The organism is Streptomyces sp. NPDC104367, from assembly GCF_055583825.1.
Genome location: NZ_JBVJND010000015.1, coordinates 56,595 through 114,265 on the forward strand (window position 1 = coordinate 56,595; position 57,671 = coordinate 114,265).

General features: G+C 73.1%; 48 protein-coding genes (2 of these 48 cut by a window edge). 33 read left to right on the plus strand and 15 right to left on the minus strand.

What is annotated here, in order from left to right:
• A protein-coding gene (locus ACZ619_RS23080; RefSeq protein WP_469601889.1) for a PAS domain S-box protein crosses the window boundary here: on the minus strand, window positions 1–296 show its 5' end (the start). The gene continues 1,687 nt to the left of window position 1, outside the view; only the first 296 of its 1,983 coding nucleotides appear in the window; it begins with the start codon at window positions 294–296; the stop codon falls past the left edge of the window.
• A gap of 646 nt (window positions 297–942) precedes the next feature.
• Here ACZ619_RS23080 and ACZ619_RS23085 point away from each other — a divergent pair.
• Complete coding sequence (locus tag ACZ619_RS23085) at window positions 943–1,422, plus strand: hemerythrin domain-containing protein (RefSeq protein ID WP_469601892.1); 480 nt, start codon at window positions 943–945, stop codon at window positions 1,420–1,422.
• Window positions 1,423–1,670: 248 nt separating this feature from the next.
• Here ACZ619_RS23085 and ACZ619_RS23090 read toward each other — a convergent pair whose 3' ends face one another.
• Window positions 1,671–2,996: a lipase family protein gene (locus ACZ619_RS23090; RefSeq protein WP_469601895.1), complete on the minus strand. Its 1,326-nt coding sequence runs from the start codon at window positions 2,994–2,996 to the stop codon at window positions 1,671–1,673.
• Between the two features lie 466 nt (window positions 2,997–3,462).
• Here ACZ619_RS23090 and ACZ619_RS23095 point away from each other — a divergent pair, with 466 nt between their 5' ends.
• The 3 genes from ACZ619_RS23095 (at window position 3,463) to ACZ619_RS23105 (ending at window position 5,592) form a co-directional block, all read left to right on the plus strand.
• Window positions 3,463–3,819, plus strand: a complete 357-nt coding sequence (locus ACZ619_RS23095) for a 5-carboxymethyl-2-hydroxymuconate Delta-isomerase (protein WP_469601897.1) — start codon at window positions 3,463–3,465, stop codon at window positions 3,817–3,819.
• A 153-nt stretch (window positions 3,820–3,972) separates the two neighbouring features.
• Window positions 3,973–5,127, plus strand: a complete 1,155-nt coding sequence (locus tag ACZ619_RS23100) for an NAD(P)-dependent oxidoreductase (RefSeq protein ID WP_469601900.1) — start codon at window positions 3,973–3,975, stop codon at window positions 5,125–5,127.
• Window positions 5,128–5,136: 9 nt separating this feature from the next.
• On the plus strand, window positions 5,137–5,592 hold the full coding sequence (locus ACZ619_RS23105) for an RpiB/LacA/LacB family sugar-phosphate isomerase (protein ID WP_469601903.1): 456 nt from the start codon (window positions 5,137–5,139) through the stop codon (window positions 5,590–5,592).
• Between the two features lie 12 nt (window positions 5,593–5,604).
• Here ACZ619_RS23105 and ACZ619_RS23110 read toward each other — a convergent pair whose 3' ends face one another.
• The gene (locus ACZ619_RS23110; protein WP_469601906.1) at window positions 5,605–5,970 is read right to left on the minus strand and encodes a DUF6479 family protein; all 366 of its coding nucleotides are present in this window, start codon (window positions 5,968–5,970) and stop codon (window positions 5,605–5,607) included.
• A gap of 203 nt (window positions 5,971–6,173) precedes the next feature.
• Between ACZ619_RS23110 and ACZ619_RS23115 the strand changes: the two genes are divergently transcribed.
• From ACZ619_RS23115 to ACZ619_RS23185, 15 genes are all read left to right on the plus strand, one after another.
• A complete protein-coding gene (locus ACZ619_RS23115) occupies window positions 6,174–6,545 on the plus strand; it encodes a four-helix bundle copper-binding protein (protein WP_469601909.1) in 372 nt (123 codons plus the stop codon).
• Between the two features lie 103 nt (window positions 6,546–6,648).
• Window positions 6,649–7,212, plus strand: a complete 564-nt coding sequence (locus ACZ619_RS23120) for a quercetin 2,3-dioxygenase (protein ID WP_469601912.1) — start codon at window positions 6,649–6,651, stop codon at window positions 7,210–7,212.
• Between the two features lie 5 nt (window positions 7,213–7,217).
• Window positions 7,218–7,364, plus strand: coding sequence for a DUF1427 family protein (locus ACZ619_RS23125; RefSeq protein ID WP_469601915.1), 147 nt, complete (start codon window positions 7,218–7,220; stop codon window positions 7,362–7,364).
• Entirely contained in the window at window positions 7,361–7,633 is a 273-nt protein-coding gene (locus ACZ619_RS23130) for a XapX domain-containing protein (RefSeq protein WP_469601918.1), read from the plus strand. The genes ACZ619_RS23125 and ACZ619_RS23130 overlap by 4 nt, the downstream gene beginning before the upstream one ends.
• Window positions 7,617–8,588 (plus strand): amidohydrolase family protein, encoded by a 972-nt coding sequence (locus ACZ619_RS23135; protein ID WP_469601921.1) that lies wholly within the window; start codon window positions 7,617–7,619, stop codon window positions 8,586–8,588. The genes ACZ619_RS23130 and ACZ619_RS23135 overlap by 17 nt, the downstream gene beginning before the upstream one ends.
• Before the next feature lie 18 nt (window positions 8,589–8,606).
• Complete coding sequence (locus ACZ619_RS23140) at window positions 8,607–9,527, plus strand: alpha/beta hydrolase fold domain-containing protein (RefSeq protein WP_469601924.1); 921 nt, start codon at window positions 8,607–8,609, stop codon at window positions 9,525–9,527.
• 30 nt (window positions 9,528–9,557) lie between these two features.
• Window positions 9,558–10,001 carry a MarR family winged helix-turn-helix transcriptional regulator gene (locus ACZ619_RS23145; protein ID WP_469601926.1) on the plus strand — a complete coding sequence of 148 codons (444 nt, stop codon included), beginning with the start codon at window positions 9,558–9,560 and terminating at the stop codon, window positions 9,999–10,001.
• Between the two features lie 126 nt (window positions 10,002–10,127).
• Window positions 10,128–10,655, plus strand: coding sequence for a cupin domain-containing protein (locus ACZ619_RS23150; RefSeq protein ID WP_469601929.1), 528 nt, complete (start codon window positions 10,128–10,130; stop codon window positions 10,653–10,655).
• 12 nt (window positions 10,656–10,667) lie between these two features.
• Complete coding sequence (locus tag ACZ619_RS23155) at window positions 10,668–11,462, plus strand: SDR family NAD(P)-dependent oxidoreductase (RefSeq protein ID WP_469601931.1); 795 nt, start codon at window positions 10,668–10,670, stop codon at window positions 11,460–11,462.
• A 117-nt stretch (window positions 11,463–11,579) separates the two neighbouring features.
• A complete protein-coding gene (locus ACZ619_RS23160) occupies window positions 11,580–12,758 on the plus strand; it encodes an acyl-CoA dehydrogenase family protein (protein ID WP_469601934.1) in 1,179 nt (392 codons plus the stop codon).
• A 9-nt stretch (window positions 12,759–12,767) separates the two neighbouring features.
• The gene (locus ACZ619_RS23165) at window positions 12,768–13,613 is read left to right on the plus strand and encodes an oxygenase MpaB family protein (RefSeq protein WP_469601937.1); all 846 of its coding nucleotides are present in this window, start codon (window positions 12,768–12,770) and stop codon (window positions 13,611–13,613) included.
• Between the two features lie 115 nt (window positions 13,614–13,728).
• Entirely contained in the window at window positions 13,729–15,960 is a 2,232-nt protein-coding gene (locus ACZ619_RS23170) for a serine/threonine-protein kinase (protein ID WP_469601940.1), read from the plus strand.
• Window positions 15,961–16,081: 121 nt separating this feature from the next.
• Window positions 16,082–17,647 (plus strand): phytoene desaturase family protein, encoded by a 1,566-nt coding sequence (locus ACZ619_RS23175; protein ID WP_469601943.1) that lies wholly within the window; start codon window positions 16,082–16,084, stop codon window positions 17,645–17,647.
• A 71-nt stretch (window positions 17,648–17,718) separates the two neighbouring features.
• Window positions 17,719–18,828: a nitronate monooxygenase gene (locus ACZ619_RS23180; protein ID WP_469601946.1), complete on the plus strand. Its 1,110-nt coding sequence runs from the start codon at window positions 17,719–17,721 to the stop codon at window positions 18,826–18,828.
• On the plus strand, window positions 18,825–20,378 hold the full coding sequence (locus ACZ619_RS23185) for an acyl-CoA synthetase (RefSeq protein WP_469601948.1): 1,554 nt from the start codon (window positions 18,825–18,827) through the stop codon (window positions 20,376–20,378). The genes ACZ619_RS23180 and ACZ619_RS23185 overlap by 4 nt, the downstream gene beginning before the upstream one ends.
• Before the next feature lies 1 nt (window position 20,379).
• Here ACZ619_RS23185 and ACZ619_RS23190 read toward each other — a convergent pair whose 3' ends face one another.
• From ACZ619_RS23190 to ACZ619_RS23200, 3 genes are all read right to left on the minus strand, one after another.
• Window positions 20,380–23,289, minus strand: coding sequence for an ATP-binding protein (locus ACZ619_RS23190; protein WP_469601950.1), 2,910 nt, complete (start codon window positions 23,287–23,289; stop codon window positions 20,380–20,382).
• A gap of 178 nt (window positions 23,290–23,467) precedes the next feature.
• A complete protein-coding gene (locus tag ACZ619_RS23195) occupies window positions 23,468–24,475 on the minus strand; it encodes a (-)-alpha-amorphene synthase (RefSeq protein ID WP_469601953.1) in 1,008 nt (335 codons plus the stop codon).
• Window positions 24,459–25,787, minus strand: a complete 1,329-nt coding sequence (locus ACZ619_RS23200; protein ID WP_469601956.1) for a cytochrome P450 — start codon at window positions 25,785–25,787, stop codon at window positions 24,459–24,461. The genes ACZ619_RS23195 and ACZ619_RS23200 overlap by 17 nt, the downstream gene beginning before the upstream one ends.
• 305 nt (window positions 25,788–26,092) lie before the next feature.
• On the opposite strand from ACZ619_RS23200, the gene ACZ619_RS23205 reads away from it, so the two are divergent.
• Together ACZ619_RS23205 and ACZ619_RS23210 are read left to right on the plus strand one after the other, a co-directional pair.
• On the plus strand, window positions 26,093–27,595 hold the full coding sequence (locus tag ACZ619_RS23205; protein ID WP_469601959.1) for an acyl-CoA synthetase: 1,503 nt from the start codon (window positions 26,093–26,095) through the stop codon (window positions 27,593–27,595).
• Between the two features lie 175 nt (window positions 27,596–27,770).
• Window positions 27,771–28,490, plus strand: a complete 720-nt coding sequence (locus ACZ619_RS23210; RefSeq protein WP_469601962.1) for a class I SAM-dependent DNA methyltransferase — start codon at window positions 27,771–27,773, stop codon at window positions 28,488–28,490.
• A 1-nt stretch (window position 28,491) separates the two neighbouring features.
• Here the strand turns inward: ACZ619_RS23210 and ACZ619_RS23215 are convergent, their stop codons facing one another.
• The 3 genes from ACZ619_RS23215 to ACZ619_RS23225 form a co-directional block, all read right to left on the minus strand.
• Window positions 28,492–30,198, minus strand: coding sequence for an alkaline phosphatase family protein (locus tag ACZ619_RS23215; RefSeq protein WP_469601965.1), 1,707 nt, complete (start codon window positions 30,196–30,198; stop codon window positions 28,492–28,494).
• A gap of 109 nt (window positions 30,199–30,307) precedes the next feature.
• Window positions 30,308–32,164, minus strand: coding sequence for a sulfatase (locus ACZ619_RS23220; protein ID WP_469602284.1), 1,857 nt, complete (start codon window positions 32,162–32,164; stop codon window positions 30,308–30,310).
• A 705-nt stretch (window positions 32,165–32,869) separates the two neighbouring features.
• On the minus strand, window positions 32,870–34,483 hold the full coding sequence (locus tag ACZ619_RS23225) for an acyl-CoA synthetase (protein ID WP_469601967.1): 1,614 nt from the start codon (window positions 34,481–34,483) through the stop codon (window positions 32,870–32,872).
• 187 nt (window positions 34,484–34,670) lie between these two features.
• Between ACZ619_RS23225 and ACZ619_RS23230 the strand changes: the two genes are divergently transcribed.
• From ACZ619_RS23230 to ACZ619_RS23265, 8 genes are all read left to right on the plus strand, one after another.
• Window positions 34,671–35,471 carry a crotonase/enoyl-CoA hydratase family protein gene (locus tag ACZ619_RS23230; protein ID WP_469601970.1) on the plus strand — a complete coding sequence of 267 codons (801 nt, stop codon included), beginning with the start codon at window positions 34,671–34,673 and terminating at the stop codon, window positions 35,469–35,471.
• Window positions 35,472–35,601: 130 nt separating this feature from the next.
• Window positions 35,602–36,543 (plus strand): Zn-ribbon domain-containing OB-fold protein, encoded by a 942-nt coding sequence (locus tag ACZ619_RS23235; protein WP_469601973.1) that lies wholly within the window; start codon window positions 35,602–35,604, stop codon window positions 36,541–36,543.
• Window positions 36,543–37,589, plus strand: a complete 1,047-nt coding sequence (locus ACZ619_RS23240; RefSeq protein ID WP_469601976.1) for a thiolase domain-containing protein — start codon at window positions 36,543–36,545, stop codon at window positions 37,587–37,589. The genes ACZ619_RS23235 and ACZ619_RS23240 overlap by 1 nt, the downstream gene beginning before the upstream one ends.
• Window positions 37,586–38,752, plus strand: coding sequence for a thiolase domain-containing protein (locus tag ACZ619_RS23245; RefSeq protein WP_469601979.1), 1,167 nt, complete (start codon window positions 37,586–37,588; stop codon window positions 38,750–38,752). Before ACZ619_RS23240 ends, ACZ619_RS23245 begins: the two co-directional genes overlap by 4 nt.
• A gap of 82 nt (window positions 38,753–38,834) precedes the next feature.
• Complete coding sequence (locus ACZ619_RS23250) at window positions 38,835–39,077, plus strand: DUF397 domain-containing protein (protein WP_469601982.1); 243 nt, start codon at window positions 38,835–38,837, stop codon at window positions 39,075–39,077.
• Between the two features lie 201 nt (window positions 39,078–39,278).
• Window positions 39,279–40,178 (plus strand): universal stress protein, encoded by a 900-nt coding sequence (locus ACZ619_RS23255; RefSeq protein ID WP_469601985.1) that lies wholly within the window; start codon window positions 39,279–39,281, stop codon window positions 40,176–40,178.
• A gap of 132 nt (window positions 40,179–40,310) precedes the next feature.
• Complete coding sequence (locus tag ACZ619_RS23260; protein WP_469601988.1) at window positions 40,311–42,974, plus strand: ATP-binding protein; 2,664 nt, start codon at window positions 40,311–40,313, stop codon at window positions 42,972–42,974.
• Window positions 42,975–43,129: 155 nt separating this feature from the next.
• Window positions 43,130–43,627: a hypothetical protein gene (locus ACZ619_RS23265; protein WP_469601991.1), complete on the plus strand. Its 498-nt coding sequence runs from the start codon at window positions 43,130–43,132 to the stop codon at window positions 43,625–43,627.
• 10 nt (window positions 43,628–43,637) lie between these two features.
• Here the strand turns inward: ACZ619_RS23265 and ACZ619_RS23270 are convergent, their stop codons facing one another.
• Both ACZ619_RS23270 and ACZ619_RS23275 read right to left on the minus strand, forming a co-directional pair.
• Entirely contained in the window at window positions 43,638–45,641 is a 2,004-nt protein-coding gene (locus ACZ619_RS23270) for an N-acetylmuramoyl-L-alanine amidase (RefSeq protein WP_469601994.1), read from the minus strand.
• Between the two features lie 208 nt (window positions 45,642–45,849).
• Window positions 45,850–46,989 (minus strand): aminoglycoside phosphotransferase family protein, encoded by a 1,140-nt coding sequence (locus ACZ619_RS23275; RefSeq protein WP_469601996.1) that lies wholly within the window; start codon window positions 46,987–46,989, stop codon window positions 45,850–45,852.
• 268 nt (window positions 46,990–47,257) lie between these two features.
• Here ACZ619_RS23275 and ACZ619_RS23280 point away from each other — a divergent pair, with 268 nt between their 5' ends.
• Window positions 47,258–48,754: a DNA-binding protein NsdB gene (locus ACZ619_RS23280; RefSeq protein ID WP_469601999.1), complete on the plus strand. Its 1,497-nt coding sequence runs from the start codon at window positions 47,258–47,260 to the stop codon at window positions 48,752–48,754.
• A gap of 15 nt (window positions 48,755–48,769) precedes the next feature.
• On the opposite strand, the gene ACZ619_RS23285 is transcribed toward ACZ619_RS23280, so the two are convergent.
• On the minus strand, window positions 48,770–50,194 hold the full coding sequence (locus ACZ619_RS23285; RefSeq protein ID WP_469602002.1) for a PP2C family protein-serine/threonine phosphatase: 1,425 nt from the start codon (window positions 50,192–50,194) through the stop codon (window positions 48,770–48,772).
• Window positions 50,195–50,543: 349 nt separating this feature from the next.
• Between ACZ619_RS23285 and ACZ619_RS23290 the strand changes: the two genes are divergently transcribed.
• Entirely contained in the window at window positions 50,544–50,957 is a 414-nt protein-coding gene (locus tag ACZ619_RS23290; RefSeq protein ID WP_469602005.1) for an SsgA family sporulation/cell division regulator, read from the plus strand.
• 238 nt (window positions 50,958–51,195) lie between these two features.
• Here ACZ619_RS23290 and ACZ619_RS23295 read toward each other — a convergent pair whose 3' ends face one another.
• Window positions 51,196–52,221, minus strand: coding sequence for a Gfo/Idh/MocA family protein (locus ACZ619_RS23295; protein ID WP_469602008.1), 1,026 nt, complete (start codon window positions 52,219–52,221; stop codon window positions 51,196–51,198).
• Window positions 52,222–52,294: 73 nt separating this feature from the next.
• Entirely contained in the window at window positions 52,295–53,389 is a 1,095-nt protein-coding gene (locus ACZ619_RS23300; RefSeq protein ID WP_469602011.1) for a baeRF3 domain-containing protein, read from the minus strand.
• Between the two features lie 168 nt (window positions 53,390–53,557).
• Between ACZ619_RS23300 and ACZ619_RS23305 the strand changes: the two genes are divergently transcribed.
• Both ACZ619_RS23305 and asnB read left to right on the plus strand, forming a co-directional pair.
• Window positions 53,558–54,337, plus strand: coding sequence for an alpha/beta fold hydrolase (locus ACZ619_RS23305; protein WP_469602014.1), 780 nt, complete (start codon window positions 53,558–53,560; stop codon window positions 54,335–54,337).
• A 318-nt stretch (window positions 54,338–54,655) separates the two neighbouring features.
• Window positions 54,656–56,494, plus strand: a complete 1,839-nt coding sequence (gene asnB, locus ACZ619_RS23310; RefSeq protein WP_469602017.1) for an asparagine synthase (glutamine-hydrolyzing) — start codon at window positions 54,656–54,658, stop codon at window positions 56,492–56,494.
• Between the two features lie 4 nt (window positions 56,495–56,498).
• Here asnB and ACZ619_RS23315 read toward each other — a convergent pair whose 3' ends face one another.
• Window positions 56,499–57,671 carry the 3' portion of an alpha/beta hydrolase gene (locus ACZ619_RS23315; protein ID WP_469602020.1) on the minus strand. The gene runs 450 nt beyond the window's last position, so the window shows 1,173 of its 1,623 coding nt (coding positions 451–1,623); its start codon lies beyond the right edge, outside the window; the stop codon is at window positions 56,499–56,501.

Sequence of the window (57,671 nt, forward strand, 5' to 3'; positions counted from 1 at the left end):
AACCGGTGCGGCATCAGCAACTCGACCGGATGGCCGAGGAGTTCCTCGCGCCGGTAGCCGAAGAGCGCCTCGGTCTGCGCGTTCACCAGCTTGATGATGCCCGTGCCGTCGACGATGACCATCGCGTCCGGCGCGGCCTCCAGCAGGCCCCGGAACCGCTCCTCGGCGGCCCCGGTGCCCTGACCGGTGCCGGGGCCCTGACCTGGACCGGGGACCGGCGGGCCGCCGCACGGGCAACGCTCCGCGTCCGTCGTGACGACGGCACGCGTCCGTTCACCTCTGAGGGAGCCGGCCATGTCCCCCACCCCTTCCCGCCGACGATTTCTCGTCATCTCAGCGCTTTTGGGGTCGTCTGGCAGCGGAAAGTCGTTTAGTGGCCGTGACCGCCCGATCCTGCCCGTCCGTGGCCGAGCCCGCCCGAACCTGTCCGTTGAGGTGCGTTTGACGGACAGCCGGTGGCCCGGTGCTCCCAGGTGCTGATGCCGTCGTCGACGCGCACCCTCCACGGGCAGAAACCGGTGCGGTCGGCGCCGAGGGCGGAGCGCACCTCCTTGCGAGGTGCCCGGCGGCCGGACCGCGCCCCGGCGGGCGCGCCCCCTCGTCGCTCTCCATGGCGACGAACGCTAGGCTCCCGGCCCGCCGAAGTCCCGGGGCCCAACGGCCCTGATCGCGAGACCGTCCGGCACTGCCGCGGCGGACCGGCCGGCCCGCTGCGGCGAACCCGGGACCCCGGGACCGTCCGAAGGGGCCGTTCGGCCCACGCCGACGGCGGGTCCGGACATGCACAGTGGCGCAGGGCACCACCGGCACACCCCGTGGCAGAGGAACCCGCCCCGCCACACAGGCCCCCTGACCACAAGCGGCCGCCAGTAGCCGCAAGCAGCCGGGAAAAGCCGTTGGAAGCCGATGGAAGCCGATGGGCAAGGAGAGGGAACAGCGGTCATGTGCGAGTACTGCGGCTGCCAGGCGCTGGAGTCCGTCGACCAACTGACCCTGGAGAACGAGGCGGTGGTGAACCTCGTCGGCCGGGTCCGGGACGCCCACCGGATCGGCGAGGTGGCCCGCATGGCGGAACTGGCCCGCGAGATCGCCGCCGTGCTCGCCCCGCACACCGAGGTGGAGGAACAGGGACTGTTCCCCGCCCTGGCCGCCGAGGCCCCCGAGAAGATCGCCGCCCTGGAGGCCGAACACCGCCGATTCGAGGCCGTGTTGGCCGAGGCGTCGGGACCTTTCCTGGCCGACCGCACCTGGCCGCGACGCCTCGTCGACGCCCTCGCCCTGCTCCGGGCGCACATCGTCGAGGAACAGGACCGAGTCTTCCCCGCGGCCCTGGCCCTGCTGGACATCGAGCAGTGGGAGACCGTGGAGAAGGTCCGCACCCGGGTCGGCACGGGCCTGGCCCAGCCCCTGCCGCCACGCTGAGCCGGCCCCACTCTCCCGTCTCCCGCGCCGGGACGCCCCCGGTGTTCTTACCCACCTGAAGGCGCGGGTTCAGTGAGCGAGCCGGAGATCCGCGAGGACCTCGAAGCCGCTCCCGCCGGCCGACCGGCCCTGGCCGTGACCGGCCCGCGACGGACGATGACGGCACCGCCGTACGGAAGACGGGACCGCCGTACGGCCGAAGGGGCTGTCGGACGTACCGCTCCGGCAGCCCCTCGTGGGTGCGGCGGTCACGGCTGGACGGGCATGCTCCAGCAGTTGGAGGTGGCGGCCTTGCCCGCGAGCCGGTCCGTCAGCCAGTTCACGGCGTCGCCCTGGTCGGTGAGCAGCGGGGCGAAGTGGTTCAGGAGCGCGCTGCCGACGTCGGGCAGGACGACGGCCTTGTAGGTCACGTCGCCCCCCTTGTCGCACCAGTCGACGGCGAGCTGCCGGGCCTGGGCGTGCGGAACGAGGTTGTCGCTGACGCCCGTTGCCAGCCGGACCGGCCCGGACGGCTTGAGGGTGCCGATGCGCTGGCCGGCCAGGAACGACGTGAGCTCGGGCGAGCCGGCGATGATGTCGCTGATGGACTCGCCGTCGGTCGTCCACCTGGTGCTCTTCGCGTAGCCGTAGCCGAAGAGCGCGTCCCCGACGCACATCGTCGACAGATCGGCGAGGGCGGCCTTTCCGGCGGCGTTCAGATGCGCCTCGGCGATGGGCTTCAGCGCGGGGTCCGCCTGGAGGAAGCCGTTGAGCGACCAGCCCAGCGCGCCGGCCAGTTCGCTGCCGTCGATGGCCTCGGTGACCGCGGTCAGATCGGCGGGCGGCGCACCCGCGTAGGTGCCGGAGAGGGTGACGTCGGGGGCGTAGGACGCCTGGAGTTCGGCCGCGGCGGCGGTCGCTCCGCCGCCCTGGCTGTAGCCGAACAGCCCTACGGGAGAAGCGCTGGTGACGGAGGCGCCGTCGACCGCTCGGGCGGCCCGGACCGCGTCCAGCACCGCGTGGCCCTCGTCGACGCGGTTGACGTAGGTGTGCAGGCGGTCGGTCGCGCCGAGTCCGACGTAGTCCGTGACGACCACCGCGACGCCCTTGGCGAGGAGGCGGTAGGCCGCCAGGTCCTCGTAACCGACGGACGTGGTCTGGCCGTTGATGGTCAGCGGGTGTTCGAGCCCCAGGGACGCGGCGCACTGGTCGCCCTGGCCCATGGTGCCCGGCGCCAGCGCCACCAGCGGCCGTGGTCCGTCGCCCTGCCACTTGGCGCTCGGCTCGATGTAGGCGCCGGTGACGGCCACCGGCTGGCCGTTGGAGTCCGTGGACTTGTACATCAGGCGCGTCGCCGTCCCGGGCAACGGGCCGTCCAGTCCCGGCAGGCTGAGGGCGAGCGTGAGGGGTTCGGTGCGGATCAGGGTGCCGTTCGCCGAGGGCAGGTCGGTCGGCGGGTTGTAGAACGCGGGGATGGTGACGCCCCGGGAGACCACCTCGTCCGCCGCCGAGGCGGCGGTGTACGAGAGTGCCTGGGCGCCGAGGCAGGCGGCAGCGGTGACTGCTGCTGCCAGCAGCCTTCTGCGTGCGGGCATGGCGAACCTCCTGTGATGCGGCCGGCAGAGAGGTGCACAGCGGAATGCGGCAGGTGAGCAAGGCCGTCCCATGGGCCGGCTCACGCCGCTTGGGGGGTGGGTCGCCAGAACTTTACGCACGAGTAAGTTACTCGTGGTAGCAGTATGGAGGTTACGGTTCGGTAATTTGACAGCTTGTCTAATTGCGTGCCGGATCGTTGCCGCTTCGTCGACGCGCGCGCCCTGACCTGCGGGTTCTCGTTGCTTGTGAAGGTCCGGTGCCGGAGCGCGACCTCGCCCGAGCCGCGGCGGACGGGCGTCAGGACTCCGGGAGGGATCCGTCGAGCCGGTCGGGACGGTGGGCTGATACAACTGCCTCGGCGGCGGTGCACCGGCCCACGCCGTCGGCGTCCGCCGCAGCCCGGCCGGTTCGAGGGACGGACACCGCCCGCGGGACCGGTACCGCCCGAGGGGACGCACCTGCTCCATGCCGTACATCACCGTCGACCACTCCCCGCTGCTCACCCGCTCCTTCGACCGGCGGGCCTTCGCGGCGGAACTCCACCCGATGGTGCTCGACGGCAGTGGCTCGGCCGGCACCTGCAAGACGCTGTTCCGCGAGGCGGCCGCGGTCCACCTCCAGGACGGGCCCGACGGCGGAACCTTCTTCGCGCACGTCGAGGTCGGCCTGCTCCCCGGACGCTCCGACGAGGTCAAGGCCCGGCTGTCCGAGGACGTCCTGGCCCTGCTGGAGAAGCACCTGCGCGCCGCCGTGACGGAAGCGGTCGTCTGCTCCGTGGAGGTGCGCGACCTGTCCGCCTCCTACCGGCTGGGGACGGGATGAGCGGCCACCGCGCACGACCGCAGGCCGCCGGCACCCGACGGGCCGCCGTCTGACCTGCCGCGCGCGGCCACCCGCACGCGTTCCGTCGCCCCGGCGCCGTACAGTGCCGGTGGTCTTCACCTTCCGTCCGTACGACGAGCAGGAGTCACGACGATGACGTACGCGGCCGACCACTCCGACGCCCCGAGGTACGGCTTCGTCGGCCTCGGTGTGATGGGGCAGCCGATGGCGCTCAACCTCGCCCGCGCCGGCACCCCGCTCGTCGTCTGGAACCGCTCGGCCGGGCGGACCGAGGCGCTGCGCGCCGCCGGGGCCGTGGTCGCGGGAAGCGTCGAGGAGGTCTTCGCCCGCGCGCGTGTCGTGATCGTCATGCTCCTCGACGAGACGGTCACGGACACCGTCCTGGGCCGCGGCGGCCCGGCCTTCCGCACGCTCGTCGCCGACCGGACCGTCGTGTCGATGGGCTCGACGGCACCGGAGTACGCGCGCGGGCTCGCCGCCGACATCCGGGCCGCGGGCGGCCGCTTCGTCGAGGCGCCGGTGTCCGGGTCCCGCAAGCCGGCCGAGGCGGGCGAACTCGTCGCGATGCTCGGCGGCGACCCGGAGACGGTCGCGGAGGTACGGCCGCTGCTCGCCCCGATGTGCCGGGAGACCGTCCACTGCGGTCCGGCCGGGTCCGGGGTGCTCATGAAGCTGGCCGTCAACCTGTACCTGACCACGACGGTCGCGGCGCTGGCCGAGTCCGTCCACTTCGCCCAGCGGCAGGGCCTCGACCTGGAGATCTTCGGTTCCGTCATCGACTCCGGCCAGCTGGGCAGCGGCATCACCCGGGTCAAGGTCCCGATGCTCGCCGCCCACGACTTCACCGTGCAGGCCGCCACCGCGGACGCCTACGCCGGCACCCGGCTGATCGCCGACGCGGCCCGCGCGGCCGGCATCGCCACGCCCCTGCTCGACCTCGGCAGCGAGCTCTACGGCGAGAGCGTGCGGCTGGGCAACGACCGCCTCGACATGACCTCGGTGCTCACCGCGATCGAGACCCGCACGGACACCGCACCGGCAGCCGCCACGAGCTCACCGGCAGTTGCCACCGGTTCACCGGCAGCGGCCACCGGCTCGTCGGCAGCCGCCACGAGTTCACGGACAGCCGCCACGAGCTCACCGGCAAAGGCCACCGGTTCACCGGCAAAGGCCACCAGCTCACCGGCAGAGACCTCCGGCCCGCTCGCAGCGGCCTCCGGCTCACCGGCAGAGACCTCCGGCCCGCTCGCAGCGGCCTCCGGCTCACCGGCAGAGGCCACCGACTAGGCTCCGGGCATGCGCATCTCCGTCTCCTCCGACATGGACGAACCCGTCGCCCGCCTCCTCGTCGAGGAGCTGCGCCGCCGGGGCCACGACGTGCGTACCCACGGTGCCCTGGAACCAGGGGCCGACCCGCAGTGGGCGGTCTGCTCGGAAGCGGCCGCCCGTGATGTCGCGACCGGCGCCGCCGACCAGGCGGTGGTGTGCTGCTGGACCGGCACCGGTGCCTCGATCGCCGCCAACAAGGTGCCCGGCGTGCGCGCGGCCCTGTGCACGGACGCCTACACCGCCGACGGCGCTCGCCGCTGGAACGACGCCAACGTGCTCGCCCTCGGTCTGCGCCTGACCTCGCAGCCCGTGCTCAAGGAGATCCTCGACGCCTGGTTCACGGCCGAGCCGAGCCAGGACGCCGAGGATCTCGGGAACGTGGCCCGTGTCGGTCGCCTCGACACGGGCCGGGGGAGCGGCTGAACGACCGCGCGGTCAGTGGGCGCCCAGCCCGCCGCCGCCGAACGAGCCGCTGGAGCCCGGGCTCCAGCGCGGCCGGTCCGTGGACTCGCTCGGCCTGGTCTGCTGGTTTCTGAGATCGTACGGGGTGAGCGGACGACCGCCCTTGGGCGTCACGGGAACCTCTTCGGACACACGGTTCTCGCGTATCTCGTGCACCGCGCCCTCGGGTGGCAGATGCGGCTGATCCTCGGGGCGCGGCCGGAGCGACTCGCGGTACTTGACCCGATTGCCCAGCCAGAAGCCTCCGGCGAGGATCGCCAGTACGGCCACGGCCACCAGGAACAGGGCGATACTCATCAGGCCGCTCGGGGCGGCCATCTGCATCGATTCCGTACTCATAGCAAGGGGATACCCCGCCCAGAACGGTACGAACCGGACGCATTCGGTCGTCGGGCGCACACAGGGTGTGCGCACCGGGCGGTGTCCGGAGTCCGTGCCGGGCGGTCGGGGCCGTGCCGGGCGGTCGGGGTCCCCGTGCCAGGTGGCCGGGATCCGTGCGTGCCGAGGTGTTTGGGGCGGTCCGGCCCGGCTACCCGGACGGCGTGACCCGGCAGACGTCCCAGCAGGAGCTGTACCGCTTCCTGGAGGACCGCTTCGCGTGCGCACAGGCCTGCGCGGAGTGCGCCCGCGTCTGTGCGCTGCGCGCCGGAGCCCTCGGTCACGGCGACGCCGAACGGGAGCGGGCGCGCCGGATGGGCGTCATGTGCGCCGAGGTGTGCGACGCGACCTGCCGGACCCTGGCCGAGGAGCGCGGCCGGAACGAGGCCGGTCTGCGCGTCCAGCTCGAATGGTGCCGGAACGTCTGCCTCGAATGCGCCCGGGTCTTCGACGCCCACCCAGCCGCCGACGCGGCGGCCGCCGCCTGCCGTGCGTGCGCCGCCGCCTGCGCCGACTTCATGGCGGGCCTTTCCTGACCCGGTGACGCCGTTCCGGGATTCTCGTGCGCGGGGACTTCCCCTTCCGTCTATGTCAGGTAACCTGACATAGCTCCCGACGAAGAGAGACCGGAGGTCAGTCATGACCATCGAGTACGCCACCAGGTACCGCTCGCGCTCGTTCATCCCGCCGGACCCCGCAAAGCCCTACTTCATCGAGAAGGGGATGGGGGACCGGGTGCACCTGTTCGGCGACCTCTTCACCATCTACGCCGGCGGCGAGCAGACCGAGAACACCTTCAACTTCTTCACCTGCGACGGACCCAAGGGCGACATCATCCCGGCGCACACGCACGCGGACACCTACGAGGTCTTCTACATCACGCACGGAGCGGTGCGGCTGTTCGTGGAGGACCTGGAGGGCGAGCAGTACGAGAAGCTGCTCACCCCCGGCGACTTCGGCTTCGTGCCGAAGAACTGCCCGCACTCCTACCGCATGGAGCGCCACCACTCCCAGATCGTCGGCGTGGCCGCCGGCCCCGGCGGCGGCAACTTCGAGCGGTTCTTCGAGGCCATGGGCACGCCGACCGACGAAGTCACCATGCCCGCCAGGCCGTTCATACCCGAGCCGAGCAAGTTCGCCACCGTGCCCAGGGAGTTCGACGTGCGCTTCCTGCCCTGGCACGAATGGCGCACCGGGAGCTGACCGCCGTGCCCTACGTGAAAGCGCTCCTGGCGGGCGTGCTGGTGGGAGCGCTGTACACCGTACTGCGCGTGAAGTCCCCGGCACCGCCCCCGGTCGCCCTCTTCGGACTCCTCGGCATGCTGGCCGGCCAGGCACTGCTGGCGGCGCTGTGAGCGCCGCCTCCGCCAGGTCCCTCGCCTTCCTGCGCGCCGCGGCCCTCTCCTTCGCCGCCGGACTGGTCATCGGCGCCGTCTACTGGGCCCTGGACGTCCGCTCGCCCGCCCCGCCCCTGCTCGGGCTCACCGGTCTGGCCGGCATCGTCGCCGGGGAGCGTGCCGCGTCGGCGGTCCGCTCCCGGCTGGACGGTCCCGGCACGATCTGCCGGCGCACGCCCGCAGGCCCCCCTTCCCACGAGGACCCCGCTCATGAACACGCAAGCTGACGGCCCCGGACTCGTCGACGTCCACGCGCACTTCGTCACGGACTCCTACGTCCGCCAGGCCCGCGCGGCCGGTCACGAGCTGCCCGACGGCATGCCCGGCTGGCCGACCTGGTCGGCGCGGGCACACCTGGAACTCATGGACCGCAGCGGTATCGACACCGCCGTGCTGTCCGTGTCCTCACCGGGCGTGTACTTCGGCGACGCCGGTGCCGCCCGCGCCCTGGCCCGCGAGGTCAACGAGGAGGGCGCCCGCGTGGTGCGCGAACACCCGGACCGCTTCGGCCTGTTCGCCTCGCTGCCGCTGCCCGACGTCGAGGGCGGCCTCGCGGAGATCGCCCACGCCTTCGACGAACTCGGCGCGGACGGCGTCGTCCTGGAGACGAACACCCACGGTGTCTACCTCGGTGACGAGCGACTGGAGCCGGTCTTCGCCGAACTCGCGCGCCGCCGGGCGGTGGTCTTCCTGCACCCCACCTCACCGGTGTGCTGGGAGCGGTCCGCGCTCGGCCGCCCCCGCCCCATGGTGGAGTTCGTCTTCGACACCGCCCGGACGGTCGCGGACCTGCTGTGCGCCGGAACGCTGGAACGCCACCCCGGACTCGAGGTCATCGTGCCGCACTGCGGCGGCGCGCTGCCCGTACTGGCCGACCGCCTCAACGGGTTCATGAAGCTGTTCATGGGGGCCGGACCGGACGCACCCGACGCCGTCGCCCAACTGCGGCGGCTCCACTACGACCTGGCCGGCCCCGCCTTCCCCCGGCAGGTCCCCGCCCTGCTCGGCCTGGTCGAACCCGAACGGCTCCTCTACGGCAGCGACTACTGCTGGACCCCGGCCCCCGCGGCCCGGGCCCACGCCGAGTCCCTGCGCACCGAGCCCTCCCCGGTACCCGGCACCACCTGGCCGGCCCTCACCACGGCCAACGCCAGGGCCCTGCTGCCCCGCCTCGCCCGCTGACCCGGATCGGAGACCCCAGTGCTCTCGGCGAACGCGCCCTTCCCCGCCGACGGGACGCCCCCGTACGACCCGGCGACCCTGCCCCTGCCCCCGGCCGCCCACCCCGACCCCGGAGTACGGCTGCTGCGCGCCGCGGTCTACGACGTGCCCGAGGGCAGCAGACCGCTGGAGCTGGACCTGTGGCTGCCGGCCGAGGCCGCCGGGCCCGTGCCGCTCGTCGTCTTCGTGCACGGCGGCGCCTGGCGCACGGGCCTGCGCGACGACCTCGGGCCCCGCTTCCAGGGCTGGGCCCCCGGCCCCTTCGCCCGCCTGGCGCGCGCGGGGTTGGCCGTCGCCTCGCCCGACTACCGGCTCACCGGCGAGGTCACCCACCCCGGCCAGCTCCACGACCTGCGCACCGCGCTGACCTGGCTGCACACCCGGGCCGCCGACCTCGGCGTGGACACGGCCCGCACCGTCCTGTGGGGCGAGTCGGCCGGCGGACACCTCGCCGCCCTCGCCGCCCTGACGCCCGGTGACCGGCCCGAGGGGCTCGTGGTGCGGGGCTGCGCCACCTGGTACGCCCCGACCGACCTGGCCGGCCTGGCCGAGGACCAGCCGCCGGGCGCCTTCGACCCGGCCGACCCCGGGACCCCGGAGGCGCTGCTGATCGGGGGCGCCCTCACCGACGTACCGGAACGGGCCCGGGAGGCGAGTCCGGTCCGGCACGTCACGGCGGGCGCGCCGGACTTCCTCGTCCTGCACGGCACCGAGGACCGCCTGGTGCCCTACGCGCAGAGCGAGCGGCTCGTCACCGCGCTGCGCGACGCGGGGGCCCGCGCGGACCACCGGCCGGTGCCCGGGGCCGACCACCTGTGGCTGGGGATCGGGGAGGACGAGGTGGAGCGGTGCTTCACCGCGACCCTCGACTTCGCCGCGCGCTGCGTCGGAAGGGGATAATCCGACTCGTCGCCGACCATTCGAGGAGCCATGAGTCATCGGTCCGCCAACGTCCCGCAGCTGTTCTCCGAAGCCAGGCGCTGGTTCGAGGACGCGCTCTTCGCGAGCATGGAGGCGGCGGGGGAGCAGCCGGTGACCACCGCCCAGGCCTCGGTCTTCGCGATGCTGGACGTGGAGGGCACCACCGTCTCCGAGCTGGCGCGCAGGATCGGCGTCACCCGCCAGACGGCCCACCAGGCGGTGCACAGCCTGATCGGCATGGGGCTGCTGAGGCAGGTCCCCGACCCCGAGTCCGCGCGCCGGGTGCTGATCCGCACGACGGACGACGGGCAGCGCGTCCACGAGCGGGCGCAGGCCACGATAGGGCTCATCGAGTCGGTCCTCGCCGAGCGGATCGGCCGGCCGGCCGTCGACGCGCTGCGCCACGCCCTGACCGCCGACTGGGGCGAGCCGCCGTTCGTCGCCGCCCCCTGAGGCGACGGGTCCGGCACCGCCCCCGTCACCGATGCCTGGCATCGTGAACGCGGGTTTCCGCCGGGCCTTCCGGGTGCCTAGCGTGACAGGAGTTCCGCACCGGCAACCCGAAAGAGGAGCGCCCCCATGAGCCAGCCGCCGCGCCGGATCGTCACCGGTCACGACGAGACGGGTACCTCCGTGTTCCTCTCCGACGGCCCGCCGCCCGTCATCCGGACCGCTCCCGACGGCGCCGCCTTCTACGAGATGTGGAACACCGACTCCGTGCCGGCCCCCCTCGCCCCCGCCGCGGCCGCCGAGCCCACCGAGCGCGACCTGACGGTGCCGCCGGCCCCCGGCGGCACCAAGATCCGCGTCAACGAGTTCCCGCCCGGCTGCGTCTCCCCGATGCACCGGACCCGGACCGTGGACTACGGCATCGTCCTGGACGGCGAGGTCGTCCTCGTCCTCGACGACTCCGAGCGGGTGCTGCGCGCCGGGGACGTGGTGATCCAGCGCGGCACCGACCACCGCTGGGAGAACCGCACGGACACCGCCGCCCGGATGGTGTTCGTCCTGGTCGACGGCTTCTTCGACGAGTCGCTGCTGAAGCTGCTCGGCGCCGGGGTGACCGACTCCCTCCTCGGCAGCCCGCTGGCCGCCGACGAGTCCTGAGGGAGGCCGTCCGTGACATCCCGGACCACGTCCACGACCGGGCGGCTCGCGGGAAAGGTGGCCCTGATCTCGGGCACGGCCCGCGGCCAGGGGCGGGCCGCCGCGGTGCGGTTCGCCGCCGAGGGAGCGGTCGTCGTCGGCGGCGACCTGCTGCACGAGGGCGCGCTGGAGACCCAGCGGATCGTCACCGGGGCGGGCGGCACCGCCCTCACCCCCGGCCCGCTGGACGTCACCGACGAGGACTCCGTCCGGGCCTGGGTGGCGGCGGCCGTGAGCGCCTACGGCCGGGTCGACGTCCTCTACGCCAACGCCGGCGCCGTCCGCTTCGGGGCCGTCGACACCCAGCCGTACGCGGACTTCGCCTTCACCCTGCGCGCCGAGCTGGACTCCGTGTGGCTCGCCGCGCACGTCGCCTGGCCGCATCTGGTCCGCAGCCGGGGCTGTGTGCTCACCGTCGGCTCGACCGCCGGACTGACCGGCTCGCTCACCAACCGGCGCACCGCCCACTCGGCGTCCAAGGGTGCCGTCATCGCCCTGACCCGGCAGCTCGCCGCCGAGGGTGCGCCGCACGGCGTCCGCGCCAACTGCGTCAGCCCCGGAATGATCGACACCGAGGGCTCCCGCGGCGACCTGCTCGCCGACGACCACCCGATGCGGACCATCGGCCGCCACATCCCGCTCGGCCGGGTCGGCCGCCCCGACGAGGTCGTCAACGCGGCGGTCTTCCTCGCCTCCGACGAGGCGTCCTACGTCACCGGAGCCAACCTGGTCGTCGACGGCGGCTGGTCGACCGTACTCCCCGGCTGAACCGTTCGCCGGGAGACCCGTCAGGACGGACCCGGGCACGCGCCGCCATTCCCAATTTCTGGAACACGTTCTACGGTGTGCGCCGTCAGGACCGCCCTTGGGGAGCCTGGAGGCGCCGTGCACCTCGACCACACGCCCGAGCAGCAGCGGCTGCGCACCGAGCTGCGCGCCTACTTCGCCGGCCTGGTGCCGGACAACGCCTACGCCCGCTACGCCGACCCGGCCGCGCAGAAACGCTTCTACCGGGAGACGGTCCGGCGGCTGGGCACCGACGGCTGGCTCGGGGTGGGCTGGCCGAAGGAGTACGGCGGGCGCGGCCTGACCGCGATGGAACAGTTCATCTTCTTCGACGAGGCCGCCCAGGCGGGCGTCCCGCTGCCGCTCATGGCGCTGAACACGGTCGGCCCGACGATCATGCGGTTCGGCACCGAGGAACAGAAGGCGTACTTCCTGCCGCGCGTCCTGTCCGGCGAGATCGACTTCGCCATCGGCTACAGCGAGCCCGACGCCGGCACCGACCTCGCCGCCCTGCGGACCAGGGCCGTCCGGGACGGCGAGGAGTACGTCGTCGACGGACAGAAGATCTGGACGACCAACGGCGACACCGCCGACTGGGTCTGGCTCGCCGTCCGCACCGACCCCGAGGCCCCGCCGCACAAGGGCATCACCATGCTCCTGGTGCCGACCACCGACCCCGGCTACTCCTGCATGGTGATCAACACCCTCGCCTCCCACGACACCACCGCCAGCTACTACGAGAACATCCGCGTCCCCGTCTCCCGCCGGGTCGGCGAGGAGAACCAGGGCTGGCGGCTGATCACCAACCAGCTCAACCACGAGCGGGTCACCCTCGCCGCCCACGGCACCATGGCGATCCGCGCCCTGCACGACGTCCAGCGCTGGGCCATGGAGACCAAGCTCGCCGACGGCCGCCGGGTGATCGACCTCGCCTGGGTCCGCCGCGACCTCGCCCGCACCCACACCCGGCTCGACGCCATGAAGCTCCTCAACTGGCAGATGGTGAGCGCCGTCCAGGACGGCACCCTCACCCCGCAGGACGCCTCCGCCGTCAAGGTCTACGGCTCCGAGGCCCGCCGCGACGCCTACGCCTGGCTGATGGAGGTCGTCGGCGCGGCCGGCCCGCTCAAGGAGGGATCGGCCGGTGCCGTCCTCCACGGCGACCTGGAGCGCGGCTACCGCTCGGCGGTCATCTTCACCTTCGGCGGCGGCAACAACGAGATCCAGCGCGAGATCATCTCCTGGATCGGACTGGGGATGCCGCGGGTCCGGCGTTAGCCTGCCCCCATGGGCGCCGACCCCGGACTGTTCACCCCGGCCTCCGTCACCTGGCAGGTGCACGGAGACCCGATGATGTGGGTCGCCGGCATCCGCGCGCTCTACCTCCAGGCCCTGCACCCGCGCGTCGTGCGCGGTGTCATGGAGAACTCCGACTTCCGGCGCGACGCCTGGGGCCGGCTGTTGCGCACCGCGAGCTTCGTCGGCACGACCACCTACGGCACCACCGAGGCCGCCGAGCGGACCGGGGCCCGCATCCGGAGGATCCACGGGAAGCTGGGCGCCACCGACCCCGAGACCGGCGAGCGCTACGCCGTCGACGAACCCGAACTCCTGCTGTGGGTGCACTGCGCCGAGATCGACTCCTACCTGCACGTCGTGCGCCGCTCCGGCTTCCCCCTCACCGACGCCCACGCCGACCGCTACCTCGCCGAACACCGCGTCAGCGCCCGCCTGGTGGGCCTCGACCCGGACACCGTGCCCGGCGACCGGGAGGAGATGGCCGCCTACTTCGAGAAGGTCCGCCCCCTGCTCGCCGCCGGAGCCGACGCGCACGCGGTGGACGACTTCCTGCTCCGTCCGCCGACGCACCCGCTCCTGGTACCGGCGCGCGAGGTGCTGTGGCGGCGCGTGGCCGCACTGGCGTACGCCTCGCTGCCGCCGTACGCCCACGAGCTCTACGGCAGACCGGCCCCCGAACCCGCCGTCGTCACCCGCCGGCTGCGTGCCACCGGCACCCTGCTGCGCCGCGTTCCCGCACGTCTGCGCTGGCAGCTCCCGCCCAAACACATCCTGCGGGCCATGGCGAGGCTCGGTCCGGACGCGCGCCCGGCACCGTACAAACTCGGGCATTAGGCCGCCATACTGGACGAGTAGGGGGTGTCCCGGACACGGCCATCGCGGCGCGGTCGCACCGTTGTGGCGGCCCGGGGCGGGCGGGGCCGGGGACGACGGGGGGCGACGGCGCGCGATGGCTGACAGCAGGCTGGTCCAGGGCCGGTACCGGCTGCTCGACCTGATCGGGCGGGGCGGCATGGGCGAGGTGTGGCGCGCCCACGACGAGTCCCTGGGCCGCCAGGTCGCGGTGAAGTGCCTCAAGCCGCTCGGCCCGCAGCACGACCAGGCCTTCACCCGGGTGCTGCGCGAGCGCTTCCGCCGCGAGGCGAGAGTGGCCGCCGCGCTCTCCCACCGCGGGGTGACCGTCATCCACGACTTCGGCGAGTACGACGGTGTCCTCTACCTGGTGATGGAACTGCTCGACGGCCGCGACCTCAGCCGGCTCCTGGAGCACGGCGGACACCGGCCGCTGCCCGTCGGTGACGTCGTCGACATCGCCGAGCAGGTCGCCGCCGCCCTCGCCTACACCCACCGGCAGGGCATCGTGCACCGGGACCTCAAACCCGCCAACATCGTGCGGCTGACCGACGGCACGGTGAAGCTCTGCGACTTCGGCATCGCCCGCCTCGGCCACGACATCGGCTTCACCTCCCGGCTGACCGGCACCGGGATCGCCATGGGCACCCCGCACTACATGTCCCCGGAACAGATCGGCGGCGCCGAGGTCGACCAGCGCAGCGACCTGTACTCACTGGGCTGCGTGCTGTACGAGATCGCCACCGGGGCACCGCCGTTCGACCTGGACGACGCCTGGGCGATCCTCGTCGGCCACCGCGACACCCCGCCCGCCCCGCTCCGCGACCGCCGACCCGAACTGCCCGGCTGGTTCGAGCGGATCGTCCTCGACCTGCTGGCCAAACGCCCCGGACAACGGCCCTACGACGCTCAGGAGCTGGGCCGCCGGATCAGCTCCGGGCGGGCGACGTCCACGTACGTCCCCACCGTGGTGGCCGCCCGACCGGGGCTCGGGACCCCGGAGCAGGCCGGCCGGCGGGACCGGCTGCCGGCCTGGACCCGGTCCATGACCACCGGCCCCAAGGCGACCGGCGCCGCCCTGCGCACCACCCCGCCCGACCCGGGCGCCGGACTCACCGCAGAGTGGACCGCGCGCGCCGCCACCGGCGTCGCGGAGCCCCCGCCCACCGTCCCCAGCCCCACCCCGGAGGCCGTCGCCGCCCTCGCCGGCCGCCACAACGCGGGGCTCAGCCTGGGGCGGCTCGGCCGCTGGGCCGAGGCGGGCGACGTGCACCGCGCCGTCGCCGCCGAACGCGCCCGCCTGCTCGGCGCCGACCACCCCGACACCCTCGCCAGCCACTACGAGATCGCGTTCACCCTCAGCCGCACCGGCCGCGCCGCCGACGCCCTGCGCGCGTACACCGAGGTCACCCGCGTCCGCGAGCGGGTGCTCGGCACCGAGCACCCCGACACCCTCGCCGCCCGCCAGGAAACGGCCTACGTCCTGGGCCAGTTGGGCCGCCACCTCGACGCCCACCGGACCTACACGGCCGTACTCGCCGTCCGGCAGCGGCTGAGGGGCCCCGACCACCCCGACACCCTGCGCTGCCGCCACAACCTCGCCTTCAACCTGGGCAGACTCGGCCGCCTGGAGGACGCGTACCGGATGGCCCACGACGTGGCCGCCGACCGGGCCCGCGTGCTCGGCCCGCAGCATCCCGACACCCTGGTCACCCGCTTCGAGGTCGCCTACGCGCTCGGTCGGCTGGGCCGCTGGCCGGAGGCGCTCCAGGCCTACCGCGAGGTCGCCGAGGCCCGTGCCCGCGCCCTCGGCCCCGACCACCCCGACACCCTCGCCGCCCGCTACGAGGCCGGCATCAGCCTCGGCCGCCTCGGCCGCAGCACCGACGCGCTCGCCGTCTACCGCGCCCTGATCGACGACCGCACCCGCGTCCAGGGCCCCGCCCACCCCGAGACCCTGCGCGCCCGCCACGGCCTCGGCGTCAACCTGGGCCGCCTGGGCCGCTGGGAGGAGGCGCTCGCGGAGGCCCGGGACGTGTGCGCCGTCCGTGAGCGGGTGCTCGGCGCCGACCACCCCGACACCCTGGCCAGCCGGCGCGAGGTCGCCGTCGGCCTCGGCTGGCTGGGCCGCTGGGCGGACGCGCTGACCGAGTACCGGCGCGTGGCGGCCGCCCGCGAACACGTCCTGGGTCCGGACCACCCGGACACCCTGGCCGGCAGGAACGACGAGGCACACTGCCTGGAGCAGCTGGGCCGCGGCCCGGAGGCGGTGGAGCTGTACCGCAGAGTCGCGGCCCGACGCCGGCAGCACCTGTCCGGCGGACGGTAACGAGACGCGCGCCAGAGGCGCGCGGGGTACCGCGCGACCAGCCACACCCGGCCCGCACCCGCAAACGGCGCTCCCCGGCACGCCTCTGTCCCGCATAGATCATCATGTGTTACGAAGAGTCATGCCCCCTGCCACCGAAGCCCCCCGGACCTACGACGCGATCATCGTCGGCGGCGGCCACAACGGCCTGGTCGCAGCGGCCTACCTCGCCCGCGCCGGCCGCACCGTACTCGTGCTGGAGCGCCTCGGCCGCACCGGCGGTGCCGCCGTCTCGACCCGCCCCTTCACCGGCGTCGACGCACGGCTGTCGCGCTACTCCTACCTCGTCAGCCTGCTGCCGAGGAAGATCGTCCGCGACCTCGGCCTGAACTTCCGCGTCCGCGGCCGGACCGTCTCGTCGTACACCCCCGTCGAGCGCGCCGGCCGGCCCACCGGACTGCTGGTCGGCGGCGGCGAGCGGCGCATCCGCGAGGCCTTCGAGCGGCTGACCGGCGGCAAGACGGAGTACCGGGCCTGGCAGCGGTTCTACGGCATGACCGGCCGGGTCGCCGAACGGGTCTTTCCCACGCTCACCGAGCCGCTGCCCTCGCGCGCCGACCTGCGCGCCCGGATCGACGACGAGGAGGCCTGGCGGGCGCTGTTCGAGGAGCCGATCGGCGTCACGATCGAGGAGAACTTCGCCGACGACCTGGTGCGCGGAGTCGTCCTCACGGACGCGCTGATCGGCACCTTCGCCGACGCCCACGACACCTCGCTGCGCCAGAACCGCTGCTTCCTCTACCACGTCATCGGCGGCGGCACCGGTGCCTGGGACGTACCGGTCGGCGGCATGGGAGCCCTCACCGACGCGCTGGCCGCCGCCGCGCGCGCGGCGGGCGCGGTGATCGCCACCGGGCACGAGGCGGTACGGATCGACACGGACGGCCGCGGCGCCGAGGTCGCCTACCGCACCGCCGACGGCGAGGGCATCGCCGCCGCCCGGCACGTCCTGGTCAACGCCTCCCCGAGGGAACTCGCCGCCCTCACCGGCGACCCGGCCCCGGAGCCCGCCGAGGGCGCCCAGCTCAAGGTCAACATGCTGCTCAAGCGGCTGCCCAGGCTGCGCGACACCGCCGTCGACCCGCGGGAGGCGTTCTCCGGCACCTTCCACATCGCCGAGGGCTACGAGCAGCTGGCCGCCGCCCACGCCCAGGCCGCCGCGGGCGCGCTGCCCGACGCCCCGCCCTCGGAGATCTACTGCCACTCCCTGACCGACCCCACCATCCTCGGCCGTGACCTGGCCGCACGCGGCTACCAGACCCTCACCCTCTTCGGTCTGCACACCCCCGCCCGGCTCTTCGCCGACGACAACGACGGCGTACGCGGCGAACTGCTGAAGTCCACGCTCGCCCAGCTCGACACCCACCTCGCCGAGCCGCTGGCCGACTGCCTCGCCCTCGACGCGGACGGCCGCCCCTGCATCGAGGCCAAGACCCCGCTGGACCTCGAACGCGACCTGCGCCTGCCCGGCGGCAACATCTTCCACCGCGACCTGTCCTGGCCCTACGCCCAGGACTCCACCGGCCGCTGGGGCGTCGAGACCCGCCACCCCAACGTGCTGCTCTGCGGAGCGGGCGCGGTCCGCGGCGGAGGCGTGAGCGGGGTCCCGGGGCACAACGCGGCGATGGCGGTGCTGGCGGGGGAGTGACGACGCCAGAAATCTGACGGAGCATCAGAAAAGCTCTTCCGTCGGTCGCGTGACTGCGGCATCCTGCGCCCATGCAGACGGAGCTGAGCAAGACCCTGGGAGTCGAGCACGCCGTCTTCGGCTTCACGCCGTTTCCCGCCGTCGCCGCGGCCATCAGCCGGGCCGGCGGCTTCGGAGTGCTCGGCGCGGTCCGCTACACCGCCCCCGACGACCTCAAACGCGACCTCGACTGGATCGAGGCGCACGTGGACGGGAAACCGTACGGGCTCGACGTCGTCATGCCGGCCAAGAAGGTGGAGGGCGTCACCGAGGCCGACGTCGAGGGGATGATCCCGGAGCCGCACCGGCAGTTCGTCAGGGACACCCTCGCCAAGTACGGCGTGCCCGAACTCGCCGCGGGCGAGGCCTCCGGGTGGCGCATCACCGGATGGATGGAGCAGGTCGCCCGCACCCAGCTCGACGTCGCCTTCGACTACCCGATCCGGCTGCTCGCCAACGCCCTCGGCTCCCCGCCCGCCGACGTCATCGCCCGCGCCCACGACCGGGACGTCCTGGTCGCCGCGCTCGCGGGCAGCGCCCGGCACGCCGTCAAGCACCGGGACGCGGGCATCGACATCGTCGTGGCACAGGGCTACGAGGCCGGCGGCCACACCGGCGAGATCGCCACCATGGTGCTCACCCCCGAGGTCGTCGAGGCCGTCGCCCCGCTGCCCGTGCTGGCCGCCGGCGGCATCGGCAGCGGGCAGCAGGCCGCCGCCGCGCTCGCCCTCGGCGCCCAGGGCGTGTGGCTCGGCTCCCTGTGGCTGACCGCCACCGAGGCCGACCTCTCCTCGCCCGCCGTCACCCGCAAACTGCTCGCCGCGGGCTCCGGCGACACCGTCCGCTCCCGCGCCCTGACCGGGAAGCCCGCCCGCCAGCTGCGCACCGAGTGGACCGACGCCTGGGACGCCTCCGACGGACCCGGCACCCTCCCCATGCCCCTTCAGGGCCTGCTCGTCGCCGAGGCCCTCACCCGCATCCAGAAGTACGAGGTCGAGCCGCTGCTCGGCACCCCCGTCGGCCAGATCGTCGGCCGGATGACCGCCGAACGCAGCGTCCAGGACCTCTTCGACGACCTCACCCGCGGCTTCGAGAAGGCCGTCGACCGCATCAACCGCATCGCCGGAAGGAGCGGCACATGACCAGCACGCCCCCCGCCGGATTCTGGGCCCAGGCCACCCACGACCCCGACCGCGAGGTGCTCGTCGCACCCGACGGCGAGGAGTGGTCCGCCGGCCGCCTGCACGCCGCCGCGAACCGGCTCGTCCACGGACTGCGCGCCGCCGGCCTGCGCCGCGGCGACGCCTTCGCCGTCGTCCTGCCCAACGGCGTCGAGTTCTTCACCGCCCACCTGGCCGCCACCCAGGCCGGCTTCTACCTGGTCCCCGTCAACCACCACTTCGTCGGCCCGGAGATCGCCTGGATCGTCGCCGACTCCGGCGCCAAGGTGCTCCTCGCCCACGAACGCTTCGCCGGCCCCGCCCGCCGGGCCGCCGACGAGGCCGGCCTCCCCGCCACCCACCGGTACGCCGTCGGCACGGTCGAGGGCTTCCGGCCGTACGCCGAACTCCTCGACGGGCAGCCCGACTCGGCGCCCGCCGACCGCGAACTCGGCTGGGTCATGAACTACACCTCGGGTACGACGGGACGCCCGCGCGGCATCCGCCGCCCGCTGCTCGGCAAACTCCCCGAGGAGGCCTACCTCGGCGGCTTCCTCGGCATCTTCGGCATCCGCCCGTTCGGCGACGACGTGCACCTCGTCTGCTCGCCGCTGTACCACACCGCCGTACTCCAGTTCGCGAGCGCGTCGCTGCACATAGGCCACCGCCTGGTCCTCATGGACAAGTGGACCCCCGAGGAGATGCTGCGCCTGATCGACGCGCACGGGTGCACGCACACCCACATGGTCCCGACCCAGTTCCACCGCCTGCTCGCCCTCCCCGAGGACGTGCGCGCACGCTACGACGTCTCCTCCATGCGGCACGCCATCCACGGCGCCGCCCCCTGCCCGGACCACGTCAAGCGGGCGATGCTCGACTGGTGGGGGCCCAGCGTGGAGGAGTACTACGCGGCCAGCGAGGGCGGCGGCGCCTTCGCCACCGCCGAGGACTGGCTGAAGAAGCCCGGTACGGTCGGCAAGGCCTGGCCGATCAGCGAACTCGCGGTCTTCGACGACGACGGCAACCGGCTGCCCGCCGGCGAACTCGGCACCGTCTACATGAAGATGAACACCGGCGGCTTCTCGTACCACAAGGACGAGGCCAAGACGGCGAAGAACCGCATCGGCGACTTCTTCACCGTCGGCGACCTCGGCTACCTCGACGAGGACGGCTACCTCTTCCTCCGCGACCGCAAGATCGACATGATCATCTCGGGCGGGGTCAACATCTACCCCGCCGAGATCGAGTCGGTGCTCCTCTCCCACCCCGCCGTCGCCGACGCGGCCGCCTTCGGCATCCCGCACGACGACTGGGGCGAGGAGGTCAAGGCCGTCGTCGAGCCGGCCCCCGGACACGCAACCGGCCCCGATCTCGCAGCCGCCCTGCTCGCCCACTGCGGTGAGCGGCTCGCCGGCTACAAACGGCCCAAGAGCGTCGACTTCATCACCGAGATGCCCCGCGACCCCAACGGCAAGCTGTACAAGCGACGGCTGCGGGACCCCTACTGGGAGGGGCGCACCCGGCAGGTGTGACTCACGCGGGCGGCTCGGGACGGGTCGCCAGGAACCCGGCCAGGCCGGTGGCATCGGTGCCGGCCTTGCGGTACACGCGGGACAGCAACTGCCGCACGCCCTGTTCCCTGAGCCCCAGTTCCTTGGCGACCACCGCCACCGGGTGGCCCCGGGCGGTCAGTTCGGCGGCCCGTGACTCCTGCCCGGTCAGCGTGTCCTCCTGCGCGTAGCGCAGCGGCAGCGGACGCAGCCCCGCCGCGGACAGTTCCTCCCTGGCCCGCGCGACGAGCGCCTCGGCCCCGCAGTGGACGGCTCCTTCGAGTCCCTGGTAGAGCCGGTCGGCCGCCTCCTGGAGGCGGCCGTTGCGGGACAGCGCGGCACCGTGGCCGACCTGTGCGCGGGCGAGTTCGTAGGCGGCGGGCGACTGCTCCAGCTGCCCGACGGCCTCGGCGTACAGCTCGACGGCCGCCGGCCCGCAGGTCACCTCGGCGAGGGCGTGCAGGGCCTGTCCGACGGCGGAGGCCGCGCCGAACTCCCGGGCGCGCCGCACCGCGTCCCGGGCGTGACCGACCGCCTCCTGCGGGGCGGTGGGCGCGAGCGCGGCCGCGAGCCGCGACTGCCAGGGGCACCAGGCGGGGTTGCGCCAGGCCCGCGCGTCCAGCCACTCCCCGACCGCGGCCAGCAGCCGGGCCGCCTCGGCGTGCCGGCCCTCCGCCAGGAGGAGTTCCGCGCGGACGACGCGCGGGTCGGGGTAGATCACGGCGTTCGGAGTCGTCTCGCCGAAGCCGTACGCGTCGGCGATCGAACGCGCCTCGGCGACGCGCCCGCGGGCGAGCTGGATCTGGATCATGATGCCGATGGCGAACCACTGGGCGGGCACCGCCCCTTCCACCTTGGCGGCGATGCCCAGCCCCTGCCGGACGAGCTCCTCGGCGTCGGCGAGGCAGCCGCGGCGGTAGCGGATGTAGCCGGCCAGGGTCCGGCCGAGGGCCAGGTGGGAGCCGCACCACCCCTTGGCCAGGCACGAGGCGATGCCCTCGGCGAACAGCTCCTCGGCCTGGCGCGGCTGGTCGCCGTACATGAGGACCAGCGCGACCGAGGCGGGCACCTCGAAGCCCCGGTTCTCGGCGGTCCACCCCATCCCGCCCTCCAGCGCCTTCCCGGCGTAGGCGAGGGCGGTCTGCCGCGGTTCGCCGCGCATGACGGCGTCCCAGGCCCGCAGCCCGAAGATGTAGCGCTCCTCCAGGCTGTGCCCGGGCAGCTGGGCGGCCAGCCGCGCCAGGGTCCGGGAGCGCGCGGGGGAGTCGCGGTCGTCGGCGCGGAACATGCCCCAGACGAACCGGTCGGCCTGCATACGGAGTTTGACCCGCGGGTTCGTGGCCCGCCGCGCCTCCTCGGTGGCCACCCGCACCGCCTCGGCCAGCTGGTCGGTGTGGGCGAGGGCCTGCGTCAGCCGGAAGACGATGGACGCGCGCAGGTCCGGCTCGACATCGGGTTCCGCCAGCGCCCGGCGCAGGTGCCGGACCGTGGCGGTGGGCTCGATCAGGAACGTGGAGCAGGCCAGCTCGTGCAGGATCGCGGCACGTTCCTCGGGGCGCGGCGGTTCCTGGAGCGCGCGGGTCAGCAGCCGCTGCGCCGCCTCGGTGGCGCCCGCGCGGAGGTAGGCGCGGGCGGCCTCGCGCAGGCATTCCACCGTCTCGCTGTCGCCGTCGCAGGGGACTTCGAGCAGATGCCGGGCGGCGGCGACGGGACCGTGACCGGCGGCGAGGACCGCATGGGCCGCCGCGTCGTGCATACCGGCCCGGAAGTCGGTGCCGATGGACGCGTAGATCGTCGTGGCGATCAGCGGATGGACGAACTCGAGTTCCCCCTCCCGACTGTGACTGTCCGTCAGGATGCGGGCCGCGCGCAGCTTCCCGATCGCCTCCTCGGCGGCCTTCTCGCCGAGCACCGCGACGGTCGCGGCGAGCTGCGCGGAGAAGGGTGAGCCCAGTACGGCGGCCGTGTGCGCGAAGCGGACGGTCGGGGTCCCGAGTCTTTTGAGCCGTTCGATCAGACCCGGGCCCTTGATCTCCGCCGCCAGTTCACGCATCGCCGGCACGTCGTCCCCGGTGCCGCGCAGGTCCCGCTCCGCGAGTCCGATGGCCAGCTCCACCGCCTCGAAGGGGCTCCCGCAGGTCGCCGACCAGCACTCCCCGCAGAACCCGTCCTCGGCGGCCGCGCCGATCTCGCTCCTGACGATCCGCGCCACCCCGTCGGGACTGAGCAGGGCCAGGTCGTGGGGGCGGCTCCCGTGATCGGCGACGAGCGTGCGCAGCCCGCCCGCTTCCGGCGGCAGGCCGTCGGAGCGGTAGGCGACCACGATCAGCAGCGGCAGGTCCTCGACCCGTGAGGCGAAGGAGACCAGCCAGCTCAGGGACTCGGGGTCCGCCCAGTGCACGTCGTCCACGAGCAGGACCACGGGCGCCTGCTGGACGGTGAGACGCGTCATGACCCAGTCGAGGCCGTCGCGGACCCCGGTCGGGTCCGGGGCGGGGGCGGAGCCGCCCGCCTCCAGACCGAGCACGGCGGCGACGGTGTCGTACCAGCTCCCGAGGAAGGCGCGGAGTTCCTCCTCGCCCATGCGGGCCAGCGAGGGCTGCATCAACTGGCGCACGACACCGAACGCCGACCGCTGCTGGGACTCGCCGCCCCGCCCCGACAGCACGGTGAAGCCGTGCGCGACGGCCCGGGCGCGGGCTTCCGTCATGAGCGCCGTCTTGCCCAGCCCGGCCTGCCCGGTCAGCGCGAGCAGCCCCCGGCGCCTGGCCCGCGGCACACCGTCGGTGGTGCGCCGCAGCTCCTGGAAGGCGGCGTCGAGGGCCTCCAGTTCCCGGCGGCGTTCGATCAACGTCGGCCGGTCCGTGAGCGATCGCCGAGGCTCCGTCGCCATGTGCCGTACCGCTTTCTGTCGTTCGGCCCGGGGCAGCCGAGCGTACGCCCCGAAGAGGCGACAGAGGGCGGTTTGGGCACCATAGGGTGAATCGTGAACTGTGGGCGGGACAATGTCCGCTCATCGGGTAAGAGGTTCGAATGGCCCCGTGCGCCGACGCGCGGCTGTCCGGCCGCCGCTACGGCACGGCGGGCACCCGGGTCGCGTCCGCGTACCGCGGCACGGTGCGGGACCAGTGGTAACACCCCTGGATCCAGCCGGTCATGCCCTCCACGTAACCGGCCGCGGCGGGGCTCAGCTCCGGCCCGACCTCGGCGCGCAGGCGCTCGAACTCCGCGATCGTGTCGTTGATCTGCCGGACGGCCAGGAGGACGGCGTCCTGGAGCGAGCAGTTGTGCTCGTGCCGACGGGCCAGGGCCAGGTTGATCATTCCGCCCGTGCGCTCTTCCTTGACCGCGGAGAACAGGTCGGGTATCCACACCGCTGCGTCGGCCGACAGCCTGCCGAGCCGCTCCACGGCCGGGTGATGGAGTTCGCCGGGGGAGAGTTCGTGGGGCTGGGCGGCCTCGCACAGCGGGTGGAACGGCTCGACGCCCGCGGTCAGCGAGCGGATCGAGGCGCAGTCCCCGGGCCGCACGAGGCGGGGCTGGGCCTGGGCCACCGCCTCGTACAGCAGGCCGTGCACGTATTCGCGGCTCTTCCAGGCCCAGCGTGCGGCCTGCGCGGGCGTGCACCGTTCCCGGACCTGCCGGTGGAGGTCGGCGAGGGCGGCCCCGAGCGGGGTGCGGGGCGGCCGTCCGTCCCGCAGGATCTCCACGCTCTCGTGCAGCATGGGCAGCAGCCGGCCCGGTGAACACCGGCCGACCTCCTCCGCCAGGTCGTCGAAGACGAACTGGTAGGCGATCTGGGCGGCCACGATCTCCAGCAGGCCCGCGTCGACGGCGGGGCTGGTGAGGGAGGCGAGCTCGGCGGGGCGGGTGCGGGCGATCATCGTCGCCGTGTCCGGCTCGTCCATCAGCCCCCGGGCGGCCAGCCACGCGTCCACGGCGGCCGTCGCCGCGGCTTCGTGGGGGTTGCGCCGGACGGGGAAGGGCGCGCGGAGGTGGGCGTCGATCAGGTCCCTGAGGCTGGAGCCGGACGCCCCGTCCGGTGCGCCGACGGCCCTCTCGTCATGCGCTGTCGACAACGTCATCACCTGTCGATCGGGAGTCGGCGGAGCGGGGGCGGACTTCGCAGGTCATGACCAGGGAGCGCGGGCCCAGCGTGATCGCGGGGCGCGGGGGCCGCGGGGCGTACCCCGGCGGATGCCGCAGCCGGCGGCGCGCCGCGATGGTCGCGAGCGCCAGGGTGACCTCCACCATGGCGAACTCGTCACCGAGGCACTTGCGGCTGCCCGCGGCGAACGGCAGCATCGCGCGGCGCTGCGCGGCGCCGGCCCGCCCCGGCAGCCAGCGGCCGGGGTCGAAGCGCCCGGGGTCGGGGAACGACGCCGGATCGTGGTGCAGGAGGTAGGGGCTGTAGAGCACGGTCGCGCCCTCGGGCAGCCGGCGTCCGGCGAGTTCGGTCTCCCTCGTGGTGACGCGGGTGAAGAGCCAGCCTGGCGACGAGTGGCGCAGCGTCTCCAGGACCACGCAGCGGGTGTGGAGCAGGCGCGGCAGGTCCCCGGCGCCGGGCCGGCGGCCGTCGGCGAGGACGGTGTCGAGTTCGGCGTGCAGCAGGCGCTCCGCCTCCGGGTGGCCGGCCAGCAGGCCGAAGGCCGACGCCAGGGTCAGCGCCGAGGTCTCGGCGCCGGTGAGCAGCAGGGTGATCAGGTGGTCGTGGATCTCCTGGTCGCCGAGCGGCGCCGCCGCGCCGGCGCCGTCCGCGGCCGCCAGCAGCGTGCCCAGCACGTCCTCGCGGGCCGGGCCCCCGCGCCGCCCGGCGATGACGGTGTCGATGATCGTGTGCAGGCGGGAGAGCGCGTGCCGGTAGCGGCGGTTGGCGGGGGCGGGCAGGCGGAACAGGGCGTCGATCGGCAGCACCGTGCGGACGAGGAGACCGCGGACGACGTCGGCGAGACAGTCCCGCACCTCGGCGCCGGTCGTGTCGTCCAGCGAGTCGGAGAGCAGGACCCGGCTGATCACCCGCGTCGTCAGGGTCAGCATGGCCTCCGTCACGGGCACCGCCCGGTCCGCCGGCCAGGCCCGGCACACCGCCTCGGCCTCCTCGGCGACCAGGTCCGCGCAGGCGGCGGCACGGGAGGGCCGGAAGTCCGGCTGCAGCAGCCGGCGCTTCTCCCGGTGCGTCGACCGGCGGCAGGTGACGAGGCCGTCCCCCATCAGCTTCCCGAGCCGGTCGTAGAGCGGGCCGCCCTTGTCGAAGGTGCGCGGATCCCCCAGCACCTCGTGGGTGAGGTCCGGGTCGCACACCATCCAGGCGCGCCGGGGTCCGAGCCGTATCCCGACCAGATCGCCGTGCGCGCGCAGGGAGTCCAGAAAGGCCAGCGGCCGTCGGTACAAGGCGATACCGTGCCCGAGGAACGGAAAGGCGCCGGGAGCCGTACCCGTCGTCCATGTTCTTCTCTGTCCACGCATGACATGAGTCATGGAAGCCTCTTGCCCAGTTCAGCGCGGTCCGGAATTCGTGAAACCTTTCTCCAGCGGGGGCGCTCGGGGGCAATCCGAAGCGCGGTCCACGCCGCGTGGACAACGGTTGATGCACTGTGCACCTACTGCGTGTTCCCCCGCCGCTCAAGTGCCCCCGCGCCCCTCGCGGTTCCGGCCGCGCTTGACCTGTCCCGGCGACGGCCCGAGGATCATGAGCCATGACGCAGGGACAGGGCAGCACGGTTGACGGGGTGCTGCGACGCAGCGCCCGGCGCACCCCGGCCCGGGTGGCGCTGGAGTACGGCGAACGCCGTTGGACGTACGAGGAACTCGACGACGCCGTCTCACGGGCGGCGAGCGCGCTGCTCGACCGGGGCCTGGAGCGCGGCGACCGGGTCGGCGCCTACGGACACAACTCCGACGCCTACCTGATCGCCTTCCTCGCCTGCGCCCGCGCCGGCCTGGTGCACGTGCCCGTCAACCAGAACCTGACCGGCGACGACCTCGCCTACATCGTCCGCCAGTCGGGCAGCGCGCTGGTGCTCGCCGACCCCGACCTCGCCGGTCGGCTGCCCGACGGCGTACCGGCGCTGCCGCTGCGCGACGCCGACGGCTCGCTCCTCGCCCTGCTCGCGGAGGCGCCGCCGTACGACGGTCCCGAGCCGCGTACCGAGGACCTGGTGCAGCTGCTGTACACCTCGGGCACCACCGCGCAGCCCAAGGGCGCGATGATGACCCACCGGGCGCTGGTGCACGAGTACCTGAGCGCGATCGCCGCCCTCGACCTGAGCGCCGGGGACCGGCCCGCGCACGCCCTGCCCCTCTACCACTCCGCCCAGATGCACGTGTTCCTGCTGCCCTACCTGGCGGTCGGCGCGACCAGCATCGTCCTGGACGGACCCGACGGGGACACCCTCTTCGACCTGATCGAGGCCGGCCGCGTGGACAGCCTGTTCGCGCCGCCCACCGTGTGGATCGCGCTGTCCAACCGGCCCGACTTCGCCGACCGCGACCTGGGCGGACTGCGCAAGGCCTACTACGGCGCGTCGGTCATGCCGGTGCCCGTCCTCGAACGGTGGCGTGCACGGCTGCCGAAACTGGCCCTGTTCAACTGCTTCGGACAGAGCGAGATCGGCCCGCTGGCCACCGTGCTCGCGCCCGAGGAGCACAAGGGGCGGCTCGATTCCTGCGGCCGGACCGTGCTGTTCGTGGAGGCGCGTGTCGTCGGCGAGGACGGCGAGGACGTGCCCGACGGCACGCCCGGCGAGATCGTCTACCGCTCGCCGCAGCTGTGCGAGGGCTACTGGGACAAGCCCGAGGAGACCGAGGAAGCCTTCCGGGACGGCTGGTTCCACTCCGGTGACCTCGCGGTGCGCGACGCCCACGGCTACTACACCATCGTCGACCGGGTGAAGGACGTCATCAACTCCGGTGGCGTCCTGGTCGCCTCGCGCCAGGTCGAGGACGCCCTCTACACCCACGACGCCGTCGCCGAGGCCGCCGTCGTCGGCCTCCCCGACGAGCGCTGGATCGAGGCGGTCACCGCCGTCGTCGTGCCGCGCGGCGAGACCGACGAGGCCGAGCTGATCGCCCATGTGAAGAAGACGCTGCCCGCCTTCAAGGCGCCCAAGCGGGTGCTGTTCGTGGAGGCGCTGCCCCGCAACGCCAGCGGCAAGATCCTCAAACGGGAGCTGCGGGACCGGTTCGGTGACACACCGTGACACCACAGGAGGTCCGGTGCCCCGCCGGGCGCGGCCTCCGGCACCAGGTCCGCCCGAGGAGCACCGCGGCGGCTTCCCGCCGTCCGGCGCGTGCCGTTCGCCCCAAGGGATGACGGCCGTCCCGAACGCCCGCCCGCGCCTGGCCGGGGGGACGACACCTCCGTAGCGTGGGCCCATGTCGACCCTGTGGGACCTCATGCAGGACTGCATCCCTGACGACCACGCTCGCCAGGTCACATCCCGCTACTACCTCGACGAGGCCATGACCTCGCCCGGTGCACCGGACCGGGTCGTCGACCTCGGGTGCGGGCGCGGCACCTCGGCCGGGCTCTTCCGCGGCCACGACCCCGCCGTGCGCTGGGTCGGAGTGGACATCCGCGACTCCCCGGAGGCCGCCCAGCGCCGCCCCGGGGACGACCACGTCGTCCACTACGACGGCGTCAACCTTCCGTTCCGCTCCGACGCCGTGCCGCTGGTCTACTCGCACCAGGTCTTCGAACACGTCGCCCGGCCACGGGAACTGCTCGCCGAGGTGGGCCGGGTGCTGCGCCCGGGCGGGCTGTTCATCGGCAGCACCTCCCAGTTCGAGCCGTACCACTCCTTCAGCCTGTGGAACTACACGCCGTACGGATTCCGGGTGCTGGTCGAGGAGGCCGGGCTCGCCCTGGAGGAGATCCGGCCCTCGCTCGACGGCGTCACGCTGATCATGCGCACCTACCACGGCTCGCGGAAGCGGGAGTACGGCCGGTTCTGGAGCGAGGAGTCGCCGCTCAACTCGGAGATCGACACCTGGGCGCGCAAGGGCGGCCGCCGGACGGCCCTGGTGAACCTGCGCAAGCTCACGTTCTGCGGGCAGTTCGCGTTCAGGGTGAGCAAGCCCGCCCGGGACGGCTGACTCAGCCGCGCGGCCCGAACGCCCTCAGGAAGCGGTCGCGGAACCGGCTCATCGCCCAGACCGGGGCGTCACCGGCCGGCCTGAGGCCCGGCGTCCAGTCCCAGCCGGCCACCCGGTCCAGGACCTTCGGGTCATGGGCGACGATCGTCACCGGGACGTCCCTGCGGGGGCTGCCCGCGACGACCTCGGGGCGCGGCTGGTGGTCGCCGAGGAAGACCAGGACCGTGTTCTCGCCGGCGTAGCGCCGCATGAAGTCGATCAGGCTGTGCAGCGAGTACTCGACGGACCTCCGGTACTCGGTGCGCACCGCCTCCGTGTCCTTCCAGACCTCCGCCGGGTCCTTGCCCGCCTTCGCGATCGGCCCGAACACCGAGCCGTCGCCCAGGTCCCGCCAGCCGATCATGCGGGGGAGCGGTGCCCAGGGCTGGTGGCTGGAGGCGAGGACGATCTCCGCCATCAGGGGGCGCCGGTCCTTCCTCCCGAACTCCAGCTTCCGGAAGGCCTCCAGGGTGAACTGGTCGGGCACCGGGGTCCAGCTGAAGTAGGGGCCGCGGTAGCCGAGGTGCGTGGCGTCGTAGCTGCGGTCGAGGCCGAAGAACCCGGCCTCCGGCCAGGCACGGCGGACACCCGGCACGACCCCGACCGTGTCCCAGGCGCCGGTCCTGCGGAAGTACCGGTTGAGGGTCATCCGGTCGCCGGAGACGAGGTTGCGGTAGCGCTGCTGGTTGTCGATCCACAGGCCGGACAGCAGCGTGGCGTGGCACATCCAGCTGCCCGCCCCCAGCACCGGGGAGCGCAGCCACCCGCTGCGCGCCCCGAACCCGGCCGCCCCGAGAGAGGCCGTGCCGCGGGCGAGGACGGCGCCGACCTGCCGGGCCATCGCCGGGTCCTCGATCGCCGTACGGCCGTAGCTCTCGACGAAGGTGAACAGCACGTCCTTGCCGCGCAGCCCCGTCAGCAGCCGGTCCGGCGGGGTTCGCGCGAAGTCGTCGACGGCGGCCTCCGCCCGGAACACCCGCGCGTCCGCCAGACCGGCACGGACCGCGTGGACCCGCTCGTCGACCAGTCGGGCGTCCAGTGTCGAGGCGACGGGCGCGCCGTCGACCCGGAGGCCGAAGGTGGCGCAGGTGACCCAGACGACGGCCAGCACCAGCGCGGTACGGCCCGCGGGCGGGCGCCGGCGTGCCATCCGGTCGGCGAGCCGCACCGTGGCCAGCGTGGTCAGCGCGAGGACCGCCACGACCAGCAGCACGGCTCCGGCGATCGCGAGCACCTCGCTGGTCCGGCCGAACGACTCGCGCACGTAGTCCGCCGCGTCGTCCAGCAGGATCCAGTCCAGCACCAGGTCGAACGGCCGCTCAAGCACCGAGTAGAAGCCCATGTCCAGGCACTTCACCAGCGTCAGCAGCCCGAGCCCCGAGCCCGCCGCCACCGCCGTGACGCGCCGCGCCCACGCGGGCAGCACCAGCAGCACGGCCGCCAGCACGATGCCCTCGGCCGGGAGCCGCAGGAACGACCTGGGCCTCAGCTCGTCGAGGTGGTTCGGCAGCAGCAGCGAGGCCAGCAGCAGAGCGGCGGCGAGGAGCGTCGTCCCCACCGCCGTGGTCCGGGCGGCACGCGGACACCGCCGCGGCCGGGCGGGCGTGGGGTGCGACACCGGAGGTCCTTCCGTTCGGTCGTCGTGACACTGTGTGCATGATCGATGCATATCGTATGCACACAGTGTGACCACGGATCGGAAGGACATCCGGACGGGCTCGGGCGGCCCCGGGCGGCTCCGGGCGGGCCCGCCCGGGGCCCGGCAGGGCCGGGCGGGCTCAGCCCTGCGGCCCGAACGCCTTCAGGAAGCGGTCGCGGAACTGGTTCATCGCCCACTCCGGAGCGTCGTCCGCGGGCTTCAGGCCGTCCGTCCAGCCCCACCCGGAGACCCGCTCCAGGACCTTCGGGTCACGGGCGACGATGGTGATCGGCACGTCCCTGCTGGTGTTGCCGCCGCCCGTGACCGTCGGGACGGGCTGGTGGTCGCCGAGGAAGACGAGGACGGTGTTGTCGTCGCCGTACCGCTGGACCCACTGCGTCAGGCTGTCCACGGAGTACTGGATCGCCTTGCGGTACTCGGTCCGCACGCGCTTCGCGCTCTTCCAGACCTCCGTGGGGTTGGTGCCTTCCTCCTTGATCTTGTAGAAGATCTTGCCGTTCCCGAGGTCCTTCCAGTCGATGATGTGGGCGATCGGGGACCAGGGGTTGTGGCTGGAGGCCAGGATGATCTCCGCCATGATCGGGTCGCGGTTCTTCTTCCCGTGCTCCAGCTTCTGGAAGGCCTCCAGGCTGAACTGGTCCGGCACCGGGGTCCAGCTGAAGTACGGACCCTCGTAGCCGAGGTGGGTGGAGTCGTAGATGTGGTCCAGGCCGAAGTACTTGCCCTCGGGCCAGGCCGCGCGCACGCCCGGGACGATACCGACCGTGCGCCAGGCGCCGGTCTTCTGGAAGTAGCTGGTGAGGGTCGCGTGGTCGCTGGTCGTCAGGGCCCGGTACCGCTGCTGGTTCTTGACCCACAGACCGGACAGGAACGTCGAGTGCGCGAGCCAGCTGCCGGCGCCCGTGACGGGCGACCTGAGCCAGCCGCTCTGCGCCGCGAACCCGGCCGCCTTGAGCCGGGCGGTGCCCTCCGCCAGCGTCGCGTCCATCTCCGGCGCCATCGACGGATCGTCGATCGCCACCCGGCCGTAGCTCTCGATGAAGGTGAACAGCACGTCCTTGCCGCGGAGTCCGGTCAGCAGCTGGTCCGACGGCGTGCCGGCGTACGCGTCGACGGCGAGCTGCTTCTTGAAGACGTCGGCGTCGCCGAGTCCGTCACGGACGTACTGCACCCTGTTGGCCAGGTACTGGCTGTAGCCCTTGGTGGCGAACGGGACCCCGGCGAACTGCACGCTCAGTGTGAAGCAGGTGATCCACACGACGCCGAGGACGAGCGTGGTGCGTACCGCCACGGCACGGTGGGCGGCCAGCACGTTCGCCAGCCGCACCATCGCGAGCGCGCTCAGCACCAGCACGGCGACCATCAGGACGATCACGCCGATCACCGCGAGGACCTCGCCCGAGTGACCGAAGGAGTCCTTCACCCAGTCCGCCGCGTCGGTCAGCAGCACCCAGTCGAAGACCAGGTCGAAGGGCCGGGCCAGGGTCTGGTAGAAGCCCATGTCGACGCCCTTGAGGACGGTGGACAGACCGAGCAGCGACCCCGTGACGACGGCCGTGATCCGCCGCGCCCTCGACGGCAGCGCGAGCAGGACGACCGCCAGGAACAGCGCCTCGACGGGGACCCGGAAGAAGTCCTGGAGCACCATCCGGTCCAGGCGGTTGGGTACGAGGATCGCCTCCAGCACGAACACGGCGGCCAGGACGGTCGTGCCCACCCGCACGACGGCCGCGGCCCGCGGAGACAGCCGACGCCGCCGGAACCATCCACGGCGGGAGGGCTCGGCGGCGGGGTCGTTCCCGGTCGTCTCGTCGGTGGGGGAGGGCTCGGCGGCGGGATCGGTCCCGGTCTCCTTCTCGGCGGGGGAGGGCTCGTTGGTGGCCTCGGAGCCGGTGGGCTCCTCGCCGCCGGCCGGATCGGAGGACTGCTCGGAGGACTGCTCGGCCCCCGCACCCGCCTCACCGTCACCGGTCACGCCGGCCCCGGCCTCGGGTTCGTGCTCGGCCCCGGTTTCGGCTTCGGCTTTCGGCTTGGCCTCCGGCTCGGTCTCGTGTGCGGTCTCGGCCCGGGGAGCCGCCTCCGTCTTCGCCGCCTCGGCTTCGGCCTCGGCGTCCGGTCCGTCCTTGGCTCCGGGCCCGGCCGCAGCCGCCGGCTCGTTGTCGGTGGCGTCGGCGGCCTCAGCCTCAGCCTCGGTCTCCGGTTCGTCGGCGGGCTCATGTCCGGCCCCGGCCTGGGGAGTTATCTCGGCCTTCGCCGTTGCGGCCTCGGGCTCGGTCTCGGCCTTGGTTCCGCGTGCGGATTCGGCCTCGACCTCGTCCGCGGGCTCGTGTTCGGGCTCGGGGGCCGCATCCGTCCTCGTCCTCGCCTCGGGGTTCGGATCAGGCTCGGGCTCGGGCTTCGCGCGCTGTTCGGGGGCGGGTTCGGCCGGTGTGGGTGATGCCTCCTCCAGCTGGTCCGGGGCAGGCGCGTCCGCGTCCGTGTCCAGTTGCTGGCGAGGGGGCGTGAGGTGCGACACCCGTACGTCCTTCCGTGCGAAGCCCGGTGATGGCATGGCGGACCGGACCCGCAGGTCACGACCGCCTACCTCGCGTACGGCTCCGTGTAACCCCACGTTCAACCGCCCGGGTCAACCGCGCGCAAAGAGTACGCCCGGTCCCCGCCCCCGCCCGCACCGGTGCCGTCAGCGGTCCGCCGCGACCGCCACCTCCCGCGCCCACCGGTAGTCCGCCTTGCCGCTCGGCGAGCGGCGTATGGACTCCGCGATCACCAACTGGCGCGGGATCTTGTACCCGGCCAGATGGGTGCGGCAGTACGACTGGACGTCCTCCAGGGAGGGCCGCGGCGCCCCCTCGCGCAGCTGCACCACGGCGGCCACATGGTTGCCCCACTTCGCGTCCGGCACCCCGGCCACCAGCGCGTCGTACACGTCCGGATGCGACTTGAGGGCCTGTTCGACCTCCTCCGGATACACCTTCTCGCCACCGGTGTTGATGCACTGCGAACCCCGGCCGAGGACGGTGACGACGCCGTCCTCGTCGACCGTCCCCATGTCGCCGAGCAGCACCCAGCGCCGGCCGTCCTTCTCGAAGAACGTCTCGGCGGTCTTGCGCGGGTCGTTGTAGTAGCCGAGCGGGACATGGCCGCTCTGCGCCACCCGGCCGATCTCGCCCACCGCGACCGGCTCGTGGGTGGCCGGATCGACCACCTGCGTACGGGAGTTCACCCGGACCCGGAACTCGCTGCCCGCGCCGGAGTCGTTGGTCGCCGTGCCGTTGAAACCGGACTCGGAGGACCCGAAGTTGTTCAGCAGCACGGTGTTGGGGACGAGTTCGCTGAACTGGCGGCGCACGGTCTCGGACAGGATCGCGCCCGACGAGGAGACGCTGAACATGGAGGAGCAGTCGGTCCCCTTCATCGGCCCCCTGAGGGCGTCGATCAGCGGGCGCAGCATCGCGTCGCCGACCAGCGACATGCTGGTGACCTTCTCCCGCTCGACCGTCCGCAGCACCTCCTCCGGCACGAACTTGCGGTGGATCACCACCCGTTGCCCGAAGTTGAAGCCGATGAAGGAGGTGAGCGTGGACGTGCCGTGCATCAGCGGGGGAGTGGGGAAGAAGGTGATCCCGGTGCCGCCCGCCGCGACCCGCTCCGCCAGTTCCTCCGGCCGCTTCACCGACTCGCCGGTCGGCGCCCCGCCGCCCAGCCCGGCGAAGAACAGGTCCTCCTGGCGCCACATCACGCCCTTGGGCATCCCGGTCGTGCCGCCGGTGTAGATGATGAACTGGTCGTCCGCCGAACGCGCGGGGAAGCCCCGCTCGGGCGACCCCGCGGCCTCGGCCTCCGTGAAGGCGAGGGCGTCGGGTCCCGCGTCCGTCGGCTCGCCCACCCGTACCAGGTGCCGCAGCTTCGGCGTCCGTGGCAGCGCCGCCGCCACCCGCTCGTCGAACTCCGCGTCGAAGACCAGCGCGACCAGGTCGGCGTCCTGGTAGAGGTAGACCAACTCCTCCTCGACATAGCGGTAGTTGACGTTGACCGGTACGACCCGCGCCTTGAGGCAGGCCAGCACCGTCTGGAGGTACTCCACCCCGTTGTAGAGGTGCAGCCCGAGATGCTCGCCCGGGCGGATCCCGCTGTCGATCAGGTGGTGCCCGATGCGGTTGGCGGCCGCGTCCAGTTCGGCGTACGTCAGCCGGCGCTCCGCACCCGTGCCGGGGTGGTCGAGGTACACGAGTGCCTCGCGGTCCGCGGCCACGTCGACGACCGACTCGAACAGATCGGCAAGGTTGTACTCCACCGCTCCTCCTGACCCCGGCAACCATGGCGAAGAAAGGCGCACTTGTCGGTTCGCCGGTCATCAGAGCAAAGGGCGCGGCAAGTGGGAAGGGTCCGCGCGAAGAAATCTGACTGTCTGTCAGAAAACCCTTGAAGTGGCTCCCTCGCTACTGCAACCTGTTCTCGTTCTTTCAGAGGGGAGACGGTCCATGGGTGGGACGGAACACCTCACCGTGCGGCGCGAGGGCGCCACACTGGTGCTCACGCTCAACAGGCCCGAGGCGAAGAACGCGCTCTCGATCTCCATGCTCGTCGGTCTGTACGACGGCTGGATCGAGGCCGACGAGGACGACGGCGTCCGCTCGATCGTGCTCACCGGGGCCGGCGGCGCGTTCTGCGCCGGGATGGACCTCAAGGCGCTGGCCGGCCAGGGCATGGCCGGCGAGCACCTGCGCGACCGGCTGAAGGCCGACCCGGATCTGCACTGGAAGGCGATGCTGCGCCACCATCGCCCGCGCAAACCGGTGATCGCCGCCGTCGAGGGGTACTGCGTCGCGGGCGGCACCGAGATCCTCCAGGGCACCGACATCCGGGTCGCGGGCGAGTCCGCGACGTTCGGCCTCTTCGAGGTCAGGCGCGGGCTCTTCCCGATCGGCGGCTCCACCGTCCGGCTGCAACGCCAGATCCCGCGCACCCACGCGCTGGAGATGCTGCTGACCGGACGGCCGTACACCGCGCGCGAGGCCGCGGACATCGGGCTCGTCGGCCATGTCGTCCCGGACGGCGGCGCGCTCGACAAGGCGCTGGAGATCGCCGAGCGGATCAACGCGTGCGGGCCGCTGGCGGTCGAGGCGGTCAAGGCGTCGGTGTACGAGTCCGCGGAGCTGACGGAGAACGACGGGCTGGCCGCCGAGCTGAAGCGGGGGTGGCCGATCTTCGACACGGCCGACGCGAAGGAAGGGGCCCGCGCCTTCGCGGAGAAGCGGGTGCCCGACTACAAGCGCGCGTGAGTTTCGAGGTGCGTTCGATGCTGCGGGCCGTGCGCCGGCTGGTCGCGCACTCGCGGCGGAGCCGCACATGCCGCAGCCCCGCGCCCCGGAAGGGGCCCCGCACACCGACCTTCCCAAGGAGGCAGCCCCGATGCCCGAAGTCCTCAGAGCCCCCCTCGTCGTCGAGTTCCCCTTCACCCGTTCCCTCGGGCCGGTCCAGAGCGCCTTTCTCACCGGGCTGCGCGAACGCGTCGTCCTCGGGGTGAGGACCGGCGACGGCCGCACCCTCGTCCCGCCCGTCGAGTACGACCCCGTCACCGCCGAGGAGATCCGCGACCTGGTCGAGGTCGCCCCGACCGGCACGGTCACCACCTGGGCCTGGAACCACGAACCCCGCCGCGGGCAGCCCCTGGACACCCCCTTCGCCTGGGTCCTGGTCCGGCTCGACGGCGCCGACACCGCCCTGCTGCACGCGCTCGACGCACCCGGCCCCGACGCCGTGCACAGCGGCATGCGGGTCCGGGTCCGCTGGGCCGAGGAGCGGTCCGGGGCCATCACCGACATCGCCTGCTTCGAGCCGTACGACGGCGCGGCGGCCGAACCCGGCGGGCACGACGGCGCCTTCGAGGACGCCGTCCACGGCATCGTCGCCCACGCCCGCCTCGACTACACGTACTCGCCGGGCCGGGCCCAGTCCGCGTACATCGACGCGCTCTCGTCGCGGCGGATCTTCGGCGAACGCTGCCCCGGCTGCCGGAAGGTGTACGTCCCGCCGAGGGGCGCCTGTCCCACCTGCGGGGTCGCCACGTCGGAACCGGTCGAGGTGGGGCCCGGGGGCACGGTCACCACGTTCTGCATCGTCAACATCAAGGCGAGGAACCTCGACATCGAGGTGCCGTACGTCTACGCGCACATCGCCCTCGACGGCGCCGGCCTCGCCCTGCACGGACGGATCGGCGGCATCCCCTACGACCAGGTGCGGATGGGCCTCAGGGTCGAACCGGTGTGGACCGACGGGGCCCGCTACCCCGACCACTACCGTCCCACCGGCGAACCGGACGCGGACTACGACACGTACAAGGAGCTGCTGTGATGCGTGACATAGCACTGGTCGCCTTCGCGCAGACCGACCACCGGCGCACCAGCGAGGAGCTCTCCGAGGTGGAGATGCTCATGCCGGTGCTGCACGAGGTCCTCGGACAGACCGGTCTGCGCACCGCCGACATCGGCTTCACCTGCTCCGGCTCCAGCGACTACCTGGCCGGCCGGGCCTTCTCCTTCACCCTCGCCCTGGACGGCGTCGGCGCCTGGCCTCCGATCTCCGAGTCGCACGTCGAGATGGACGGCGCCTGGGCGCTGTACGAGGCGTGGACCAAGCTGCTCACCGGGGACGCGGACACCGCGCTCGTCTACTCCTACGGCAAGTCCTCGCCCGGCTCGGTGCGGGACGTGCTGACCCGCCAGCTCGACCCCTACTACGTCGCGCCCCTGTGGCCCGACTCCGTCGCCCTGGCCGCCCTCCAGGCCCGGGCGCTCATCGACGCGGGGGACACCGACGAGCCCGCGCTGGCCGCCGTGGGCGCCCGCAGCCGCGCCGACGCCGCGGACAACTCCCACGCGCAGCTCAGGGGTCCGGTCGCCCAGGGGGAGTACCTCGTGCAACCCCTGCGCACCGGGGACTGCCCGCCGATCGGGGACGGGGCCGCCGCCGTCGTCCTCGCGGCGGGGGACCGGGCCCGGGAGCTGTGCGAGCGGCCCGCCTGGATCCGGGGCATCGACCACCGCATCGAGGCGCACGGCCTCGGGGTCCGCGACCTGACCGACTCGCCGTCCGCGAGGCTCGCCGCCGAGAAGGCCGGCGCCTTCGAACGTCCCGTCGACACCGCCGAGTTGCACGCTCCGTTCAGCTCGCAGGAGGTCGTGCTCCGCAAGGCCCTGCGGCTCGGCGACGAGGTACGGGTGAACCCGTCCGGCGGGGCGCTGGCCGCACATCCGATCATGGCCGCCGGGCTCATCCGCATCGGCGAGGCCGCCGCCCGCATCCACCGGGGCGAGTCCGACCGGGCCCTCGCCCACGCCACCTCCGGACCCTGTCTGCAACAGAACCTGGTCGCCGTACTCGAAGGGGATCCGCGATGAGCAAGGAGCCCGTGGCCGTCGTAGGGATCGGCCAGACCAAGCACGTGGCGGCCCGGCGGGACGTGTCCATCGCGGGGCTCGTCCGGGAGGCCGCCCGGCGCGCGCTCGACGACGCCGGACTGGACTGGGCCGACGTCGACGCCGTCGTCATCGGCAAGGCGCCCGACTTCTTCGAGGGCGTGATGATGCCGGAGCTCTACCTGGCCGACGCCCTGGGGGCGGTGGGCAAACCCATGCTGCGGGTCCACACCGCGGGCTCGGTGGGCGGCTCCACCACCCTGGTCGCCGCGAACCTCGTGGCCGCCCGCGTCCACTCCACCGTGCTGACCCTCGCCTTCGAAAAACAGTCCGAGTCCAACGCCATGTGGGGGCTCTCCCTGCCGATCCCCTTCCAGCAGCCGCTGCTGGCCGGCGCCGGCGGCTTCTTCGCCCCCCACGTGCGGGCCTACATGCGGCGCAGCGGCGCCCCGGACACCGTCGGCTCGCTCGTCGCCTACAAGGACCGGCGCAACGCGCTGAAGAACCCCTACGCCCATCTCCACGAGCACGACATCACCCTGGAGAAGGTCCAGGCGTCGCCCATGCTGTGGGACCCCATCCGCTACTCGGAGACCTGCCCCTCCTCCGACGGAGCCTGCGCCATGGTCCTCACCGACCGCGCCGGGGCCGCCCGCTCCCCGAGGCCGCCGGCCTGGATGCTGGGCGGCGCCATGCGCAGCGAACCCACCCTGTTCGCCGGCAAGGACGCCGTGTCGCCGCAGGCCGGGAAGGACTGCGCGGCCGACGTGTACCGGCAGGCCGGGATCGCCGACCCGCGCCGGGACATCGACGCCGTCGAGATGTACGTGCCGTTCTCCTGGTACGAGCCCATGTGGCTGGAGAACCTCGGCTTCGCCGAGGAGGGCGAGGGCTGGAAACTCACCGAATCGGGTGTCACGGAACTCGACGGGGACCTCCCCGTCAACATGTCCGGCGGGGTCCTGTCCACCAACCCGATCGGCGCCTCCGGCATGATCCGGTTCGCCGAGGCGGCCCTCCAGGTGCGCGGCCAGGCCGGAGAACACCAGGTGGACGGCGCCCGCAGGGTACTGGGACACGCCTACGGCGGCGGCTCCCAGTTCTTCTCGATGTGGCTCGTCGGCGCCACCGCCCCGGACTCCTGAAAGGACCCGCTCACGTGGCCTGTTGACCGCCGTGACCGAAAGCTAGGCTGGCCGCGGACGACGAATCGGGAGGAGCACGGACGTGGCCGAGAGCACCATCCAGCAGCAGTCGGTACTGGGCTGGGACAAGCCGGAGCTGGACCTCAGCGAGGCCGAGTGGCAGTCCAGCAGCCGGGGCCTGGGGGATGTCCAGATCGCTTTTGTCGAGGGATTCATCGCGATGCGCAACAGCGGCCGCGCGGAGAGCCCTTCCCTGATCTTCACCCCCGCCGAATGGGGAGCCTTCGTGTCGGGGGCGCGGGAGGGCGAGTTCGATCTGACCTGAGCACCTCGGTGCTTCCCTCCGGTTCAGCCGGTTCAGCCGGTTCAGCCGGTTCAGCCGGTTCAGCCGGTTCCCCGGCGAAGGGCGAACCGGGGGGTGTTCCCCGGGGATTTCCGGACACGTGACCAGCAGCGCCCTTCCGGGGCCGCCGCCCGGTGGAGGCTGGCCCCGCAAGGGATGGTCGCATTCCGGAGGTGAGCAACGATGAGCACTGCGCCGGTCATCGCCGCGGTGGACGGTTCGGACGACAGCCTGCGCGCCCTGGACTGGGCCGCCGACGCCGCCCGGCGACGGGACGCCACGCTGCGGGTGGTGCACGTACGCCAGTACGCCGCCTGGGGACAGCCCGACGTCCTGGTCGCCGGCGGGCCCGACACCGGGGGCGATCCCGTCCTCGACGAGGTCCGCGGCCGGCTGGACGCCGCCGGCGCACCGCCCGCCGAGTACGTCGCCCTGGAGGGCGCCCCGAGCGCGTTGCTGCCCGAACTGGGCTCCGACGCGCAGCTGCTGGTGCTCGGCTCGCGCGGCCGCGGCGGCTTCGCGAGCCTGCTGCTCGGCTCCAACGGCATGGCCGCCGCACGCGACGCCCCCTGCCCGGTGGTCGTCGTACCCGGGCCGGGACGCGAGGTACGGGAGGAACTGCCGGCCGGGCCCGGGCCACGGGTCGTGGTCGGCATCGACGTGGACAGCCCCGACGACGCCACCCTCGCCCTCGCCTTCGCGGAGGCCGCCGCGCGCGGGGCCCTGCTCCAGGCCGTCGCCGCCTACCCCTGGCCGGTGCACTCCTGGGCCGCCGCCGGGGAACTCGTCCCGCCGGCCGTCGACCCGAACGAGGTCGAGGCGGAGACGAGGACCCTCGCCGAGGGATTTCTGGCCCCCTACCTCAAGGATCACCCGAACGTGCGAGCCGAGGTCCTCGCGGTGCCCGGCGACGCGGCCGGCAGCCTGGTCGGCGCGTCCGCGGACGCCGACCTGGTCGTCGTCGGCCGGCACCGCCGACGCCTGCTCGCACCCGCCCGCATGCTGGGCTCCGTCACCCACGCCGTCCTGCTGCACGCGGCGAGCCCCATCGCGGTGGTGCCCCCATCCCCCTCCGAGGAGTGATGTCAAGTCCCTTCGACCAGTAGCCGTCAGTAGGGAGCGGGTCACAGCCGTGGGGCGTACGCTGAGCTGCCTGCATGCCACGGCGCGTGCCGGCTCCCCGCGCCGGTGTCCGGCCGTGGCGGGGGGTGGGTCATGGGACAGCGGGTTCTGCGGAACCGACGGACGATCTACGAACGCGAGAGCGAACTCGCCGCCGTCGACGAGGCGTTGGCCGAGCTGGCCGGCCTGGGCACGGACGGCGCGGCACCGGCCGACCGGTCGCTGGGCGCGCTGCTCGCCTTCGCGGGCCGCGCCGGGTTCGGCAAGACCACGCTCCTCGCCGAGGTCCGCCGCCGCGCCGCCGCCCAGGGCTGCACCGTCCTGTCCGCCCGCGGCGGCGAGCAGGAGCAGCGCGTCGCCTTCCACGTCGCCCGCCAGCTCCTGCAACCCCGCCTCGCCGGTGCACCCGAGGCCGAACTCCGCGCCTCACTGGGCAGTTGGTACGACATCGTCGGCCCCGCCCTCGGCCTGTGCGCCCCGACCGAGGGCGCCCCGCCCGACCAGCAGGGCCTGCGCGACGGCCTCGACTGGGTCCTCACCCACCTCGCCGTGCGCCGCGCCCCCATGGTTCTCGTTCTCGACGACGCCCACTGGGCCGACCCCGAATCCCTCGGCTGGCTGGCCGCGTTCGCACCCCGGGCCGAGCAACTCCCGCTGCTCGTCGTCGTCGCCTACCGGCCCGACGAACTCCCCGGCCACGCCGACTCGTTCCGCCGGCTGCCCGGCCGGGCCGGGGGCCGCCCGCACGGCCTCGAACCGCTCAGCGCCGACGCCGTGGCCGGCCTGGTGCGCGAGCGCCTCGGCGACCACGCCGACGACGCCTTCTGCCACGAGTCCTGGGCCGTGACCTCCGGCAACCCCTTCGAGATCGTCGAACTGACCGCCAAGGTCCACGACCGGGGCCTGGACCCCACCGAGGCCGGCGCACCCCTGCTCCGCGACCTCGCCGCCGCCGTCAAGGGCAGCGGACTGATCGCCCGCCTGGAGCGCCTCGGCCCCTCCGCCGTCCGGTTCGCCTGGGCCTGCGCCGTCCTCGGCACCGAGATCCATCCGGCGCTCGCCGCCGCCGTCGCCGGCCTCGGCCACGAGGAGGCCGCCGACGCCGCCGACGCCCTGCGCGGCGCCCGCGTCCTCACCGGCGCCGACACCCTGGAGTTCGTCCACCCGCTGATCGCCACCGCCGTCTACCGGGCCATCCCGCCCGCCACCCGCGTCGCCCTGCACGGCCAGGCCGCCTGGTGCGTGACCGACGACGGACAGGGCGCCACCGCCGCCGCCCGCCACCTCCTGGAGACCCACCCCGAGGGCGACACCTGGGTCGTGCGGCAACTGCGCGCCGCCGCCGGCGAGACCCTCCGGGCCGGCGCCCCCGACACCGCCCGCAGCTACCTCGCCCGCGCCCTGCGCGAACCCCCGGACGCCAAGGACCGCGCCGCCGTCCTCCACGAACTCGGCAGCGCCTCCCTGCTCACCGAACCCGCCACCACCGTCAACCACCTCCGCGCGGCCCTCCAGGAGCCCATCGCCGAGCCCGCCCTGCGCCACCACATCGTCTACCGGCTCTCCCAGGTCCTCGCCCACAGCGACCGCCTCGCCGAGGCCTCCGAGACCCTCGCCCGCGAGATCCGGGTGACCGGCGACGCCAGGGTCCGGCTGCGGATGCTCTCCGAACAGTTCATGTGGGACGCCTTCCGCGCCGACGAACCCGACCACCCCTCCCGCTCCCGGCGCCTGGCCAGGCTCGCCGACCGGCTCCAGGGCCGCGACCTCACCGAGCGGTACATCATCGGGCTGCGCACCTGGGACGCGATCCAGCGCGGAGAAGGCGCCGACGTCGCCCTCCGCCACGCCGAACGCGCCCTCGCCGGCGGCCTCGGCTGGGCCGAGGCCGACCGGGGCTTCGAGGTGCCCGTCCTGGTCTCGCTCGCCTTCATGTACGCCGACCGGCCCGACCGCACGGAGGAACTGTTCGCCGCCGGCACCGCCGACTTCGAACGCCAGGGCTGGCGCGGCGCCCACCTCTCCTTCGCCTACACCCTCCTCGGATACGTCCGCTACCGGTGCGGCCGGCTCACCGAGGCGGAGGACCTCGCCCGCTCCGGCCTGCGCCTCGCGGAGCGCGTCGGACCCGGCACCCCCGCCCACTGGTACGCCCTGGGCACCCTCATCCAGACGCTCCTCGCCCGCGGCCGTACCGAGGAGGCCACCCGGATCGCCGAGGACCACTCCTTCCGGGAACCGTTCCCCGCGGCCGTGGTCTTCCCCGACGCCCAGACGGTCTACGGCGAGCTGCTCCTCGCCCGCGGTCTCACCAAGGCAGCCGCGGCCGAGCTGACCGCGGCGGGCCGCCGCCTCGAACCACGCGGCATCCGCAACCCCGCCTGGTGCCCCTGGCAGCTCCACCTGGCCCGCGCCGAAGCTGCCGACACGCCCGAGCGGGCGCTGGCCACGGCCCTGGAGGCGGTCTCCCGGGCCCGCCAGTTCGGCGCCCCGTCGGCGATCGGCCAGGCTCTGCGCACGGCGGCGGACGTCACCACGGGCGAGGCGCGCGTCCGGTACCTGGAGGACGCGGTGGCTCACCTGGAGCGCTCCCCGGCGGCCTGTGAACTGGCCTTCGCACTGGTCGCCCTGGGCACCGGGACCGGCAGCGCCGACCACCTCCGCAGGGGCCTGAAGACCGCCGAGCAGTGCGGAGCGGACGGCCTGGCCGACCGGGCGCGGGCCGCACTGGCGACGACGGAGAGGGCGCCCCTGTAGCGGGCGCGGCCGGTGCCGCCCTGGGGTGCGGGACCGCGTCCGGGGCGCGGCTGCGCCGCGCGGGCGCGACCCGCCACGACGGCGCCGCACCGGACCACGCACCGCAACCACCCCATACGGCCCCGCGCCCGCGCAGCCCCCGTACCATGGACCGCATGTCGTTCCTCCGCCGCCGCAGCGCAACCCCCGCCGGCCCCGAATTCGACGTTCTGGCCATGGACCCGGGCGACTGGCCCGGCAATCTCGGTGCCGGGCTGCTGCCCGCGCCCGACGGCACCTGCCAGGGCGTCTTCCTGCGCTACGACCTCTTCGGCGGCCGCGGCCCCGCGATGATCATCGGCAACCTGCCCGAGGGCTCGCCGGCCCGCGACGTCGCCGACGACGAGATCCCCTTCGAGGTCGGCCAGCTCCTGCTCGCGCTGGAGAACGACGAGGACGTCACGGTCGTCGGCACCGAGGACATGCCGGTGCTCCAGGGCGACAACCTGCTGATCGTGCGGCGCCTCAAACTCTCCGAGAGCCGGATCTCCTGCGTCCAGTTCGACCGCAGCGACGGCGTCCTGGTGACGATCGCCGCCTGGGACCGCCCGATCACCGACGACCTGTACGCCCTGCTGAAGCCGCTCCCGGCGGAGCTTTTCCAGCAGGGCTGACAGCCGGCGGCTACCGCCCGGGCCGCTTGCTCGCCGGCGTCGCGTCGACGTCGGCGGCCCGCACGAAGGCGATCCGGTGGCCGTACTGGATCTCGTAGTACAGGTCCTTGCCGACCACGACCCGGTGCGAGTCGGTGGTGAAGGTGACCGCGTAGTAGTACTCGCCCGGCACCTCCTCACCGACCACGTACTGCTGGCCCGCGGGGATCGTGTACGGCAGCGCGGAGACCGACTGGGCCGGCACCCCGGCCGGGTACGCGGACGCCTCCGGGTAGGCCCGGCCGTACACCGGGACGCTGGTCCGGCCCGCCTTCGGCGTGATCACCAGCCCGGTCGCGCTCACCGCCGTGGGCGCCTTCGCCGGGTTCCGGAACCAGGCCTTCTGCCCGAGGTACCAGATCGCCGTCCAGTCGCCCCAGGTGTCCGCCACCGCGAACTGCTGGCCGGTGGAGACCCGCGAGGAGAGGTCGTTCACGCCGGTCGTCGGCGTCGTACCGAGACCGATGTCCTTGATCAGCGCCGAACCCTCGTCGTGGTCCGAGTACAGCCGGACCTCGTCGGAACCGTGCGCGGCACAGGGCTCGCCCTTGCTGACGCAGCCGGTGTACGACGGCTGGTTCGTGGCGTAGTCCGGCAGGATCGTGACGATCCCGCCCTTCCTGCCCGCCGTGCGCTTGAACGGGTGCTCCAGCAGCTCGAAGTAGTGCCGCCAGTCCCAGTAGGGGCCCGGGTCGGTGTGCATCCCGGGGATCGAGGAGGTGGTCGGACCGGGCACCGTGTCGTGGCCGAGGATGTGCTGCCGGTCCAGCGGGATGCCGTACTTCGTGGTCAGGTACTTCACCAGGCGGGCCGAGGACCGGTACATCGCCTCCGTGTACCAGGCGTCCGGCGAGGCGAGGAAGCCCTCGTGCTCGATGCCGATCGACTTGGCGTTGATGTACCAGTTGCCCGCGTGCCAGGCCACGTCCTTCGCCTTGACGTGCTGGGCGATCAGGCCGTCGGTCGAGCGGATGGTGTAGTTCCAGGACACGTAGGTCGGGTCCTGGACCAGGCTGATGGTCCCGTTCCAGGAGCCCTCCGTGTCATGGACGACGATGTACCTGATGCTCTGCGACGCCGGCCGGTCGCCGAGGTCGTGGTTGCCGTAGTCGTTGTCCCCGAACTCCTCGTACGGTGCCGGGATCCACTCGCACGACACCGTTGTCGGGCACTCCGTCCCGTCCGCCGCCACCCTGCGCAGTCCGGCTTGCCCGAGCTGCGCGGTGTCGGCCCTCAGCCCCGGCCGCGCGGCCAGCGCGACGGACTGTCCCCCGTCCGTGGTGCGCCGCTCGCCCGTGTGGAGCACGTCGAACACGTCGTTCGCGTACGCCGCCGCGGTCGCCGCGTCGTCGGCGCCGGAGAAGCGGGCGATCGCGCCGTACCACTCGGCCGGATCGGCGCCGAGGGGCTCGCCCAGGTCCTTCTGGGCGGCCGCGAGCAGGGCGGCGCCGCCCGCGACGTTGGCCGCCGGGTCGGTGCGCAGCTCCGCGGCCGGGATGCCGGTCAGTGCGGCGGCCCGGACGAGTGTCTTGAGGCGGTCCGGCAGCGAGGAGTTCTCCGGCACCGTGACGCCGGGGCGCAGGGCCGGGCGGGCGCTGTCGCCGCGGGCGTCCTCGGTGCCGTCCGCGAAGTGCTCGGTCGCGGTGGCCAGCGCGGTCCGTGCGTCGGTCAGATGCATCGGGCCGTAGCCGCCGGTCACGCTGGGCGCGCCGTCGTGGGTGTCCCAGCGGGACTGGAGGTAGGAGACGGCCAGCAGAACGCTCTGCGGCACGTGGTACTCCGCGGCGGCGGACGCGAACGCGCGCTGGAGCGATCCGGCGGACGACGCGGTGGACATCGTGGTGCTCGTGGTGCTCTGCGACGGAGCGGCGCCCAGCAACGGCAGCAGCAGTGCGGCGGAGGTGACGGCGACGGCCGTCCTGCGCGTACGTCTGCTGCGGTGTGCGGGCGCTGGCTCGCTGACGGGTCCTCGCAATGCAGCCTCCTGGGGCGTTTCGAGCGCGGCGGGGCGTGCGGGGCTGAGCGTGGCTCAGTGGTACCGGCTTGCCGACGATCCGTCAATCATGCCCAGAGGAGGGTGATTTCCCATGTCATACGGTGTTCGTGGGAGTTTCGCGGTGGCCCGGACACAGGAGATCCGCGGTGCGCAGCTGCCCTGAGCGCACCGCGGATTCCCGTCCCCGTCAGCGAGTGCCGACCGCCGCGCGCACGGCCCGGCGGGCCAGCTGGCAGTCGTCGTGCAGCCGCCGGAGCAGCAGCCGCTGTTCCTCGCCGGTCGGCGCGGCACCCGGATGGGCCGTACCCGGTGCCGCCGGGGTCGTGTCGTGCATCGAACGCTGCACGGCGGTCTCGTACGTCCGGATCTCCCGGGTGAGCACCAGCATCAGGTTCACCAGGAAGGCGTCACGGGAGGCGGGCCCCCCGGACTGGGCGATCTGGCTGATCTGGCGGCGGGCCACCGGGGCGTCGCCGAGGACCGACCAGAGGGTGGCCAGGTCGTACCCCGGCAGGTACCAGCCCGCGTGCTCCCAGTCCACCAGCACTGGACCGGCCGGTGACAACAGGATGTTCGAGAGGAGCGCGTCGCCGTGGCAGAACTGGCCCATTCCCTGGCGGCCGGCCACGACCGCGATGCCGTGCAGCAGCTTCTGCAGGTCCCCCAGGTCCCGGTCGGTGAGCAGACCCAGCTCGTGGTACCGGGAGATGCGGGCCGCGTAGTCCACCGGGGCGTCGAAGGTGCCCGCCGGGGGGCGCCAGGCGTTCAGCCGGCAGATCGCGCCCAGGGCGGCCCGGATGTCCGTCCGCGGGGGGGCCTCCACCGGATGGCGCTGGACCGCCGCCACCCGGCCGGGCATCCGCTCGACCACCAGTGTGCAGTTGTCCGGGTCCGCCGCGATCAGCCTCGGCACCCGGACCGGCGGCCGGTGCCTGACGAACGAGCGGTAAGCCGCTATTTCGTGGCGGATCCGCTCCGCCCAGGCGGGGGAGTGGTCCAGAAGACACTTCGCCACGGCCGTGCTGCGCCCCGTCGTCCCGACGAGGATTACGGACCGCCCGGAGCGGCGCAGCACCTGGACCGGGGTGAACTCCGGACAGATCCGGTGCACCGCCGTGATCGCGGTGCGCAGCTGCGCGCCCTGGGGGCCGGAGAGGTCGAGTCTTCCGCTGAGGGGCTGCGTGCCGGGCCCCGCGGCCCGCCGCTGCCGGCCCACGACCGGAACGGCGGCCCCCGTGCGCGCGGGGTCGAGATAGGGGCCGCTGCCCGCCGGACGCGGGCGCAGCGGCCGGGGCGGGGCGGACACGGAGGACGATGCTGCGTACATGGGCGAAACAGATCCCTTCGTGTACCTGCGGTGCCTGCCTGAGAAGTCCTGTGGAGAAGTCCTCGGTCGGCCAGCCCGTCCCGGCCGCCCGGACACACCCTGGGGAGTGTGCCCGTCCTGGGCGACCGGGCCGGGGTGGCGCTTTCCTACCTGACACCCGACGCCCAGTGGCACACCATCTGGCGCACCCTGGCGAACCGTGGCGAATAGTCGCCCGGCAACCGTCACGGGGCTACTGTCAACTCAGCCGAGAACCTGGGGGCTTGACGTGAGCGGACAACCCAACACCCGTCTCTCGGACCTGTTCGGCCTGGCCGGCTGGTCCAAGGGCGAACTCGCGAGGCTGGTCAACCGGCAGGCGGCGGCCATGGGCCACCCCCAGCTGTCGACCGACACCTCCCGGGTGCGGCGTTGGATCGACACGGGAGAGATCCCGCGCGATCCGGTGCCGCGGGTGCTGGCTGCCCTGTTCACCGAGCGTCTCGGCCGTGTCGTGACCATCGAGGACCTCGGTCTGGTACGGCACGGGCGTACGGGGAAACGGCCGGACGGCGGGAAAGCGGAACATCCCGACGGAATGCCGTGGGCGCCCGAACGAACCGCCGCGGTCCTCACCGAATTCACGGGAATGGACCTCATGCTCAACCGACGCGGCTTGGTGGGCGCGGGTGCCGCGCTCACCGCAGGATCCGTACTCAGCGGCGCCATGTACGACTGGCTGCACACCGACCCCACACTCAAGGCCGACGCCCCCGTCCTCGACGACCCTCTGCACGCCGACCCCGCTGGGTTCGACCGCTACGAGGCCGCCCCCATCGGGTACGAGGAGATCGAGGAACTGGAGCGCTCCGTCGAGGTGTTCCGCGCCTGGGACGCGGCCCGCGGCGGCGGGCTGCAGCGCAAGGCCGTGGTGGGGCAGCTCAACGAGGTGGGCGGCATGCTCGCCTACCGTCACCCCGACCAGCTGCAGCGGCGCCTGTGGGGCGTCGCCGCCAACCTGGCCGTCCTCGCGGGCTGGATGTCGCACGACATCGGCCTGGAGCCCACGGCCCAGAAGTACTTCGTCATCGCCGCCCACGCGGCCCGTGAGGGCGGCGACCGGCCGCGTGCCGGGGAGGCGCTCTCCAGAGCGGCTCGCCAGATGGTGCACCTCGGTCGGCCCGACGACGCACTCGATCTGATGAAGCTCGCCAAGTCCGGCTCGGGCGACCAGGTGCTGCCGCGCACCCGGGCGATGCTCTGCACCATCGAGGCCTGGGCACAGGCGTCGATGGGCAAGGGCCAGGCGATGCGCCGCACCCTCGGACAGGCGGAGGACCTCTTCGTCTCCGACCGGGGCGACGTGCCGCCGCCGAGCTGGATGCAGATGTTCCGGGAAGAGGACCTGTACGGCATGCAGGCCCTGGCCTACCGCACGCTGGCCGAGCACGACCCGAGCGCGGCCGCGCACGCCCAGCACTACGCGGAGAGGGCACTGGCCCTGAGGGTCGACGGGCGGCAGCGCTCGAAGATCTTCGACTTCCTTTCCATGGCCTCCGCGTGCTTCATCGCGGACGACCCCGAACAGGCCGACCGGTACGCGCGGCTGGCCCTGATGTCGATGGGATCGAACTCGTCCCACCGCACCTGGGACCGGCTGCGTGAGATGTACCGGCTGACCGCCGAGTACTCCAACTACCCGAAGATCCAGCAACTGCGGGAGGAGATCAAGCTCGCCCTGCCCAAGGCCAGGAGCAGGGGGACCACCAGCAGCGCACGGGCATAGGGGGCCTGTGCGCCTCTAGTCACTCACCTCGGCGATGAGCACACAGGCCTCGTCCTCGCGCTCGGTCTCGCCGAACTCCTCGACCACCGCGCGCACACAGTCCTGAGCGGTGCCCGCCGCCCCGAACCGCGGGGCCAGGGCGAGGAGACGGTCCAGGGAGTCCCCTCCGCTGTGCCCGGGCACGAGTCCGTCGGTGTGCAGCAGGAGCAGGTCGCCCGGTTCCAGGGTCGCTTCGGCCTGCCCGTACCCGGCTCCCGAGGTGGCTCCGAGCAGTACGCCGTCCGGCATGTCCAGCACGCGCCCCGTCCCGTCGCGGAACAGCAGCGGGGCGGGGTGTCCTGCCTGCGCCCAGGTCAGGGTGCGGGTGGTGGGCCGGTAGCGGCAGCAGACGGCGCTGCCCAGCGCGGGTTGCACGGTGGCGTCGAGCAACTGGTTGAGCAGCGACATCAGCCGGCCCGGCTGGGCGCCGGCCATCGCCATGCCCCGTACGGCGCCGAGCAGCATGGCCATGCCCGAGGTGACGGCGACACCGTGTCCGGTGAGGTCGCCGACGCTGAGCAGGGTGTCGCCGTCGGCGAGCTCCAGCGCGTCGTACCAGTCGCCGCCGAGCAGCGCGCTGGTTCCGGACGGCAGGTAGTGGGCGGCGACGTCGAGGGCGCCCGGCCCCCGGCGCGGCAGCCGCAGCGTGCCGCGGCCCGGGGGCAGCACGGCCTCCTGGAGTTCGACGGCGAGACGCTGCTCGGTCTGGGCGCGCCTGCGGTGGTGCTGCATCGAGTCACGGCTCTCGCGCACCGCCCGCTGGCTGCACCGCAGTTCGCTGACGTCCCGCAGGACGGCCCACATCGAGGCGGTGCTGCCGTCGCCGCCGAGCACCGGCTCGCCCATCATGTGCACGGTCCGCACGCCGCCGTCGGGGCGTACGACGCGGAACTCGCCGTCGATCGGCCGGGCGTCGACCAGGCAGTCGGTGACCATCCCGGTCAGCATGGGCCGGTCCTCGTCCAGTACCAGTGACGGCAGTTCGTCGAGGCCGAGCGCGGGCGTGGCCGGGTCGCGGCCGAGGATCCGGTACAGCTCGGCGGACCAGCCGGCCTCGTCCGTGAGGAGGTTCCACTCGGCGCTGCCGACCCGGCTGAGCAGCGACGCATGGGTGGGACCGGTCGGCTGCCGCAGGGGCCCGGGGTCCACGGCCTCGGGCAGCGGCGCCGGGCCGTCCCGCAGCTGGGCCAGGTGCTCGTCGAGGTCGTTGAGCTGATGCAGCGCCAGGTCGTACAGAGCCCGCTGCCAGCGTTCCTGGGGGTCCGCGGTGCCGCTCCTGGTGTCCCGTCTCACCGCGTCCACATCGCCCTTGAGCCGCCGCGTCTGCGATATCAACGCCTCGACCGAGCCGCGGTCCGGCGGCTGGGCGGCGGGGCGGTCCGCGGAGACATGGGACGGCATGACGCACTCCGATGAGGGGACGGTACGGTCAGGACGGGCGGGGGGACCGGTTACGACTGTCGCACAGCCCGCGACGCCCTGTAAGGGATTTGGCAACACACGATACGGTGGTGCTTCTGGCATATGTCAGAGTCTTCACGGGCAGGTCGACCCCGGTGAACGGCGTACGCGCCCTGGCCGGGCAAGTCGTAGAACGACTACGTGACTTGACCTGCTTTTCGAGCTTCCCTTGTCGCGCTGGCGCGGTTGTTCGACGTGCCTGTGTTCGCAGTGTCGCGGTCTCGGCCAACCACGGCAACTCTGTCCGAATTTCGCGTCATGCGAAGGGCTCGAACGGAGTCCTACAGGCATGGACATCACTCTCGAGCAACCCGCGCGTGCCCGGCTGATCACGGCCGAGGACCAGGAGGTCCCGGTGCCCGCCACGCTCCGCTACACGTCCGCCGACCCGCTGGCCGTGTTCGTCGACTTCCCGGCCGAGGTCACCCTCGGCGGCCAGGAGGTCACCTGGACCTTCGCGCGCTCGTTGCTCGACCAGGGCATCAGCACCCCGGCGGGACGCGGTGACGTGCACATCTGGCCCTGCGGCCGGGGCCGTACGGCCGTGGAGTTCCACTCGCCGCACGGGCTGGCCCTGCTGCACTTCGACACCCAGGCGCTCTACCGCTTCCTCCAGCGCACCTACGAGGCGGTCGTGCCCGGGGAGGAGGACGTCGCGGCGGTCGTGGAGCGGGGACTGAGCGCTCTGTTCGGCGGCGTGTGAGGACCGGCCTCGCGCTGCCGTCCCGCACCTCGGCCGCTGTTCACCCGCGTCTCACCGCCCCGGCCCCGACCCCGTCCACCACCTCGCGCACCTCGGCACTTCCTCCCGCTTCGCCGTGGAGCCCGGCACCGGTGGGCTCGCCTTCTGGTTCAGGATGTCCAACTCGGGTGCTGCGGCAGCGGAGTTCACGATCATTCGCGCCCGTTCACCGGCCGTCCGGAGACGGGCGCCGCGAGCGTCAGCGGCCGAGCTCCGCGTACAGCTCCGGGCGTGCGGCGAGTTCGACGGCCGTGCGGCGGCCCGACTCCAGCGCCCGGACCCCGGCCTCGGCGACGGCGGAGGACGCGTAGCCGTCCCAGACGCTCGCCCCGGTGACCCGCCCCTGCCGGGTGGCGTCGACCCAGGCCTGAAGCTCGCGGTCGTAGGCGTCGGCGAACCGGACCAGGTAGTCCTGCGCCACCTCCTCCCGGGCGGTGCCCCCGGAGGTGACCAGCATCGTGTGGTCCTCGCCGATCCGGGCGCTGCCGCGTTCGCAGACGGCCTCGCAGCGCACCTGGTAGCCGAAACCGCAGTTGACGAAGACCTCGACGTCGACCAGGGCACCGCCGTCGGTCTCGAAGAGCACCAGTTGCGGGTCGAGCAGCCCCTCGGGGGCTCCCGAGGAGGGCCGTGGCCGCAGCACGGTGACCGCGGTCGGCTCCTGGCCGAGCAGCCAGCGGGCCGCGTCGATCTCGTGCGAGACCGAGCTGTCGATCAGCATGGCGCTGGTGAAACCGGGCGGCGAGGAGACGTTGCGGTGGACGCAGTGCAGCATCAGCGGCCGGCCCAGACCGCCGCCGTCCAGCAGGGACTTCAGGCGCCGGTACTCGGTGTCGTAGCGCCGCATGAAACCGATCTGGGCCAGCCGGCGCCCGAGCCCGGCCTCCGCCTCCACCACCCGCAGCGCGCCGGTGGAGTCCGGCACCATGGGTTTCTCGCACAGCACCGGCAGCCCGCGCGCGAAGGCCGCGAGCAGCGGCTCCTCGTGGGCCGGGCCGGGGGAGACGATCAGGACGGCCTCGACGCCGGGCGCCTCCAGGGCGGCCTGCGGTTCGGCGTGGACCGTGACGCCCTCCAGCCCGGCCACCGCCTCCTTGGCGCGGTCGAGGTCGGGGTCGGCCACGGCCGCCACCCTCGCGCCGCTCACCACCTGGTCGAGCCGTCGTATGTGGTCCGCCCCCATGTGCCCGGCACCCAGTACCGCGACGCCCAACAGCTCAGCCACGCCCGTGCTCCCTCTCAGCCGACGCCGGTGATCGCTTCGTAGCGTAGACGCCGGCCGGGAGCGGGCGGGGTGGTCAGTAGCGCAGTACGCCGGCGATGCCGTCGGCGTCGCCCAGGGTGCCGTCCGGGAGGAAGCGGACGTCGGCGCCGGTCTCCAGGCACTGTTCGACGATCTCGTCCACGATGTCGTCGCGGGCGTCGAGGTCGCCGGTCAGCGCCGGGATCAGGTGGTCGCCGTCGTCGCGGACCGTGGTGCGGTAGTTCTCCTCCACGGCGAGGAGGCGGACGCGGCCCTCGCGGGCGTTCTGCCAGACCTCGTCGACACCGGCCGCGAACGTCTTGTGGCCGCGCGCGGATTCGAGTTCCCGGGAGACCGTCGAGGTGGTCCGGCGGGACTCGGCCTCCAGATGCGGCCGGATCGCCTGCCACACGGCATCCGGCCCGCCGTGCGCGAGACCGCCGTGCCGCACGGGGATGCTGTTCCGGGCGACGTTGCCGAGTTCGTCCCACAGGGCCAGGGCCGCCTGTTCGCCGGTGACGTAGAGCGGCCGGGGATCGGCGCGCAGCAGCGCGGCCATCGTGGCGTCCGCGTCGCGCAGGAAGCGCTTGGTGCCCTCGTCGCGGAAGGTGCTGGGGACGTCGCCGATCTGTTCCTGGCGTTCGGAGTCGAAGTTCTCCTGGTCGCGGCGGAGCGGGAACCCGCCGGCCTCGCTCGGGGTGACCCGGTCGACCCCGCCGTTCCACAGCGTGATGCGGTCGGCCGAGACCGACAGCACCCAGAACGGCCGTTCGGCGGCGTGCGCGGAGACCAGGTTGCGGGTGAGGAAGGTGTCCGCGAGCACCACGCGTTCGGGCACGCTGCGGGCCAGCGACCACACCTGGTGCTCACCGGGCGCGGCGAAGATCACCAGGCCGTCCTCGGCATGGGCGAGATCGACCTCGGCGAGCGCGCGGTCGAGCTGGTCGACGACTTCGGAACGCCGCTCCCGGGTGATCGCGGGATCGGACTCCAGCTGCTTCTTCGCCTCGGCCACGACATTGCGCAGCCGGACGGGATCCTGGGCGTTGTCGGGCTCGCGGCGGTGCGTCGGCGTCAGCACGGAGACGGCGGGGTAGGGACGCGGGCGGCGCAGCTCGGCAAGGGTCGTGGGACTCAGTGCGTGCTCCATACCAGCACCATAGGGCCGATTCGCGATTGCGGCATTTGGGGTAATCGACGCCGTGCCGGTCGTGAGGTGTGCTCCGTGCCTCGGCCGCGGCCCGCCGTCCGGTGACGGCGGAGGGCGTGGACGGTTACCGTACCCGCCAGTAACCGGATCGCGCCCCAGGAGGCCCCCATGCCGCAGCTCGAAGTCGACGGAGCGGTGCTGGCGTACGACGACGAGGGGCCCCGGGACGGCGCCGCCGCACCGCTGGTGTTCCTCCACGGCTGGACCGCCGACCGGCACCGCTGGGACCACCAGGTGGCCCACTTCTCCCCGCACCGCCGGGTGATCCGCCTCGACCTGCGCGGCCACGGCGAGAGCACCGGGGCCGGGGTGGGGACGGTCGCCGAGCTGGCCCGGGACGTCGTCGCCCTCCTCGACCACCTGGAGGTGGAGCGCTTCGTCCCCGTCGGGCACTCCATGGGCGGCATGATCGCCCAGACCCTCGCGCTCGCCCACCCCGGGCGGGTCGAGCGGATGGTCCTGGTCGACTCCATCGCCCGGATGACGTACAGCCGCGGCCGCGGGCTGCTGATGGCGGCCTCGACCCTGGTGCCGTTCAGGCTGTTCGTCGCCGCCAACATCCAGCGCGCCTTCGCGCCCGGACACCCCCGCGAGGAGGTCCGGGAGTACGTCCGCGCCTCCGCCGCCACCCCGCGCGAGGTCGTCATGACCCTGTACGGCGCCATGCGCGCCTTCGACGTCCTCGACCGCGTCGGCGAGATCACCGCGCCCACGCTGATGGTGCACGGCTACCACGACGTCCAGTTGCCGGTACGGCAGATGCTGCGGATGGCCAAGGCCTACCCGGACGCGGAGGTCCGCATCGTCGACGCCGGCCATGAGCTGCCGGTGGAGCGGCCGGCCGAGCTGACGGCGGCCGTGGACCGGTTCGTGACCGCGAAGCCGTAGCGCGGGCGGCGGTGCCGACGGCGGCCCGGCCGGGGAAAGCCGGGCCGCCGGTTTGCTTGGTGAACTTTTTGCTGTTGGCCGGTTCCGGGCGGGCGGCGCCGCCGTGCGGCGGGTGCGCGGCCCTCGTTAGGGCAAAGCGCGGCCGAAAGGGTGGGGGGAGGGCGGCCGCCCGTGTTACGGCCAGGTTGACCGGCCCGGACCCGCGGCGCACGCTCGTTATATAGGTGCCAAGTACAAGTGGTTCGCTCGGGCAATCGTCTTCCCGGTGAAAGCGCAGGTGGCGTCCGTGCCCGGCCGACCGGCAGCAGGAGGTAACGCATGTGTGGCATCACCGGCTGGGTCTCCTTCGACCGTGACCTCACCACCGAGACGCGCACATTGGATGCAATGACGGAGACCATGGCCTGCCGCGGCCCCGACGACCGGGGCGTCTGGACCGAGGGGCCCGCCGCCCTGGGACACCGCCGGCTCGCGATCATCGACCTGCCCGGCGGCCGCCAGCCCATGACCGTCCGGACCCCGCACGGCACCGTCGCCATGGTCTACTCCGGCGAGGCCTACAACTTCACCGAACTGCGCCGTGAACTGACCGACCGCGGCCACGAGTTCACCACCGACTCGGACACCGAGGCGGTGCTGCGCGGCTATGTGGAGTGGGGCGACGCCGTCGCCGAGCGGCTCAACGGCATGTACGCCTTCGCCGTCTGGGACGGCCGCCACGACAAGCTCGTGATGATCCGCGACCGCATGGGCATCAAGCCCTTCTACCTGTACCCGACCCCCGACGGCGTCCTGTTCGGCTCCGAACCGAAGGCGATCCTGGCCAACCCGCTGGTCCGCCCCCGGGTCGGCCTGGACGGACTGCGCGAGCTGTTCACCCTGGTCAAGACCCCCGGACACGCCGTCTGGGAGGGCATGCGCGAGGTCGAGCCCGGCACCGTCGTCACCGTCGACCGCGACGGTCTGCGCACCCGGGTCTACTGGCGGCTGGAGACCCGCCCGCACCCCGACGACCGCGACACCACCGTCGCCACCGTCCGCGAACTCCTCGACGACATCGTGCGCCGCCAGCTGGTCGCCGACGTGCCCCGCTGCACCCTGCTCTCCGGCGGCCTCGACTCCTCCGCCATGACCGCACTGGCCGCCCGGCAGCTCGGCGCGCACGGCGAGAAGGTCCGCAGCTTCGCCGTCGACTTCGTCGGCCAGGCCGACAACTTCGTCGCCGACGAACTGCGCGGCACCCCCGACACGCCCTTCGTGCACGACGTGGCCCGCCTCGCCCGCACCGACCACCAGGACATCGTCCTGGACGCGGGCAGCCTCGCCGACCCGGCGATCCGCGAGCGGGTCATCCGGGCCCGCGACCTGCCGGCCGGCTTCGGGGACATGGACTCCTCCCTCCTGCTGCTCTTCCGGGCCGTGCGCGACCAGTCCACCGTCGCGCTCTCCGGCGAGTCCGCCGACGAGGTGTTCGGCGGCTACCTCCAGTTCTTCGACGAGGGCGCCCGCACCGCCGAGACCTTCCCCTGGCTGTTCCGGTTGGCCCAGCACTTCGGTGACGACTCCGACGTCCTGCGCGCCGACCTCACCAAGACCCTGGACCTGGAGTCGTACGTCGGCGACTCCTACCGCTCCGCCGTCACCGGCATCCAGCGCCTCGACGGCGAGAGCGACCTCGAACACCGGATGCGCCGCATGAGCCACCTGCACCTCACCCGCTTCGTCCGCGCCCTGCTCGACCGCAAGGACCGGATGAGCATGGCCGTCGGCCTGGAGGTCCGGGTGCCGTTCTGCGACCACCGGCTCGTCGAGTACGTCTACAACGCCCCCTGGGCCCTCAAGTCCTTCGACGGCCGGGAGAAGACCCTGCTGCGCGAGGCCACCCGGGACGTGCTCCCGCGGTCCGTGTACGACCGGGTCAAGAGCCCCTACCCGTCCACCCAGGACCCGGCGTACGGCAGGGCCCTCCAGGACCAGGTCAGGGACCTGCTGGCCCGGCCCGACCACCGGGTCTTCGACCTCGTCGACCGCGAGAAGGTGCAACGTGCCGCGGGGCGGACCGACCTGACCGCCCAGGCCGCCCGGCGCGGTCTGGAACGCACCCTCGACCTGGCCCACTGGATCGACCTCTACAACCCGGAGCTCACCCTCTCCTGAGCCCTCACCCCGACGACCCGGTGACGGCGCTCCAGCCCCCGCCGTCGCGCGGGCAGGAACTGCCGTCGGCCGGCAGGTCGCCGTAGAGCAGGAAGTCGTCGACCTTGCGGTGCACGCACTTGGAGGACGTGTACCCGGTGTGGCCGTCGCCCTTGTTGTCCAGCACCACGGCCGACGGCCCGAGCCGCTTCGCCGTCTCGACGGTCCAGCGGTACGGCGTCGCCGGGTCGCCGCGCGTGCCCACGAGCAGCATCCGCGCGGAGGACACGTTCTTCACCTCGTCCCGGATGAAGTCCGTACCGCGCGGCCGGCCGTAGCAGAGCAGCACCTGGGTGAGCCGGAACCTGCCGAAGACCGGGGACGCCCGCTGGTACTCCTCGGCCAGCCGCGCCACGTCCCGGGTGAGCTGCCCGGCGCTCGGCCGGTCCGGGTCGTCGGCGCAGTCGACCGCCATCAACGCCGCCGACAGGTTGTCCACGGGGATGTCCCCGGAGTCGACCAGCCCGCCGCCGCCCTTGTCCTTCCGGACCACCGGGAGGGCGTAGCCGCCGGACGCGAAGTTCTGCACCCCCCGGGTGTCACCGTCCTCGGTCAGCGTGGCCAGCGCCCGCTCCAGCAGCGGCCACAGCTCCTTGCTGTACAGCCCCTGCCCGACGGCGGCCACCAGGTCCTGACCGGAGAAGTCGCCGCCGAACTCGGACGGCACCGGGTTCTCGTCGAGCGAGCGCACCAGCCGTACGACGGCCTCCCCGGCCTTGCGCCGGTCCTGCCCGAACGGACACGCGAGGTCGGTGACGCACCAGTCCAGGAAGTCGTCCAGCGCCGTCTGCTGCCCCTGGGCGCCCGCCACCCCCTGCTCGGCCAGCGACTCGGTCAGCGTGTCCACCCCGTCCAGGACCATCCGGCCCACCTTGTCCGGGAACTGCGCCGCGTACACCGCGCCCAGTCTGGTGCCGTACGAGAAGCCCAGGTAGTTCAGCTTGTCGTCGCCGAGCGCCTGACGGACGACGTCCAGGTCCCGGGAGGCGTTCACGGTGCCTATGTGCGCCAGCACGGGGCCCGAGTTCTCGGTGCACCGCACCGTCAGCTGCCGCAGCAGTCTCAGCAGCGCCTGGGGGTGGGCGGCGTCCGGCACCTTCTCCGTGCCGCCGTCGTCCGAGGGGTCCCCGGTGTCCTC

Bases quoted from the DNA above. Each gene is read 5' to 3' on its own strand.
- ACZ619_RS23175 (WP_469601943.1), top strand. From the start codon at position 16,082: ATGCCCCCTGCCACCGAAGCCCCCCGGACCTACGACGCGATCATCGTC.
- ACZ619_RS23190 (WP_469601950.1), bottom strand. From the start codon at position 23,289: ATGGCGACGGAGCCTCGGCGATCGCTCACGGACCGGCCGACGTTGATC.
- ACZ619_RS23150 (WP_469601929.1), top strand. From the start codon at position 10,128: ATGAGCCAGCCGCCGCGCCGGATCGTCACCGGTCACGACGAGACGGGT.
- ACZ619_RS23230 (WP_469601970.1), top strand. From the start codon at position 34,671: ATGGGTGGGACGGAACACCTCACCGTGCGGCGCGAGGGCGCCACACTG.
- ACZ619_RS23300 (WP_469602011.1), bottom strand. From the start codon at position 53,389: ATGGAGCACGCACTGAGTCCCACGACCCTTGCCGAGCTGCGCCGCCCG.
- ACZ619_RS23145 (WP_469601926.1), top strand. From the start codon at position 9,558: ATGAGTCATCGGTCCGCCAACGTCCCGCAGCTGTTCTCCGAAGCCAGG.
- ACZ619_RS23275 (WP_469601996.1), bottom strand. From the start codon at position 46,989: ATGTACGCAGCATCGTCCTCCGTGTCCGCCCCGCCCCGGCCGCTGCGC.
- ACZ619_RS23240 (WP_469601976.1), top strand. From the start codon at position 36,543: ATGCGTGACATAGCACTGGTCGCCTTCGCGCAGACCGACCACCGGCGC.
- ACZ619_RS23180 (WP_469601946.1), top strand. From the start codon at position 17,719: ATGCAGACGGAGCTGAGCAAGACCCTGGGAGTCGAGCACGCCGTCTTC.
- ACZ619_RS23305 (WP_469602014.1), top strand. From the start codon at position 53,558: ATGCCGCAGCTCGAAGTCGACGGAGCGGTGCTGGCGTACGACGACGAG.
- ACZ619_RS23255 (WP_469601985.1), top strand. From the start codon at position 39,279: ATGAGCACTGCGCCGGTCATCGCCGCGGTGGACGGTTCGGACGACAGC.
- asnB (WP_469602017.1), top strand. From the start codon at position 54,656: ATGTGTGGCATCACCGGCTGGGTCTCCTTCGACCGTGACCTCACCACC.
- ACZ619_RS23210 (WP_469601962.1), top strand. From the start codon at position 27,771: ATGTCGACCCTGTGGGACCTCATGCAGGACTGCATCCCTGACGACCAC.
- ACZ619_RS23185 (WP_469601948.1), top strand. From the start codon at position 18,825: ATGACCAGCACGCCCCCCGCCGGATTCTGGGCCCAGGCCACCCACGAC.
- ACZ619_RS23090 (WP_469601895.1), bottom strand. From the start codon at position 2,996: ATGCCCGCACGCAGAAGGCTGCTGGCAGCAGCAGTCACCGCTGCCGCC.
- ACZ619_RS23265 (WP_469601991.1), top strand. From the start codon at position 43,130: ATGTCGTTCCTCCGCCGCCGCAGCGCAACCCCCGCCGGCCCCGAATTC.
- ACZ619_RS23095 (WP_469601897.1), top strand. From the start codon at position 3,463: ATGCCGTACATCACCGTCGACCACTCCCCGCTGCTCACCCGCTCCTTC.
- ACZ619_RS23105 (WP_469601903.1), top strand. From the start codon at position 5,137: ATGCGCATCTCCGTCTCCTCCGACATGGACGAACCCGTCGCCCGCCTC.
- ACZ619_RS23170 (WP_469601940.1), top strand. From the start codon at position 13,729: ATGGCTGACAGCAGGCTGGTCCAGGGCCGGTACCGGCTGCTCGACCTG.
- ACZ619_RS23245 (WP_469601979.1), top strand. From the start codon at position 37,586: ATGAGCAAGGAGCCCGTGGCCGTCGTAGGGATCGGCCAGACCAAGCAC.
- ACZ619_RS23290 (WP_469602005.1), top strand. From the start codon at position 50,544: ATGGACATCACTCTCGAGCAACCCGCGCGTGCCCGGCTGATCACGGCC.
- ACZ619_RS23235 (WP_469601973.1), top strand. From the start codon at position 35,602: ATGCCCGAAGTCCTCAGAGCCCCCCTCGTCGTCGAGTTCCCCTTCACC.
- ACZ619_RS23100 (WP_469601900.1), top strand. From the start codon at position 3,973: ATGACGTACGCGGCCGACCACTCCGACGCCCCGAGGTACGGCTTCGTC.
- ACZ619_RS23205 (WP_469601959.1), top strand. From the start codon at position 26,093: ATGACGCAGGGACAGGGCAGCACGGTTGACGGGGTGCTGCGACGCAGC.
- ACZ619_RS23085 (WP_469601892.1), top strand. From the start codon at position 943: ATGTGCGAGTACTGCGGCTGCCAGGCGCTGGAGTCCGTCGACCAACTG.
- ACZ619_RS23285 (WP_469602002.1), bottom strand. From the start codon at position 50,194: ATGCCGTCCCATGTCTCCGCGGACCGCCCCGCCGCCCAGCCGCCGGAC.
- ACZ619_RS23165 (WP_469601937.1), top strand. From the start codon at position 12,768: ATGGGCGCCGACCCCGGACTGTTCACCCCGGCCTCCGTCACCTGGCAG.
- ACZ619_RS23135 (WP_469601921.1), top strand. From the start codon at position 7,617: ATGAACACGCAAGCTGACGGCCCCGGACTCGTCGACGTCCACGCGCAC.
- ACZ619_RS23215 (WP_469601965.1), bottom strand. From the start codon at position 30,198: ATGCATCGATCATGCACACAGTGTCACGACGACCGAACGGAAGGACCT.
- ACZ619_RS23110 (WP_469601906.1), bottom strand. From the start codon at position 5,970: ATGAGTACGGAATCGATGCAGATGGCCGCCCCGAGCGGCCTGATGAGT.
- ACZ619_RS23120 (WP_469601912.1), top strand. From the start codon at position 6,649: ATGACCATCGAGTACGCCACCAGGTACCGCTCGCGCTCGTTCATCCCG.
- ACZ619_RS23260 (WP_469601988.1), top strand. From the start codon at position 40,311: ATGGGACAGCGGGTTCTGCGGAACCGACGGACGATCTACGAACGCGAG.